The sequence below is a fragment of the Mucilaginibacter sp. genome (assembly GCF_028288205.1).
Classification (GTDB): domain Bacteria; phylum Bacteroidota; class Bacteroidia; order Sphingobacteriales; family Sphingobacteriaceae; genus Mucilaginibacter.
This window is the reverse complement of record NZ_JAQBOD010000004.1, coordinates 1-48,740: the sequence shown is the minus strand read 5'-3', so window position 1 is coordinate 48,740 and position 48,740 is coordinate 1. Positions and strand designations below refer to the sequence as shown.

At 40.6% G+C, this 48,740-nt stretch carries 47 protein-coding genes and 1 tRNA gene; 29 read left to right on the top strand and 19 right to left on the bottom strand.

What is annotated here, in order from left to right:
- The 3 genes from ftsZ to JWR23_RS00710 form a co-directional block, all read left to right on the top strand.
- Positions 1–1,592, top strand: a 1,592-nt coding sequence (ftsZ, locus tag JWR23_RS00720) for a cell division protein FtsZ (protein WP_299511685.1), incomplete at its 5' end; no start/stop codon positions are given.
- 158 nt (positions 1,593–1,750) lie between these two features.
- Positions 1,751–2,992: an aminotransferase class I/II-fold pyridoxal phosphate-dependent enzyme gene (locus JWR23_RS00715; protein ID WP_299511683.1), complete on the top strand. Its 1,242-nt coding sequence runs from the start codon at positions 1,751–1,753 to the stop codon at positions 2,990–2,992.
- A 343-nt stretch (positions 2,993–3,335) separates the two neighbouring features.
- Positions 3,336–3,512: a histone H1 gene (locus JWR23_RS00710; RefSeq protein WP_299511681.1), complete on the top strand. Its 177-nt coding sequence runs from the start codon at positions 3,336–3,338 to the stop codon at positions 3,510–3,512.
- Between the two features lie 110 nt (positions 3,513–3,622).
- Here the strand turns inward: JWR23_RS00710 and dapA are convergent, their stop codons facing one another.
- The 3 genes from dapA to ligA all read right to left on the bottom strand — a co-directional run bounded on the left by dapA (position 3,623) and on the right by ligA (position 9,401).
- Positions 3,623–4,498 (bottom strand): 4-hydroxy-tetrahydrodipicolinate synthase, encoded by an 876-nt coding sequence (dapA, locus tag JWR23_RS00705; protein ID WP_299511679.1) that lies wholly within the window; start codon positions 4,496–4,498, stop codon positions 3,623–3,625.
- Positions 4,499–4,628: 130 nt separating this feature from the next.
- Positions 4,629–7,073: a DUF5686 and carboxypeptidase regulatory-like domain-containing protein gene (locus JWR23_RS00700; RefSeq protein WP_299511677.1), complete on the bottom strand. Its 2,445-nt coding sequence runs from the start codon at positions 7,071–7,073 to the stop codon at positions 4,629–4,631.
- A 318-nt stretch (positions 7,074–7,391) separates the two neighbouring features.
- Positions 7,392–9,401 (bottom strand): NAD-dependent DNA ligase LigA, encoded by a 2,010-nt coding sequence (gene ligA / locus JWR23_RS00695; protein ID WP_299511675.1) that lies wholly within the window; start codon positions 9,399–9,401, stop codon positions 7,392–7,394.
- A gap of 367 nt (positions 9,402–9,768) precedes the next feature.
- Between ligA and JWR23_RS00690 the strand changes: the two genes are divergently transcribed.
- The 13 genes from JWR23_RS00690 (at position 9,769) to JWR23_RS00630 (ending at position 22,157) form a co-directional block, all read left to right on the top strand.
- Positions 9,769–10,059: a hypothetical protein gene (locus JWR23_RS00690; protein ID WP_299511673.1), complete on the top strand. Its 291-nt coding sequence runs from the start codon at positions 9,769–9,771 to the stop codon at positions 10,057–10,059.
- Positions 10,060–10,177: 118 nt separating this feature from the next.
- Complete coding sequence (locus JWR23_RS00685) at positions 10,178–10,480, top strand: YXWGXW repeat-containing protein (protein ID WP_299511671.1); 303 nt, start codon at positions 10,178–10,180, stop codon at positions 10,478–10,480.
- 89 nt (positions 10,481–10,569) lie between these two features.
- Positions 10,570–11,802 carry a C4-dicarboxylate transporter DctA gene (gene dctA, locus JWR23_RS00680; protein WP_299511669.1) on the top strand — a complete coding sequence of 411 codons (1,233 nt, stop codon included), beginning with the start codon at positions 10,570–10,572 and terminating at the stop codon, positions 11,800–11,802.
- Positions 11,799–12,434 (top strand): hypothetical protein, encoded by a 636-nt coding sequence (locus JWR23_RS00675; protein WP_299511667.1) that lies wholly within the window; start codon positions 11,799–11,801, stop codon positions 12,432–12,434. Before dctA ends, JWR23_RS00675 begins: the two co-directional genes overlap by 4 nt.
- Positions 12,435–12,513: 79 nt before the next feature.
- On the top strand, positions 12,514–12,645 hold the full coding sequence (locus JWR23_RS00670) for a hypothetical protein (protein ID WP_299511664.1): 132 nt from the start codon (positions 12,514–12,516) through the stop codon (positions 12,643–12,645).
- 476 nt (positions 12,646–13,121) lie between these two features.
- Positions 13,122–14,003, top strand: a complete 882-nt coding sequence (gene sucD / locus JWR23_RS00665) for a succinate--CoA ligase subunit alpha (protein WP_299511662.1) — start codon at positions 13,122–13,124, stop codon at positions 14,001–14,003.
- A 222-nt stretch (positions 14,004–14,225) separates the two neighbouring features.
- Positions 14,226–15,770 carry a serine hydrolase gene (locus tag JWR23_RS00660; RefSeq protein ID WP_299511660.1) on the top strand — a complete coding sequence of 515 codons (1,545 nt, stop codon included), beginning with the start codon at positions 14,226–14,228 and terminating at the stop codon, positions 15,768–15,770.
- A gap of 191 nt (positions 15,771–15,961) precedes the next feature.
- The gene (locus JWR23_RS00655) at positions 15,962–16,324 is read left to right on the top strand and encodes a methionine-R-sulfoxide reductase (RefSeq protein WP_299511658.1); all 363 of its coding nucleotides are present in this window, start codon (positions 15,962–15,964) and stop codon (positions 16,322–16,324) included.
- A 413-nt stretch (positions 16,325–16,737) separates the two neighbouring features.
- On the top strand, positions 16,738–17,709 hold the full coding sequence (locus JWR23_RS00650; RefSeq protein ID WP_299511656.1) for a ribonucleoside-diphosphate reductase small subunit: 972 nt from the start codon (positions 16,738–16,740) through the stop codon (positions 17,707–17,709).
- A 233-nt stretch (positions 17,710–17,942) separates the two neighbouring features.
- Complete coding sequence (locus JWR23_RS00645; protein WP_299511654.1) at positions 17,943–20,321, top strand: ribonucleoside-diphosphate reductase subunit alpha; 2,379 nt, start codon at positions 17,943–17,945, stop codon at positions 20,319–20,321.
- Positions 20,322–20,464: 143 nt separating this feature from the next.
- Complete coding sequence (locus tag JWR23_RS00640) at positions 20,465–20,674, top strand: cysteine-rich CWC family protein (RefSeq protein ID WP_299511651.1); 210 nt, start codon at positions 20,465–20,467, stop codon at positions 20,672–20,674.
- 453 nt (positions 20,675–21,127) lie between these two features.
- The gene (locus JWR23_RS00635) at positions 21,128–21,529 is read left to right on the top strand and encodes a hypothetical protein (RefSeq protein ID WP_299511648.1); all 402 of its coding nucleotides are present in this window, start codon (positions 21,128–21,130) and stop codon (positions 21,527–21,529) included.
- 31 nt (positions 21,530–21,560) lie between these two features.
- Positions 21,561–22,157 (top strand): RDD family protein, encoded by a 597-nt coding sequence (locus JWR23_RS00630; RefSeq protein ID WP_299511646.1) that lies wholly within the window; start codon positions 21,561–21,563, stop codon positions 22,155–22,157.
- Positions 22,158–22,270: 113 nt separating this feature from the next.
- Here the strand turns inward: JWR23_RS00630 and JWR23_RS00625 are convergent, their stop codons facing one another.
- Positions 22,271–23,218, bottom strand: coding sequence for a TIM barrel protein (locus JWR23_RS00625; protein WP_299511644.1), 948 nt, complete (start codon positions 23,216–23,218; stop codon positions 22,271–22,273).
- Positions 23,219–23,392: 174 nt separating this feature from the next.
- Between JWR23_RS00625 and fabG the strand changes: the two genes are divergently transcribed.
- The 3 genes from fabG (at position 23,393) to JWR23_RS00610 (ending at position 26,630) form a co-directional block, all read left to right on the top strand.
- Positions 23,393–24,136, top strand: a complete 744-nt coding sequence (gene fabG, locus JWR23_RS00620) for a 3-oxoacyl-[acyl-carrier-protein] reductase (RefSeq protein ID WP_299511643.1) — start codon at positions 23,393–23,395, stop codon at positions 24,134–24,136.
- Positions 24,137–24,233: 97 nt separating this feature from the next.
- A complete protein-coding gene (locus JWR23_RS00615; protein ID WP_299511641.1) occupies positions 24,234–26,360 on the top strand; it encodes a hypothetical protein in 2,127 nt (708 codons plus the stop codon).
- 84 nt (positions 26,361–26,444) lie between these two features.
- Complete coding sequence (locus JWR23_RS00610; protein ID WP_299511638.1) at positions 26,445–26,630, top strand: hypothetical protein; 186 nt, start codon at positions 26,445–26,447, stop codon at positions 26,628–26,630.
- 73 nt (positions 26,631–26,703) lie between these two features.
- Here the strand turns inward: JWR23_RS00610 and gldB are convergent, their stop codons facing one another.
- Positions 26,704–27,741 (bottom strand): gliding motility lipoprotein GldB, encoded by a 1,038-nt coding sequence (gene gldB / locus JWR23_RS00605; RefSeq protein ID WP_299511635.1) that lies wholly within the window; start codon positions 27,739–27,741, stop codon positions 26,704–26,706.
- A gap of 144 nt (positions 27,742–27,885) precedes the next feature.
- On the opposite strand from gldB, the gene JWR23_RS00600 reads away from it, so the two are divergent.
- Complete coding sequence (locus tag JWR23_RS00600; RefSeq protein ID WP_299511633.1) at positions 27,886–29,535, top strand: NAD+ synthase; 1,650 nt, start codon at positions 27,886–27,888, stop codon at positions 29,533–29,535.
- Positions 29,536–29,710: 175 nt separating this feature from the next.
- On the opposite strand, the gene JWR23_RS00595 is transcribed toward JWR23_RS00600, so the two are convergent.
- Positions 29,711–30,859 carry a TlpA disulfide reductase family protein gene (locus JWR23_RS00595; protein ID WP_299511631.1) on the bottom strand — a complete coding sequence of 383 codons (1,149 nt, stop codon included), beginning with the start codon at positions 30,857–30,859 and terminating at the stop codon, positions 29,711–29,713.
- Positions 30,860–30,917: 58 nt separating this feature from the next.
- Positions 30,918–32,096, bottom strand: a complete 1,179-nt coding sequence (locus JWR23_RS00590; protein ID WP_299511629.1) for a formimidoylglutamase — start codon at positions 32,094–32,096, stop codon at positions 30,918–30,920.
- Positions 32,097–32,569: 473 nt separating this feature from the next.
- On the opposite strand from JWR23_RS00590, the gene JWR23_RS00585 reads away from it, so the two are divergent.
- Positions 32,570–33,535: an NAD-dependent epimerase/dehydratase family protein gene (locus tag JWR23_RS00585; protein ID WP_299511627.1), complete on the top strand. Its 966-nt coding sequence runs from the start codon at positions 32,570–32,572 to the stop codon at positions 33,533–33,535.
- Between the two features lie 72 nt (positions 33,536–33,607).
- Here the strand turns inward: JWR23_RS00585 and JWR23_RS00580 are convergent, their stop codons facing one another.
- The 5 genes from JWR23_RS00580 to rpsF form a co-directional block, all read right to left on the bottom strand.
- A complete protein-coding gene (locus tag JWR23_RS00580; RefSeq protein WP_299511625.1) occupies positions 33,608–33,910 on the bottom strand; it encodes a GIY-YIG nuclease family protein in 303 nt (100 codons plus the stop codon).
- Positions 33,911–34,113: 203 nt separating this feature from the next.
- Positions 34,114–34,803: a monofunctional biosynthetic peptidoglycan transglycosylase gene (mtgA, locus tag JWR23_RS00575; protein WP_299511623.1), complete on the bottom strand. Its 690-nt coding sequence runs from the start codon at positions 34,801–34,803 to the stop codon at positions 34,114–34,116.
- 259 nt (positions 34,804–35,062) lie between these two features.
- The gene (gene rplI / locus JWR23_RS00570) at positions 35,063–35,506 is read right to left on the bottom strand and encodes a 50S ribosomal protein L9 (protein WP_299511620.1); all 444 of its coding nucleotides are present in this window, start codon (positions 35,504–35,506) and stop codon (positions 35,063–35,065) included.
- Positions 35,507–35,523: 17 nt separating this feature from the next.
- Positions 35,524–35,787 (bottom strand): 30S ribosomal protein S18, encoded by a 264-nt coding sequence (rpsR, locus tag JWR23_RS00565; protein ID WP_191162967.1) that lies wholly within the window; start codon positions 35,785–35,787, stop codon positions 35,524–35,526.
- On the bottom strand, positions 35,787–36,152 hold the full coding sequence (rpsF, locus tag JWR23_RS00560; protein ID WP_299511618.1) for a 30S ribosomal protein S6: 366 nt from the start codon (positions 36,150–36,152) through the stop codon (positions 35,787–35,789). The genes rpsR and rpsF overlap by 1 nt, the downstream gene beginning before the upstream one ends.
- A 233-nt stretch (positions 36,153–36,385) precedes the next feature.
- Between rpsF and JWR23_RS00555 the strand changes: the two genes are divergently transcribed.
- The 3 genes from JWR23_RS00555 (at position 36,386) to JWR23_RS00545 (ending at position 39,204) form a co-directional block, all read left to right on the top strand.
- Positions 36,386–36,637, top strand: a complete 252-nt coding sequence (locus tag JWR23_RS00555) for a hypothetical protein (RefSeq protein WP_299511617.1) — start codon at positions 36,386–36,388, stop codon at positions 36,635–36,637.
- A gap of 168 nt (positions 36,638–36,805) precedes the next feature.
- A complete protein-coding gene (locus JWR23_RS00550) occupies positions 36,806–38,614 on the top strand; it encodes a DNA polymerase III subunit gamma/tau (RefSeq protein WP_299511615.1) in 1,809 nt (602 codons plus the stop codon).
- Positions 38,615–38,658: 44 nt separating this feature from the next.
- Positions 38,659–39,204 (top strand): hypothetical protein, encoded by a 546-nt coding sequence (locus JWR23_RS00545; protein ID WP_299511613.1) that lies wholly within the window; start codon positions 38,659–38,661, stop codon positions 39,202–39,204.
- 48 nt (positions 39,205–39,252) lie between these two features.
- Here the strand turns inward: JWR23_RS00545 and JWR23_RS00540 are convergent, their stop codons facing one another.
- Together JWR23_RS00540 and JWR23_RS00535 are read right to left on the bottom strand one after the other, a co-directional pair.
- Positions 39,253–39,666, bottom strand: coding sequence for a hypothetical protein (locus tag JWR23_RS00540; RefSeq protein WP_299511611.1), 414 nt, complete (start codon positions 39,664–39,666; stop codon positions 39,253–39,255).
- A 65-nt stretch (positions 39,667–39,731) separates the two neighbouring features.
- On the bottom strand, positions 39,732–40,439 hold the full coding sequence (locus tag JWR23_RS00535) for a hypothetical protein (RefSeq protein WP_299511608.1): 708 nt from the start codon (positions 40,437–40,439) through the stop codon (positions 39,732–39,734).
- A 254-nt stretch (positions 40,440–40,693) separates the two neighbouring features.
- Between JWR23_RS00535 and JWR23_RS00530 the strand changes: the two genes are divergently transcribed.
- The 3 genes from JWR23_RS00530 to JWR23_RS00520 all read left to right on the top strand — a co-directional run bounded on the left by JWR23_RS00530 (position 40,694) and on the right by JWR23_RS00520 (position 43,705).
- On the top strand, positions 40,694–41,923 hold the full coding sequence (locus JWR23_RS00530; protein ID WP_299511606.1) for an NADP-dependent isocitrate dehydrogenase: 1,230 nt from the start codon (positions 40,694–40,696) through the stop codon (positions 41,921–41,923).
- 85 nt (positions 41,924–42,008) lie between these two features.
- Positions 42,009–42,704 carry a hypothetical protein gene (locus tag JWR23_RS00525; protein WP_299511604.1) on the top strand — a complete coding sequence of 232 codons (696 nt, stop codon included), beginning with the start codon at positions 42,009–42,011 and terminating at the stop codon, positions 42,702–42,704.
- A 20-nt stretch (positions 42,705–42,724) separates the two neighbouring features.
- Positions 42,725–43,705: a type I phosphomannose isomerase catalytic subunit gene (locus tag JWR23_RS00520; protein WP_299511602.1), complete on the top strand. Its 981-nt coding sequence runs from the start codon at positions 42,725–42,727 to the stop codon at positions 43,703–43,705.
- A 168-nt stretch (positions 43,706–43,873) separates the two neighbouring features.
- Here the strand turns inward: JWR23_RS00520 and JWR23_RS00515 are convergent, their stop codons facing one another.
- Entirely contained in the window at positions 43,874–44,497 is a 624-nt protein-coding gene (locus JWR23_RS00515; protein ID WP_299511600.1) for a YdeI family protein, read from the bottom strand.
- 277 nt (positions 44,498–44,774) lie between these two features.
- Complete coding sequence (locus tag JWR23_RS00510) at positions 44,775–45,257, bottom strand: ABC transporter ATPase (protein WP_299511598.1); 483 nt, start codon at positions 45,255–45,257, stop codon at positions 44,775–44,777.
- 46 nt (positions 45,258–45,303) lie between these two features.
- Here JWR23_RS00510 and JWR23_RS00505 point away from each other — a divergent pair, with 46 nt between their 5' ends.
- Positions 45,304–45,786 carry a hypothetical protein gene (locus tag JWR23_RS00505; RefSeq protein ID WP_299511596.1) on the top strand — a complete coding sequence of 161 codons (483 nt, stop codon included), beginning with the start codon at positions 45,304–45,306 and terminating at the stop codon, positions 45,784–45,786.
- On the opposite strand, the gene JWR23_RS00500 is transcribed toward JWR23_RS00505, so the two are convergent.
- Together JWR23_RS00500 and JWR23_RS00495 are read right to left on the bottom strand one after the other, a co-directional pair.
- Positions 45,781–46,572 (bottom strand): (Fe-S)-binding protein, encoded by a 792-nt coding sequence (locus JWR23_RS00500; protein ID WP_299511594.1) that lies wholly within the window; start codon positions 46,570–46,572, stop codon positions 45,781–45,783. The genes JWR23_RS00505 and JWR23_RS00500 overlap by 6 nt on opposite strands.
- 78 nt (positions 46,573–46,650) lie before the next feature.
- Positions 46,651–47,949 carry a (Fe-S)-binding protein gene (locus tag JWR23_RS00495; RefSeq protein WP_299511592.1) on the bottom strand — a complete coding sequence of 433 codons (1,299 nt, stop codon included), beginning with the start codon at positions 47,947–47,949 and terminating at the stop codon, positions 46,651–46,653.
- A gap of 209 nt (positions 47,950–48,158) precedes the next feature.
- On the opposite strand from JWR23_RS00495, the gene JWR23_RS00490 reads away from it, so the two are divergent.
- Positions 48,159–48,231 (top strand) — tRNA-Phe (locus JWR23_RS00490).
- Positions 48,232–48,398: 167 nt separating this feature from the next.
- On the opposite strand, the gene JWR23_RS00485 is transcribed toward JWR23_RS00490, so the two are convergent.
- Positions 48,399–48,740 (bottom strand): hypothetical protein (locus tag JWR23_RS00485; RefSeq protein WP_299511589.1); only part of this gene is annotated, 342 nt, incomplete at its 5' end.

Below are 48,740 nucleotides of genomic sequence, written 5' to 3'. Positions count from 1 at the left end.
TTGAGATGTTAAAAGAAAAGTCGTCTATCATCAAGGTTATTGGTGTTGGCGGCGGCGGTGGTAATGCAGTAAACCACATGTACAAGGCAGGTATTACAGGTGTTGATTTTATAATCTGTAACACTGATGCGCAAGCGTTGGAGTTAAGCCCTATACCCAATAAGGTACAATTAGGCGCAAGCTTAACAGAAGGTATGGGTGCAGGCTCAATACCCGAGGTGGGAAAAAATTCGGCTATTGAAAATATTGACGACATTAAGCAAATGCTGGGCGTTAATACCAAAATGTTGTTTATTACAGCAGGTATGGGTGGTGGTACAGGTACAGGCGCAAGCCCTATCATTGCCAAAGCCGCGCGCGAAATGGATATATTAACCGTTGGCATTATCACTACTCCTTTCTCTTTTGAAGGCAAACGCCGTAAAATGCAGGCCGAAGAAGGGATGGAGGAATTGAAAAAATATGTTGATTCGTTCCTGGTAATATCAAACGACAGGCTGCGCCAGATATTTGGTAACCTAACATTGGGTTCGGCATTTGCACAGGCTGATAATATTTTAACAACTGCCGCCAAAGGTATTGCAGAGATCATAACCTTGCCGGGCTATATAAACGTTGACTTTAAAGATGTGCGTACTGTAATGAAAGACAGCGGCGTATCCATTATGGGAAGCTCGGCCGCCGAAGGCGAGAATCGTGCATTAAGAGCAGTTGAAGGCGCGTTATCATCGCCATTATTAAAAGATAATGAAATTGAAGGCGCGCGTTATATCCTTTTAAATATTAGCTCGGGCGAGAAGGAAGTAACTATGGACGAGGTAAGTATTATTACCGACTATATTCAGGAAGAAGCCGGCCTTGCTGCCGACCTGATATGGGGTAATTGCAAAGACGAAAGCCTGGGCGATAAAATATCTGTTACTATTATAGCTACCGGTTTCCAAACTAAGGATGAGCGCGAGAAAGAATACAGCACCAAAAAGATAGTATCTATGCTGGTGCCTGATGCGCCAATGGTTAAGCCGGTTAATGAGTTTATAAATCATGTGAGTGAAGGCACTACTGCCGAGCCTTATATGAAGCAACCAAAAGAAGAGCAAAAACAAGCCGGGTTATTCGACCTGTTTGCAGCTACACGCACCGAAGAGCCATCTGTAATAAAATATAATTTTCAGGAAATTGACGAGCAGCCGATAGGCGAGAACGAAAATGAACTACCTGAATTTACATTCAAGCTATCAGACCCTGAAACGGAGACTATTATTAACTTTGAAGCTGCGGTTGAAGAGGAAATAGTTGAACCCCAACCCGTTGTTAATGCGGATGAGCATAAAACCGACGAATCTATAGAGGAACAATTACGAAAATCCCGCGAGCGTATTATGCGCTTAAAAGATCTGAGTATGAAATTGCGTACCGGTAACATACAGGAACTGGAAAACGTTCCTGCCTATAAGCGTAAAGAAGTATCATTGCAGGAAACCCCCGCATCTGACGAAAGCCAGATATCCAGATTTTCTTTATTGCCTGATAATGAGGGTAAAATAGAGATCCGCGATAGCAATTCATTCTTACACGATAACGTAGACTGATTTTCAGGTCAATGATTAAGAATCAAAAATAGGAATCAATTTACACAAGTAAATTATTTTTCCTATCTTGACTCATGGTTTTTGACTCTTGTTTCTAATTTTGGAAGCGATATAAAACCTTATATTTGCAGCCGAAAACGATAAATAGGGATAGTAATTTGGATTTATTTGATAAAATAACGAGCAGTATGGGCGGTCCTCTTGGACAGCACCAGGAATGGTCGCATGGATATTTTTCGTATCCGAGGCTTGAGGGTGATATTGGCCCGCACATGCAATTTAACGGAAAAGAACATTTAGTTTGGAGCCTTAATAATTACCTGGGATTGGCTAACCATCCCGAAGTTAGGGCAGCTGATACGCAAGCCGCCGCTGATTACGGTATGGCTTACCCAATGGGTGCGCGCATGATGTCTGGCAATTCTGTCCATCACGAAGAATTAGAAACCAGCCTTGCCGAATTTGTAGGTAAACCCGATGCTTTCCTGCTTAACTATGGTTACCAGGGAATGGTATCAATAATTGATTCATTGGTTAATCGTAATGATGTTATAGTTTATGATGCCGAGTCGCACGCCTGTATTATTGACGGCTTGCGCATGCATATGGGTAAACGCTTTGTTTACAGGCATAATGACCTGGCGAGTTGCGAAAAGCAATTGGAGCACGCTGCTCGCTTAGTTGAACAAACAGGTGGTGGTATATTATTAATTACCGAAGGTGTTTTTGGTATGTCTGGTGCCCAGGGTAAATTAAAAGAGATAATTGCACTTAAAGGCAAATATAATTTTCGCATACTGGTTGATGACGCGCATGGTTTTGGTACCATGGGTAAAACAGGAGCCGGTACCCACGAGGAGCAAGATTGTATTGATGAAGTAGATGTGTACTTTGCCACCTTTGCCAAATCAATGGCGGGTATTGGTGCATTTGTTGCCGGAGAGAAGCAGGTGATTGATTATTTGCGCTACAATATGCGTTCGCAAATATTTGCAAAGGCCTTGCCAATGCCAATGGTATTGGGGCTTAAAAAGCGCTTTGAGTTGCTTAAAACCCAACCGCAGTTACGCAAAAAACTATGGCAGATAACGGCTGCCCTGCAATCCGGATTAAAAGAGCGCGGTTTTGATATTGGTGTTACTAATACTATGGTTACCCCTGTATTTTTGAAAGGCGACTTGTACGAAGCAACCTCGCTTACACGCGATCTGCGTGAAAACTATGGTATATTCTGTTCAATAGTAATTTACCCGGTTATACCTAAAGGATTGATCTTGTTAAGATTGATACCTACCGCCGCGCATTCATTAGAAGATGTGCAACGTACACTGGATGCATACAGCGAAATGGGCGAAAAACTAAAAGCCGGGCATTACAAAGAAAATATGACGACCGTTTAGTAAAAAACTTATAACTAATAATAAGCTTCTGCAATTTACAGGCAGGAGCTTTTTGTTTTATATAGGTTTGATATAAAAGCAATTGGTGTAAGTAATGGTAATTTTTTGCCAGCGAGCGACAATATTGGGCCAAATATTATTTTTAACGAAAATTTATTATAATATTGATAAATTGATAGCTTTTTAAGCTATTCTTGCTAAGAAGGCATAAAGCTAAAATGGTTGAAAATGTGGAAAAAAACACTGTTTAAAGCATTTATAACTATTTTTTTTTCAATAAAAACATTTTAGATTAGCTTTTACAAAACAAAAACCTCAATAATATTTTAAAAGGAGAAATTAAATGAAAAAATTCACTGAAGTAAAAAACTTAATTGCATCGCTTGAAGCGGATGCTGACAAGTTTTACACCAAGGGTAACAGTGCAGCCGGTACCCGCGTTCGTAAAGGTATGCAAGACCTTAAAAATTTAGCTCAGGCTATTCGTTTAGAAGTTCAGGAAGCAAAAAACAAAGCGTAAAGAACGCAAAGTATTTTTTGTATTTACTAATAAAACCCGGCTGCACGCAGCAGGGTTTTTTTTTGTGCTTTTAGATTTGGCAACTTTTTAAAAGTTATCAAATCTTTAGGTTAAAATTTTTGAATTTCTTTAATGATCTGCCCGGCAGTGTAATCACTAACCTGTACAAGGGGCAGGCGTACCGTATCACCACAAATACCTAACTGTTTTAGCGCTGTCTTTACACCTGCGGGGCTGCCTTCCACAAAACATAACCTGGTAAAATCAATCAGATCATAGTGCCCTTTTTGCGCGGCTTTAAAATTATTATTTAAACACAGACGGATCATATCAGATGTTTGGCGGGGCAGCGCATTACCTATTACTGATATAACACCCACAGCTCCTAAAGCAATCATAGGGAAGCTAACCGGGTCATCGCCGGATATCATTAAAAACCCCTCCGGCTTATCGCGCATGATCTGGTTAATTTGGTCAAAATTGCCTGATGCTTCTTTTATACCAATTATGTTCTTAAAATCTCGGGCCAGCCTAATAGTAGTTTCAGCACTAACATTGCTGCAGGTACGGCCGGGTACATTATATAAAATTACCGGCAGAGAAGAGTTTTCGGCAATTGCTTTGTAGTGCTGGTAAATGCCTTCCTGTGTAGGCTTATTGTAAGCCGGGCTTGCAGATAATATAGCATCGTAACCGGTTGTGTCAAATGCTGCCACCTGCTCAACAACTTCGGCTGTATTATTACCGCCTATGCCTGCTACTAAATTTACACGGCCCTTTACCATATCGGCAGTAAAGGCCCATATTTTCTTCTTTTCTTCTGAATTTAATGTGGCGCTCTCGCCGGTTGTACCTAATGACACAAGGTATTCTACCCCGCCATCAATTAAATAATTGATAAGGTTTTTAAGCCCGTCATAATCCACTTGCCCGTCTGCATGAAAAGGGGTAACTATAGCTATCCCAGTTCCGTAAAATTTGTTCATGTTCACAATTAAAGGGTGCTAAGATAATAATTTGTTTATAGATATGACTTTTGATTTAATTCATTACGCTTGTTTCAGCCAACGGATAAAAGGTAAAATAAAAATGGCTTAGCCTAAAAGCGTTATAGAATTACAAACTGATTCCCAGCCGGATAGCTGAATGTATATTACTGCCGCTATTATACGAAGTGCCATATAGCACCTTTAAATTAAGATACTGAACCCCCAGTCCTAACTCGTAATAATTTTTCAGTTCGGGCGAGCTGAGATAATTAATATGCACAATTTCCTGTAGTTTAAGCTTTCTGATGATAGGAATCTTATTGGTGATGAACCCTGAAAAGTTATGTTCAAAGTGCCCCTCTATATATTCGGTACGGGTACTGTAGGTATAATAATTAAGTAGTAAAAAACTGCTGATGCCGCCCCTGTAAAAAAGGCCTTCATTTCCCCTGAACTGGTTGTAATCCGGATAGTATAAACTTGAAGCGGTTAAAAATTTACCTGCTCCTATAAAAAAAGATGTATGGCCGTAAACCCCCATGCTGATGTCTGATTTAGAAATATCTGCAGAAAGCTTACCATAATCAACATCCGAGCTTAATACATTTTTAATGCCCTTGGTAAAGCTTAACCCTATAGTTGGGTATGGCGATGGCAAATAGCGCCTGCCATTAGGATGAGTTTCATATTGGTTACTAAAATCATAAGTGGTGCGTAAGCTGAGTTTGAAGGATTGATTCTGAGGAAATAGAGGTATGTTTTGTGCCGGCAACAAAGGATTATTAGAAGTATACACATTGTTATTAGAAAATGAATATGCCGATGTATTAGGTAACCAATTACGATTTGCCCATTCAACTGTAGCAACAGCTTGCCAACCACCTGTTATACGCCCCGAAAGTGATGCGGATGCAAATTGCTTTTGATAGAGCTTTTGATAATTCTGTTTTGCAAACAGGCCATGTACCGTATTTGATAAAGTAGAAATAGGTTGAAGGTTATTCATATCTACTATATCAGATCCGGCATCAAGGCCAAGGGTAAACTGACTAACCGGGATAAGCATATTAGCCCCGCCGTTAAGTATATGGTCTGAAATACCATATCCAATATTTGCGCCAACTCTAAAGAACCGGTTATTTGCAGTATCGGTCATTTTGGTAAAGGATGTTTTGTAATTAAACGCGAACCCCTGCACGGTATTAAAAAAGAATGTACCTAATAAAGGATCGAAACGGTAATACTCTTTTTTATAACGGTCACGTAAACTCATGCCGCTAAGTGTGAGCCTTAAGAGGTTAAATTTATTATTTACTTTATCTATCGAGTCAAGATAAGGCTTTGATTCGCGCTTTGCCGCCAGCACTTCTTTCTTTTTATAATCCGTCTTTTCTTCGCTGGTTAAGGGGATGGGCCTTTCCTGTTGCCAATAGGTGCTATCTTTTTTATTAATTCCTTTAGTAATGCGTAGCACCTCGTTAAAATCCTTTTTATTAAAAGTGGGGTTAAGGGCGTAATTTTTATAAACCGATATAAAATAACCGCCCAGTTTAAAACCAAATAATCCACCGGTAAAATCAAACCTGATGGTTGATGTCATCCAGGCCTTATTACTTACCGGTACAAATTGCTGATTTATTTTAATGGTATCAGCAAGGCTGATGTTAGCTTTTTTGGTGATGTATAAGTCAAGGGCAACCAGCCGCCAGCTATCATCCTGTATATAAACATAACCTTCAAAACAGGGGTCGTGCGCCCGGCGTGGTATCACCTGTATTTTATTAATTGTTTTTCCGTTTTCAACAGTTTCGCCAATGTATTTATAGTTATAATAAAATAAAGCATTATCAGCTATAGGCGATATAAGCGGCCGTAAGCTTATGCCCACCCATGTTTCAAAATTCTCATAAAAATTTACCCGCAGATCTGATGCTCTGTTAAAGCTGAATGCCCGGTTACTGCCCGATACCTTTGATGATATCATTTCTTCATGCACCTTACCCGGATACATAAAACTATATTTTGATTCGGATTCTGATAGATACACAATACCCCTGCGGTTAGAGTCAAGACCTATTTGCCGCCCTATCTGGTTAATATCGCGGCCCAGGAATTTCTTAGGTGCATCTAATAATTTTTGCAGCCCTTTAATATAAACATCGCAGGTATACGCCTTTACTTCGTTTAAATAGGTTTTACGTTTTTTTATCGCTTTGCGGATAATTGCATACGCCGGGTCCTCGCCATTGCCGGTGATAGATACCGTTTGCAACTGGTAAACTGCTGTGCTGAGCGTTATATTAATGACCTTACTTTCTTTCAGATCAACCTTGCGGGTTTCCTGCTTAAGGCCCATAGCTTTATATTGCACCACATACTGGCCGGGTTTTAATTGAAGCGAATAATCGCCCTCGCTATTGGCAGATGCACCCAGCGTGGTGTTTTGAATATACACACTGGCAAACGGCACAGGTTTGCCATTATCATCAGTAATTTTGCCGCTTACGCTAACTTGTTGCGCCGATACTTTAAAACCAATAAAAAATAAGAAACAGATAAAGGCAGACCTCATGTATGGAGCGGGGTTTATGCGAAGATGCATTTTATTGATAAAAGGTTGTAGATAATAGATGTTAAATTATTGTTAAATACATAAACTACACGTCATTGCTAAGCGTGTCCGTCCGCCAGGAATGAAGGGTGCGTTTGAACAGTCGGACACATAACTCATTGCGAGGAACAAAGCAATCTATGCACATGCAAATCAATGTCCGGTATATTTAATATTGATAATTTCGCACCTTTACTAAGAAATGAGATTTATCATATCGAATGTCTGTTACCGAATTATCTGACCTTTACAGCAATGACGTGGAGAAGAAGAGCGAGCCTATCCAATCATCCCCATCAACTCCGCATCACTAATAATAGGGATATTCAACTTTTGCGCTTTTTCCAATTTTGCCGGGCCCATGTTATCGCCGGCTATCAGGTAGTTTAATTTGGCTGATATGCTGCTTAATATTTTACCACCATTTTGCTCAATGATATCTTTTAACTCATCCCTTGATCTTTCGAAAGTGCCGGATATAATAAAAGTCTTGCCTGATAATGCCTCGCTTTGCAATACCACTTCTTTTTCGTCGCTTACAAACTGTAACCCTTGTGCCTTTAATTGCTCAATTTCTTCACGATGTTTCTCATTGCCAAAGTATTCTATTAAACTATGGGCAATGCGTTCGCCAATTTCTTCGGCAACTATCAATTCATCAAGGGTTGCTGCCATCAGGTTATCAATATTTTTAAAATGATGCGTAAGTTTTTTAGCTACCGTTTCGCCAATGTAACGAATGCCTAAGCCAAAAAGCACTTTTTCAAAAGGCATCTGCTTAGACTTTTCAATACCCTCCAGCATATTATTGATGGATTTTTCGCCAAACCTACCCATTTGCTTCAACTCATCAGCATGTTCATGCAGTTTATACAGATCGCTTATGTGCCTGATAAATCCTTTCTGATATAAGGTCTCGATAGTTTCATCGCCCAGGCCATCAATATTCATGGCTTTACGACCAATAAAATGCTGCATTTTGCCCGTTATTTGCGGCGGGCAACCCTCATCATTAGGGCAATAAAAGGCAGCCTCGCCTTCCTGGCGCTTTAATGGAGTGCCACATGCAGGGCATTCGGTTATATAATCAATGGTGGGTGCCGATGGATCACGTTTCTCTAAATTTACTTCTATGATCTTCGGAATAATTTCGCCGCCTTTTTCTACAAAAACCCAGTCGCCTTCATGCAGGTCAAGCCGCAGCATTTCGTTAGCATTATGCAGAGTGGCGCGTTTTACCGTGGTGCCTGCCAGCAATACCGGCTTTAAATTGGCAACGGGTGTAACTGCACCGGTACGGCCCACCTGGTAGCTTACGCTTAACAGTTGGGTTTGTACCTGCTCTGCTTTAAATTTATAAGATATGGCCCAGCGTGGCGATTTGGCCGTGTAGCCTAACTCTTGCTGCTGCCCGTAACTGTTTACTTTAAGCACAATACCGTCAATATCATAGCTTAAACCAAAGCGTTTTTTATCCCACTCGGCAATAAAAGCCAGCACACCGTCAATATTATTACAAAGCCTGCTATGCTCATTAACATGAAAACCCCAACTTTTAACAGCTTGCAGGCTTTCCCAATGCGTTTTAAACAGCGGTTTTTCGGTATACAAAAAATATAAAAAGCAATCAAGAGGTCGTTTAGCAACCTCGCCCGAATCCTGCAGCTTTATAGTACCCGACGCAAAATTACGGGGATTGGCATAAGGTGGTTCGCCATTTTCTATGCGCTCCTCGTTAAGCCTTTCAAAAGCTTTAAGGTGCATAAATACTTCGCCGCGTATCTCAAACTCATCCGGGTAGTTTCCTTCTTTTAATTGCTTTGGGATGCTTTGTATGGTGCGCACGTTGGTAGTTACCTCATCACCTTTTACGCCGTCGCCGCGGGTAACGGCGCGGGCAAGCTTACCATTTTCGTAAGTCAGGCTCATGGATAAGCCATCAAACTTTAGTTCACATACATATTCAAAATTATCGCCTATGGCTTTACGTATGCGCTGGTCAAAATCAAGCAGCTCCTGCTCATTATAGGTATTACCTAATGATAGCATTGGCCAGCGGTGTTTAACAGTCTTAAACTCCTTGGTAATAAAACCACCTACCCGCTGCGTTGGCGAATCAAGATCAGCAAATTCAGGGAATTGCTGTTCGAGCGCGTTCAGGGCCTCCAGTTTTTTATCAAACTCAAAGTCGGATATGGCAGGCATAGCCAACACATAGTAATTATAGTTATGTTGTTTTAACTCTGCCGATAAGGTTTCTATTTGTTTTTTAGCTTCTGCCGGTGACATGAAGCGAAGATAATAAATTGATTAATGACGAATGCTTTTTTATTTAAACACCAGGGCGGACGTATTAAAAAAAATCCACCATCCCAACCCTCTTTACCGCTTGCGGAAGAGAGGGTGATCGAGCGACTTAGCGATGATCGGGTGAGTACTAACAAGGCGACATTACCGCTAATGCACGGTGGCGATTACTCACCCCGACTACGCTACGCTGGTCGGCCCTCTCTTCGCTGCGCGGAAAGAGGGCAAAGAAATTTTAATGCATCTACCCTGATTTAAACACCCATCCCTCATCCATAAAATTAAAATTACAAATATTGATTTTTTGATTTTTTTTTAGATTTGAAACTCCAATTATTAAATTATTTGTATGAAAAAAGCTACTAAATTTTTACTATCACTAAGCATGCTGTTTGTGCTTGGAATTACAGCAAGCAACGCGCAAATGTATGTATCTAAGATTCCACCTGTCCCTGTAAGAAAAAGAGCTCCCCAACCTTCGCCTAAATACGTTTGGATGGCGCCCGAATGGGATCCGTATGGACACTATTATATGGCAGGATTTTGGGGGTTTCCCCCGCAAGCGGGAGCAATATGGATACAGGGCCGGTGGAGTAAAACCCCAAAAGGATACACCTGGATAGGCGGCCATTGGAAATAAATAACAGCACCCAAAAATTGATCGCCCCGGATGTAGTATTTGGGCGTTTTTTTGCCCAAAAAATTAAACTTTTTTGTTTGTGCGCTGTCTTTAGTTATATAATTAATACAATATTATTATGAAAAAACTAAAGAGAATTTTATTTGCATCAGCAGCTATAGTGCTATTTGTAATTGCAAATGGCAGCGCACAAGTTGTAGTAAGAACCCGTATGGTACATCATCGTACGGTAACTGTTCGTCCTGCCCGGCCTTCTGCAAATCATGTTTGGATTGAAAGCGAATGGACCCCCAGGGGCAGAACCTATGTTGAACGCCCGGGATATTGGGCCGTTGCCCCGCATCCGGGTGGGATATGGGTATCAGGCCATTGGGCTCATCACCCGCGGGGTTATGTTTGGGTACCGGGACATTGGAGATAATATATCTCATCTAATAAAGATCAAGACTTACGCAATTTTTAAACTCTGTAAGTCTTTTTTATTTGCTGTATAATCGTATTATTGCTATAATGAAACGATTATTTACCAACCTAACCTTCCAGGTACTTATTGCAATTGTGCTTGGCATTATTGTAGGGCTATATTTTAAGCCATTTGCGCCAACCGCACAGCTCATCAGCAAAACATTTATCAGCCTGATAACTATGCTGATAGCGCCTATTATTTTCTTCACCATTGTGCTGGGCATTGCCGGTATGAGCGATATGAAAAAGGTAGGCAGGGTAGGAGGCAAGGCATTGCTTTACTTTGAGATAGTTACCACGTTTGCCCTAATTATAGGTGTAACGGTAGCCAATATTGTTAAACCCGGCGAAGGCTTTGTAAGCACTGTAAAGGCTGATACCAGCAAGCTTGCGGTTTATCAAAAGGCCGCGTCAGAAATGCATTGGGGCGATTTCATAGCCCACATTGTACCCGCCAACGCTTTTGATGCTTTTGCCAAAGGCGATATTTTACAGATATTATTTTTTGCCATACTATTTGGTTACGGACTAAGCCGTATGGGAGAAACCGGGCGTACAGTTATCGATTTCTTCGAAAAGCTATCTAAAGTATTCTTCAACATTATGCACATCGTGATGAAGGTTGCGCCGATAGGTGCTTTCGGCGGCATGGCTTATACCATAAGTACCTATGGTATTAAAACGCTGCAACCTTTGGCATTGTTAATGGCATCTGTTTATATCACCATGATCCTATTCATTTTTGTGGTATTGAATATCATTTGCCGTATATATAAATTCAGCCTATGGCAATACCTAAAACATATTAAGGAAGAAATACTGATTGTATTGGGTACCTCATCATCAGAATCGGCATTGCCGGGTATGATGGAGAAGCTGGAGAAATTTGGCTGCTCACGGTCTGTCGTTGGCCTGGTTATCCCGGCAGGGTATTCTTTTAATTTGGATGGTACAACTATCTATTTATCCATGTCGGTAATATTTTTGGCGCAGGTATTTCATATCCCGCTATCAATAGAGCAGCAACTGGGCATTATCGGTATCTTAATGATAACCTCTAAAGGCGCGGCAGGTGTAACAGGCAGTGGCTTTATTGTGCTAACTTCAACCCTGGCAGCTATAAAAGTTATCCCGGTAGAAGGTGTGGCGATATTGTTAGGGGTAGACCGGTTTATGTCGGAAGCGCGGGCAATCACCAATGTAATTGGTAATGGTGTGGCTACTATTGTGATTGCGAAAAGTGAGGGGGAGTTTGTTAGTCCGGAATTGAAGGCATGATAAGAATAATTTTTATAGCAATAATATCGTTAGGCTTTACGAATATAGCAGGAGCTCAAAAAAAGCATTTCGGTTCTGGACGAAAAATATTAATGTTTGATGGGAAAACGCCAAAGAAATTTTATTTTCCTGTTGATGAATCAAAAAGAAATTCAGGTATTACTTCGTTTGAAAATCTATGGTATTCGCTGAAATTAGAGGCTATGAATGAGCCTGTCATATATAAACATAAATCAGGAGTCAATAGTTATAGGTTCACATGGCTCAGATCGTTTCATCACCCTATTGCTATTAGAATAAATAAAAACAACAATGTGTATTCGATTTATTGGAAAATGAGCGATAATGGAAAATACGAAAAGCTTGTTACGGATAAACATAAAATCATAAGTAAGGCAACGTGGGACTTATTTGAAAGTAAATTAAAGCAATTAGATTATTGGAAGATGGGTACAAATAGCAATGAACGATCAGGTATGGATGGTGCTCAATGGATATTAGAGGGGAAAAAAGCGAATACTTATCACCTTATTGTTAGATGGTCTCCAGAATCAAAAAGTAAATATTATCAATGCTGCGATTATTTAATTGGGCTAACTGATTTAAAAATTCCCGCTAGGGAGAAATATTAATAGCCCTCTTTCTGCGGATCGGTTGTGTAAGTGTCCGTTTATTTCAAAACCGTCCGGTTCTTCCTTTTAACCAGTTTGTATGCTGATTTCCAACATCCACCCGCTCAATCGCCGCGCAGGCGTTGTTCTTTTCCTTGATGAAAAGAACCAAAAATCAAGTCAGCAAAGAGGCTTCTCTGCCGCACAGGCCTTTGCCCGGCATCGCAGGTAAAACCACGGGCTACGTTCTTTTGCCCTGCTGACGCTCACGCAGCCCTCGCTTCTGCAAAACCCCTGATGCCCCTCCAACCACACGGGCTGGCTGTTTTACCTGCGCTCATCCGAAGCTTTTTTGCTGCCGGCTGTGGGTTAAGGCCAAGATTTTAGTAATTCTGAGCAATCAAAAAAGAAGCGGTGGCCTGTCAGGGCGCGCGGCCGGGAGTTTTGCCTTGAGCGGTGGCAGCGATCGGCCTGACTTGATTTTTTGGTTACTTTTGTATCAAGACAAACAGTAACAGCCACCGCGGCAATTGAGCGGGGCAAGCCAAGTGCGTTAAGGCCATAAGTGACAGGTAACGAAGCGACAGACAAACCAGTATCAACTCCCTGCTTTGTAAATTTTTCATCATCAAACAAAAAATTCACCCCTCAGACCCTTAGGGGGCGAAAAATAATTTTAGCTTTGCGCTACAAAAAGAAATAAGACCAATGAGTGTACTCGTTAATAAAGATTCTAAAGTTATAGTTCAGGGCTTTACAGGTAATGAAGGTACCTACCATGCATCGCAAATGATAGCTTATGGTACCCAGCTTGTTGGTGGTGTAACGCCTGGTAAAGGCGGACAAACACATTTAGACCGCCCGGTATTTAATACCGTTGCCGATGCTGTTAAACAAACAGGTGCCGATGTATCTATCATTTTCGTTCCGCCTGCATTTGCAGCCGACGCGATAATGGAAGCTGCCGAAGCCGGTATAAAAGTTATCGTATGTATTACCGAAGGCATTCCAACTAAGGATATGATACAGGTAAAAGAATATTTAACCGATAAAGATTCACGCTTAATAGGTCCTAACTGCCCGGGTATTATTACTGCCGATGAGAGCAAGATTGGTATTATGCCGGGCTTCATCTTTAAAAAAGGTAATGTAGGTGTGGTTTCAAAATCGGGCACGTTAACTTACGAGGCGGTAGACCAGGTTGTTAAAGCCGGTTTAGGTATTACTACCGCTATTGGTATTGGCGGCGACCCAATTATAGGTACCCCAACCAAGGAAGCGGTTGAGTTGTTAATGAATGATCCGGATACCCACGGTATCATTATGATAGGCGAGATAGGCGGAGGCATGGAAGCCGAAGCTGCACATTGGATAAAAGCAAACGGTACTAAACCTGTAGTAGGTTTCATAGCCGGTCAGACTGCGCCTCCGGGACGCCGTATGGGCCATGCGGGTGCAATTGTTGGCGGTGCCGACGATACCGCTGCTGCCAAAATGAAAATTATGCGTGAATGCGGCATCCGTGTTGTAGAATCGCCTGCGGAGATTGGCGCTGCAATGGCCGAGGAATTGGCTAAGTTAGCTAAGTAGAGGTAAAAGGTTTGCTTGCAGATATTAAAATCCCAGTCAGTTTGACCGGGATTTTTTATTGGTCTGAACCATGATTAATAGATTTAAGGATATCTTGATTTTGATTAGGTAATCATGGTAATCCTACAAATCATGGGTCAAACAATTTTCATTCACTAATTCATTCATTTAATAAATCAATAATTAAATTTTGTATCTTGGAATATCTCAATCGCGTACTTTATGACAGTTAAAAATCTACCTCACCTTATTGCTGCAATTACCTTATCGGTGGTTAGTTTAATGGCGTCCGCGCAGTCTTACAAGCCTGCGGTATTTGCGGACGCGGACAGGCTGAAAAAGATAGAATCAACCTATGCCATAATAGATAAACTATATAAAGACTATGCCGAAAAAAACCATTGGCCCGGCATGGCCTATGGTATTGTTGTTGATGGCAAATTGGTACACAGCGGGGGGATAGGTTATACCGATATTGATGCAAAGATACCGGCAGATGCGAATTCAGATTTCCGTATTGCTTCCATGACCAAAAGCTTAACCGCTATGGCCATATTAAAGCTGCGCGATGAAGGCAGGTTGAAGTTGGATGACCCGGCTTATATGTATATCCCCGAAATGAAGGGATTGAAATATCTAACCAAAGACGCTACACCCATCACCATAAAAAACTTATTGACCCATACATCCGGATACCCGGAAGATAATCCATGGGGCGACAGACAACTGGCCGATAGTGACGACGAATTGATAGCGCTTTATAAAAAAGGTATTTCTTTTTCTAACAATCCGGGGTTAGGCTATGAATATAGTAACCTGGGCTTTGCTACTTTGGGATACATCATAAAAAAAGTATCAGGCAAAACTTACGAGGATTATATAACCGAATATATTTTAAAACCGTTGGGCATGACCCATACTTATTGGGAATACACCAAAGTGCCTAAAAATAAACTGGCACATGGCTACCGCTGGCTGGATAATAAATGGGTAGAGCAACCTTTACTACACGACGGTTCTTACGGTGCTATGGGTGGTTTAATAACTACCATAGAAGATTTTAGTAAATATATGGCTGCGCATTTGGATGCCTGGCCGCCAAGGGATGATGCCGAGACCGGTCCGATAAAACGCAGCTCCATCCGCGAAATGCAATACCCGTGGGATGTAAACGCGCTATCATCAAATGCAAAAACTACAACCGGCAGGCCGTGCCCTAATGTTACGGCTTATTGCTATGGTTTGCGTTGGGAAAAAGATTGTGATAACCGCACCTATGTTGGCCATACCGGCGGTTTACCGGGCTTTGGCAGTCAGTGGAACATTATGCCTGAGTATGGCATCGGCGTGGTTTGCTTCGCTAATTTAACCTATGCAAGGGCAGGGGCGCCCAATAATCAGGTACTGGATACCTTGCTTGCACTTTCGGGAATAAAACCAAGGCAATTACCTGCTTCAGCCATATTAGAGCAACGAAAAAGCGATTTGCTAAAAGTAATTGCCAACTGGAGCACCGCAAAAGCCAGTGGCATATTTGCCATGAACTTTTTTATGGATTACTTTCCCGAGCAGTTAAAAATTGCCGCTGCAGACGCGTTTGCTAAAGCGGGTAAAATAACCGGTGTTGGTGAGATAGTAGCAGAAAACCAAATGCGCGGCTACTTTATTATGCAGGGCGAAAAAACAAATATCCGCGTAGCGTTTACCTTAACACCAGAGACGCCGGGATTGATACAAGAGTATCATTTGGATGTGGTTAGTAAATAGCGTAGGATGCCATGCTGAGTCCGTTGAAGTATGAGCGTAAAGGCATTTATACACACTTCGGCGGAGTTGTGTGACACCCATTTTGTTTAGGTCAAACCAGTGTCAACATCCATTTCAAAACAATCAATCCCCTTAATTTGTCGTATATTGTATAAGTGTGAAATCAATATTTCACTTAATTAATAATTAATATGGAATACAATAATTTAACACCCGACGAAGAATGGGTGATATTACATAAAGGAACAGAGCAGCCATTTACCGGGTCATTATTAAATAATAAAGCAGAGGGTTTATACGTTTGCAAAAGATGCGATACGCCATTATATACTTCTGAAACAAAGTTTGAATCGCATTGTGGATGGCCAAGCTTTGATGACGAAATACCCGGCGCTGTTAAACGTGTACCGGATGCGGATGGACGCCGCGTAGAAATTGTATGTGCTAATTGCGGTGCCCACCTGGGGCACGTATTTGAGGGCGAATTTTTAACCCCAAAAAACACCCGCCATTGCGTTAATTCTGTTTCTATGAAATTTGTTCCAAAAACATAACAAATATTTAGTCCATTAATTTAATAATTAGTTAATGGTGTTTTAATGTGCTACTAATCACCCGTTTCTACTCTCCACAAAAATTTTGTTTATAACTTATAGGGGATGTGTAAAACTATCACTAACAATGGAAAATCTCAAACCATATCTTTGGATTATAAGTTCTTTAAAGCTATCCAAATTATCGGTGATCCTTGCCGGTAAAAATGGAAAACCATGATAAAATCATGGGCTGATGTACCTGTTAAGTAATTTAGTAAGGATTAGTGAGGGTGATTGTTTAGAGTAGTTTAAGGTGATAGAAATGTATTTATCATTGTTTAACAACAACTACCCGGCGGCATTGTCGGCTAAAATTACCAGGCAGCAGGTTTTAAAAACTTTAGAAGTTGAATATTAAAAAATTGTAACACATGGCGGAAGAAACTGAATTATTATTGAAAGAGAACAAGGATCGCTTTGTTATTCTACCTATCAAATATCCCGCTATTTGGGAGATGTATAAAAAATGTGAAGCAAGTTTTTGGACCGCCGAAGAAATTGACCTTTCTGATGATCTGAAACATTGGGAAAGTCTTAACTCAGGCGAAAAACATTTCGTGTCGCACATTCTTGCATTTTTCGCGGCAAGCGATGGTATTGTGAACGAAAACCTGGCTGTAAATTTTATGAGCGAGGTACAATTGCCAGAGGCGCGTTGTTTCTACGGTTTCCAGATCATGATGGAGAATATCCACTCTGAAACCTATGCGCTGTTAATTGATACTTACATAAAAGACCCTGCAGAAAAAGACCGTTTGTTTCACGCTATTGATACCGTACCTTGTGTAGGTAAAAAAGCGGAGTGGGCATTACGCTGGATAAATAACGGATCATTTGCCGAGCGCTTAATTGCTTTCGCGGCGGTTGAGGGTATATTCTTCTCAGGTAGTTTTTGCTCTATATTCTGGTTAAAAAAACGTGGTTTAATGCCGGGCCTCACCTTTAGCAATGAACTGATATCCCGCGACGAAGGCATGCACTGCGAGTTTGCTTGCTTGTTATACCGTATGCTGGATAATAAACTATCAAAAGAAGCAGCAACGGCCATCATAACAGATGCGGTTGAAATAGAAAAAGAATTTATCAGCGACGCTCTTCCGGTTAGTTTAATTGGTATGAACGCCAAGATGATGAGCCAGTATATTGAATTTGTTGCCGATAGGTGGTTAGGCGAATTAGGTTATGATAAAGTATACGGTGCAAGCAATCCATTTGATTTTATGGAGATGATATCGCTGCAGGGCAAAACCAACTTCTTCGAAAAGAGGGTAGGCGATTACCAAAAAAGCGGTGTATTAAATAACCAGGAAAATAAATCATTCTCGTTAGACGAGGATTTTTAAGAAGCTGTTTATTATAAATATAATACAATAACAAATGAAGCGTCATTGCGAGGAACGAAGCAATCTCTACAGTTGCAAATCAGTTTGCAAATTTATCACATGGCGTGCAGAGATTGCCACGCTACGCTCGCAATGACGATGTTCAGTTGTTTTAAACAGCTTTTAAAAAATAAGTATTCAGTAATAAATAATAACCGGTTGGTATCCAGTACTAACCATTAAATGCCAAGATTATGTATGTAGTAAAAAGAGACGGTAAGCAAGAGTCAGTAAAATTTGACAAAATAACCGCACGTATTGAAAAACTGTGCTATGGTTTAAACCCCTCACTGGTTGACCCGGTTGATGTGGCAAAAAAGGTAATTGAAGGTTTGTTTGATGGTGTAACCACCTCTGAGCTGGATAACCTTGCAGCCGAAACTGCCGCGTCGTTAACTACGAAACACCCCGATTACGCGTTACTGGCATCGCGTATAGCGGTTTCTAACCTGCATAAAAATACTATCAAATCATTCTCAGAAACTATGCGCCTGTTGTACTACTATGTCGACAGCAAAAACGGCAAAAATGCATCGTTACTGGCTGATGATGTTTGGCAAATAATTGAAAAAAATGCTGAAGAACTGGATAGCAGCATTATATACGATCGTGATTTTGGGTTTGATTACTTCGGCTTTAAAACTCTTGAGAAATCATACCTGTTAAAACTGGATGGCAAAATAGCCGAGCGCCCGCAGCATTTATATATGCGCGTAGCAGTGGGTATTCATAAAGAAGATATCGCAAGCGCGATAAAAACTTATCACCTGATGAGCGAGCGTTGGTTTACACATGGTACACCTACCTTATTTAATGCAGGTACGCCAAAACCACAAATGTCGTCATGCTTTTTGTTAACCATGAAGGATGATAGCATCGATGGTATATATGATACTTTAAAACAAACCGCTAAAATATCACAAAGTGCAGGCGGTATTGGCCTAAGCATACATAATGTACGTGCAACTGGCTCATACATCAGCGGTACTAATGGTACCAGCAACGGTATTATCCCTATGCTACGTGTATTTAATGATACCGCCCGTTATGTTGATCAGGGCGGCGGCAAACGTAAAGGCGCATTCGCGATTTACTTAGAGCCATGGCACGCGGATATTTTTGAATTTTTGGACCTGCGTAAAAACCACGGTAAAGAAGAAATGCGCGCCCGCGACTTGTTCTATGCGCTTTGGGTATCCGATTTGTTTATGCAACGGGTTGAGGCTAATGAGGACTGGAGCTTATTCTGTCCGCATGAAGCGCCGGGTTTGGCCGATTGCTTTGGTAAAGACTTTGAAAAGCTATATAAAAAATACGAAAAAGAGGGCCGTGCCCGCAAGGTTATTAAAGCACAGGAACTTTGGTTCGCGGTCTTAGATGCCCAGGTAGAAACAGGTACGCCTTATTTGTTATATAAAGATGCAGCTAACAGCAAATCAAATCAGCAAAATTTAGGTACCATCAAAAGCTCAAACTTATGTACCGAGATTTTGGAGTATACTTCTGCCGACGAAATAGCTGTTTGTAACCTGGCATCATTGGCATTGCCACGCTTTGTGATCAACGGCGCTTTTGATCATGAAAAATTATATGAAGTAACCTACCAGGCTACCTTAAACCTGAATAAAGTTATTGATCATAATTATTACCCGGTTGAAGAAGCCCGCTATTCAAATTTAAGGCATCGCCCGGTTGGATTAGGTGTACAGGGATTGGCCGATGCATTTATATTATTACGTATGCCTTTTGAAAGCCCCGAAGCTAAGCAACTCAATATAGATATATTTGAAACTATCTACTTTGCTTCAATGACCGCCTCAAAAGACCTGGCTATAAAAGAAGGACCATACGAAACTTTTAAAGGTTCGCCATTGTCAAAAGGCCTGTTCCAATTTGATCTTTGGAAAGTAAAACCAACCAGTAACCGTTGGGATTGGGAAAACCTGCGTTTAGATGTAATGAATCATGGTGTACGTAACTCTTTATTGGTTGCGCCAATGCCAACTGCATCTACCTCGCAAATATTGGGTAACAACGAGTGTTTTGAGCCTTATACCTCAAACATCTACACCCGCCGAGTATTAAGCGGCGAATTTATTATTGTAAACAAACATTTGCTGCGCGATTTAGTGAACCGTGGCCTATGGGATAACACAATGAAAGATAAGATCATCACTGCAAATGGTTCTATACAGGGTATTGCCGAAATTCCGCAAGAATTGAAGGATCTGTACAAAACCGTTTGGGAGATCAAAATGCGCGACATTATAGATATGGCTGCCGATAGGGGTGCTTACATCTGCCAGTCGCAATCATTAAACTTGTTCATCAATTCGCCAAATGCATCCAAATTAACTTCAATGCACTTCTACGCATGGAAAAAAGGTTTAAAAACCGGTATGTATTACCTGCGTACACAAGCTGCTTCGCAAGCTGTTAAGTTTACAGTAGAGAACCAGGGTGGTAAAAATATGGACCCGGTTATACCAGAAGTGGTAGCACAGGTTGAAGACGAAATACCTGCAGGCCCATCTTGCTCAATGGAAGAAGGCTGCGTTACTTGCTCAGGATAAATTAACAGTCTATAGTTAATGGCCGATAGACCATAGTTCTTGTCAAAAGAAGAAATTCAAACTGGCAATGGCTATGGTCTTTTTGCGTTATATTTGTTAGAATATCAGCTATGGACTATCGACTATAGACCATAGACTAAACAATGACCAAGCACGAAATAATACCCTGCGACCGTTGCGGAGCCCGCATTGAATGTAAGGCAAACGCTTACACCAAATGCCAGTGCAGCGTGGTGCAGCTTACTTTAAACGAAGTGCAATACATCAGCGAGAATTATGAGGGCTGTATGTGCGCAGCATGTTTGCTGGCCTTGCAGGAGGAGTATAGGGAAGCGATGGGGATAAACGGATAATAAAATAATAAAAAGGGTGTCATTTTAAGTAACCTATATTTGCGTTTGCAAATAACCGCATTGAAAATTACACAATATAAATAATTGATAATAAGTAACTTATAAAGTTGTCGTTGGCAACGAGTGGACGGTTGCTACGTGAATGACGATCATCTCCCAACGCGTCATTGCGAGGAACGAAGCAATCTCTGCACACGCAAATCAACTGTGAAAAATCTTATTCAGGGCAGTGGATAACACAAGCAACTCTTATATGGAATGTCCTACGAAGAGATTGCTTCGTTCCTCGCAATGACGCTTGGTGAGAAAGCCTGTCCGTCAGCTAATTACCCTCACACCCTTAAAACAATCGGACACACCATACATTATTGTCATCCTGAGTAACCTATATTTGCAAACGCACAAATATCGCTTACTCAGCATGCCTGCCACTTTTGAACAATATAAACTAATATGTCAAAATTTTCCTTACAAGTATTTTGTGAATTTGATCCTCATTATTCTATAGTGATAAAGGATGATGGACGGGTTGCGTATGCCTATCTGTACGAAGGAGAAGATATCATTGGCGATGTTTGGTTATATAATCAGCAGGAAGCTCCCGCTATTTCTTTTTGGAGAGAAGAGGATATGCCTTTTTTAAATCCAAAGGAATACCTGTTGAAAGATGCCTCGATAAAACCTATAACAAATGATAGCGATATAAGATGCGAATGGACGGAATCATTAAATGATGGTTTGATAGAAGTTGGAATCTCGATATGTGATAAATTCATCGCCTGTATTAGCTCGGGCAGTAAACCTGGTTGGTCTGTATTTGTAGTTAAAGATGGGCCGTTGGCTTATGTGTATTGATCCTGAAAGATTAACCTTAATTTAGCAGGTAATGAATTACACCCTCGTAATAAATGGTAAACCCGAAGGCCCTTATACTATAGACGAACTAAAAGCGCTAAACATAAAACCCGGCGATTTTGTAAGAACCGACGCAATGGACGATTACAAGGAGGCCCATGAGATAGCCGAGTTGCGCCAGCTATTCGGCTTTCAAAAACAAGTGCTTATTCAATACTACGGTAGCTTTGATCAGCGACTGACAGCCGCCGCGTTAGATTGGTTCTTTGTGTCCGGCGTATGTATCATCATCGCATTTACCATTTCTTTATTTATCACCAATATGATGATAGGGTTGGCTTTTGCATTTAGCTTGTTAATAGTGATACCGATAGTAAAGTTTATTTACCAGGTGATAATGGAAAGCTCGGCCAAGCAAGCCACCTATGGCAAGCAGCTGGCGGGATTAACAGTTTGCGACATGCAGGGCAACAGGCTAACCCCGGCCCACGCCGCAGGCAGGAATGCCGCCAAGATCTTCTCTGTACTTACTTTATTTATGGGGTACCTGTACTGCTATTTTAACAAGCAGCAACAATGCCTGCATGATAAAATAGCAGCAACTTTGGTAATTAAAGACAGGTTGTAAGTGTATACGGGTGTATATGGGTGTATACGGTGTATACACTTACCGTATACACCTACAGTAAAATTAATAGCATATTAGCAGCAATGCCAATAATCAGCCACAAGAAAGACTAACTACCCCTTTAAAATGGCGGCAGCAAAATCGCGGCATTTTAAAACCTCTTTTACATCGTCAGACCCGGCAGGTATCTTGTACTCCAACTCTATAGTCGCCGGAAACTTGTAATGATTTTTCTTCATCAGTAATAATACATCTTTAATTGGCGTATCACCCTCGCCCCATGGCGTATTTGGCCCGTTATTAAATTTACGGTCCTTAATGTGCATGCTGGTTATGCGGGCGTGGTTTTTCTCAATAAACGGAATAGGGCTGCTGCTGGTACCTGCTACATAATGGCCAATATCCAGGTTAATGCAGTTGTATTCAGACTGGCTCATGGCGGTGTCCCATAAGGTAGGCGTGGCGTTGGTATGGGCATGATAACCTACCCGCATTTTATGTTTGGTAGCCAGGTCGCCAATGCGTTTGGTTTGAGCATCGCTATCGGGCATTTCACAATTACAATGTGTTGCACCAAGCGCCTTGGCGGCATTAAAGGCGTACTCAATTTCTTCATCAGTATTGTTAACGCCAAAAACCACAGGTTTGTAAGCATAGATAGTTACACCCGCATCATTATACATTTTGCGTATCGCCTTAAATTTATCCATTGATATGTTGGCACGCCAGTCGGCCATGGCTTTAGAAAAATCGGCCCCCATCTGCCCGGTAGCACGTTTTGGTGCACCCGCGGTTAGCTCGGCAGCATCACCCCGTAGCTCAACACCGCTAATGTTGTCTTGTAAACAATACTGCAGCATATCCTCGGCAGTAACGTTTTTCATTTGGCCGTAAGAGTAAGTTGTTACACCTATCAATACACCACCAACTACCGAGTTTGGTTTGTCAGCTCCGCTCAAAACTGTGCGGGCAAAAGATATTTTAGGCAGTATCAACGCTCCTGCAGCGGCAACTGCACTGCTGCCAATAAACATGCGCCTGGATAGGTGATTATTTTTCATGAGCCGGATTTTAATTTGTTGTTATAATGGTTGGTGCCAAATTAATAAAATTTAATAAATAAGGCATCGCCCGCAGTGAAATTGTTGCATGTTCACAATACCATTATCGCCATTTATTAACTTTTCATACTAAATACCTATCTTCACGCCCCGAAACTGATTGTTAAAAAGTTTATGAAATTATTAGAAGGAAAGACCGCGTTAATAACCGGAGCGTCAAAAGGTATTGGGCGCAAAATAGCAGAGAAGTTTGCAGAGCATGGCGCTAATGTGGCTTTTACTTATTTATCGTCTGTTGAAAAAGGACAGGCCCTTGAGCAGGAACTGCAAAGCTTTGGTACCCAAATAAAGGGCTACCGCTCTGACGCGTCAAAATTTGACGAAGCAGAAAAACTTATCAATGATATAATAGCCGATTTTGGCACTTTACATATTGTAGTAAATAACGCCGGTATTACCAAAGATGGTTTGCTGATGCGCATGACCGAAGAACAATGGGACGATGTTTTAGAGGTTAACCTGAAATCTGTTTTTAACATAACCAAAGCGGCATCAAAAATTATGATGAAGAACCGCGATGGCGTGTTTATTAACATGAGTTCGGTAGTTGGGGTTGATGGTAACGCGGGGCAGGCTAATTATGCGGCTTCAAAAGCGGGTATTATTGGCTTCTCCAAATCAATAGCTAAAGAGCTGGGCTCGCGTAATATACGTACCAATGTTATTGCCCCGGGCTTTATCCGTACCGAAATGACCGAGGTGTTAGACCCTAAGGTTGTTGAAGGCTGGGCACAAGCTATCCCGCTTAAACGCGCTGGTGAAACTGCAGATGTAGCCAACGCCTGTGTTTTCCTGGCGTCAGATATGGCAACTTATATTACCGGGCAGGTTATCCCTGTTGATGGGGGAATGTTGTAGTTAGTAATTAGAGGTTAGTGATTAGAGATTGGTATAAGTATTTTACAGTTTACTTTTATCCTTTACCATAAAAAAACAGCATATTTGAAATACAGATATGCTGTTTTTATTTTCAATTACCTGGGGAACAATTTCGGGATGGTGGGCGCCGGTATGCCTGCTGTTGGGTGTATTATATGCCTGGGTGATGTACCGCCAGCCGGTGCATTTGGCCGATAAGTTCCGCTATATTTTATCTGCCGTAAGGGCAATAGCTGTGTTTTTTATTGCTTTGCTGCTGGTATCGCCACTGGTAAAATCTACAAATTACAAGCCGCAAAAGCCGCTTATTTTAATAGCACAGGATAATTCAGAATCTATAAAACTATTTAAAGCTCCGGCCAAAAGCGATAGAAAAGTCTCCCCTTCCGGGGGAGATTTAGAGGGGGCTAAATTTGTTGACGAACTGGGCAAGCTCAAGCAACAATTAGGCGATGGGTATGAGGTGCAGGAATTTAATTTCGGGCACGACCTTAATAGCGGTCTATCTAAAAGCTTTAATGCCAGGCAAACCAACATCGCCGCCGCGCTGCACCAGTTGAATGACAGGTTTGTAAACCAAAATATAGGTGCATTAATATTAGCTACCGATGGCTCATACAACCAGGGTAGCGATCCGCAATATGAGGCGCGCAATTTTAAAACCAACATCTACACCGTTGCGCTTGGCGATACTGTTGCCAAACGCGATTTGTTAATAGGCAACGTTAACTACAACAAAACCGCTTTTTTAGGCAACGATTTTGAGATAGAGGTTTTGGTCGAGGCCTGGCAAAGTAAAGGCGAAACCATGCACTTAACCGTTACCGAAGATGGCAGGCAGGTAAACTCGCAGATCATTGCGGTTAATAGCGACGGGTTTAAAAAATTGCTTACTATTAAGTTAAATGCTGATAGGAAAGGCATCCATAAATTTAACATCGGCATAATGCCGGTTAAAAATGAACTGTCTACACAAAATAATACAGAGACTATTTATGTAGAGGTACTGGACGCCAAACAGAAGATATTGCTGTTATATGATGGTCCGCACCCGGATATCAGCGTAATACGCCAGGCCATAGAAAGCAATAAAAATTATGAGGTTAAAACAAGTCTAACAGCTGATATAGGATCAGTAAAGCTGAGTGATTATAGTTTGGTTATACTTTACCAGCCATCGGCAATTAGCTTTGGCACGTTGAAGGATTTTATCGCCAAAGGCAAAACACCGCTTTGGTATATGCTGGGTGCGCAGGCTGATATTTTTAATTTTAATACGCGGCAAAAGCTAATCCGTATAAGCACTGCCCGGCAAGAGATGCAGGAAACGTTTGTACAACCTGTGCCGGATTTTTCATCATTTACCTTATCAGACTCTACCCTACAAAAAATAAGCAGGATGCCGCCTTTATTGGCACCATTTGGCAGTTATACTGCTTCGGTTGCTAACGGCGTGTTGTTTAAGCAAAAAATAGGATCGGTAGCAACAAGCTATCCTTTACTTTTATTTGGGGACGATAATGGCAGGCGCACAGGTGTGCTTACTGCCGAGGGTTTATGGCGTTGGCAATTAACGGAGTATCAAACTTACGGTAATCACCACGCGCTGGAAGAATTATTTAACCAAAGCGTACAATACCTTACCGCCAATGCCAACAGGCAACGTTTTAGGGCCTATCCAGCAAAAAACATTTTTGATGAGGGTGAGAATGTATTGCTAAATGCCGAGCTATATAATGACGCGCTTGAGCTGACAAACACCCCCGACGTAAAAATAGACCTTAAAACCACCGACGGTAAAAACTACAGCTTCTTATTTACCCGCAACGGGCAAAGCTACCAGCTGGATGCCGGGACGTTGCCGGTTGGCGAATATACTTACACAGCTAACACCAAACTGGGTAACCGCCTGTTCAATGCCAGCGGGCAGTTAACCGTTAAACCGCTTAATTTAGAGATCCGCCAAAGCGCGGCCAACCATCAGCTGCTTAGAAATATAGCCAAACAAAGCGGCGGCGAAATGCTGCAACCATCGCAAATTAATAAGTTGGTGAACCTGATAAAGCAAAACGAAAACATTAAGACCCTGGTATATGAAGACAAACACTACAGCGACCTGATAGATGTTAAATGGATATTTGTGCTGATAATAGCTTTGTTAGGGGCAGAATGGTTTTTAAGGAAACGGGAAGGGGAGGTGTAAAGAAGATTTTAGTTAAATTAAAAAATCTTATTAGGTAATTACCTAAACATTTCTATTTTTGTGCCAACAAAAAAATAGCAGTATATGAACTCAACACAGGAAGCAAATTCAGATCGTCATTACATATTATTAGTTATAGCGGTAGTTATAGGTTTGGTAGGCGTTTATTTACGCTTTGCAGATTTTAAACATGCTTCGTCAGCGGCCAATATTATATTGGCAATTGGTGCAGGCATGGGGCTTAAAGCTATATTTACTATAATTAAGTAATTTACATTTCAACATATAAAAAAAGCGTTCCGGTTTCCGGGACGCTTTTTTTGCTTATAGCTGTTGATGTATATCATTTGGGATGATATTTAGCATCATTCAATATTTTTTGTGCGTCGTTAGTAACCATTAGCTGTTGTAGGGTAACATCGGGATGCTTCTCCATATATTGTTTCACAATTTGCCAGCCGGTCCATATACCCAGTTTGGGTGCCGATTCATTTCGCTCGCCTAATTGCGGCGTAAAAGGCGCTTCGCCTAAATAAGTCTGCAATTTTTCGTAATCGGTTTCATACAATAAATTCTGTTCTAAAAAATAACCCCATATAATTGATTGCGAATTAATGCACCAATTTAATTGTTTAGTGGTATAGCCAATTTTAGTTGTATCCGCCACATCGGGTAAAATTTGGTCGATAAAATATAATATTTTACCGCTGTATATCATTTTAGATAATAAGGTTTTGTCATTGTCACTTTCGGGGAACATATCCTCGCGGGCCATGCCTTCAACAACACGCGGGGTAATATTATCCGGCGTGAACCTTCTGGATATATAACGCGGGAAGACTTCGGTTAATGAAGGATAGAACCGCGAATTAGCACCCAAAAACAAATCCAGCCCAATACCAAAATATCCGTTTCCAACAGCAGTTTGTGCCTTAAAGCCAGAAAAATAGGCATATACTTTTGGTATATTTTTTTTGGGATAAAAGTACTTAATGCGCTTAAAGGCATCAGTCAGCTCGGTTTCTTGCTTATCCAGGTTAGGGTAAACTTCATCAACGTCATGCTTTACGTCTAAATATGCCTGCCCTTTAAATACAGGTTTTAATATATTAAAATAGCCGGTATCGGCAGTACTGCCTGCTTCCAATATCTGTTCAATATAGTCCCGGTAAAAAATGCCATACTTCTTTTGCATAAAATTTGCCTGCTGCAGCATTGGTTTTGTACGCATGGCGTCAAAATCATGATCGAAGCGCTCAATTTTAACTTCAATTGGTATATTGCTAACATCAATTTTTTTATCGCGGTTGCAAGCTGTTAACAGTAAACCGATAATAAAAAATAAATAAATTTGTTTGAACTTGTAAGAGGTTGGTATCATTTTTATAATTTCAGCAAAAATAATTTATTATTTGCATTTAGATGCAAGTTAAGTACTTGTAATATTATATATGAAACCATCATGAGCTGCAATTACAAAAACGCTCATGATAGCTTCAGCACCATTTAAAAACAGATTATTCTGATGAAAATAGCATTAGCCCAGCTTAACTATCACGTAGGTAATTTTGAGTCGAACACGGCTAAGATCATCCAAAACATACAAAAGGCACGGAAAAATGGTGCTGATCTGGTTGTATTTGCCGAACTATGTGTTTGCGGATATCCTGCACGCGATTTTTTAGAATTTAGCGAGTTCATCAGTCAATGCGCTGCCGCGGCCCAAAAAATTGCTGCTGTATGTACTGATATTGCCTGTATAATTGGCTTGCCTATTCCTAATAACAAAACAGAGGGCAAGGACCTTAATAATTCTGCATATTTTATCGAAAACGGAAAAGTTAAAGCCATTGTAAATAAAGCGCTGCTGCCTAACTATGATATTTTTGATGAATATCGTTATTTTGAACCATCGACCGAATTTAATTGTATTGAGTTTAAGGGACATAGAATAGCCTTAACTATTTGCGAAGATTTGTGGAACACTATTGAAAACCCGTTATACATAACCAGGCCAATGGATACGCTGATAAAGCAGCAGCCTGATGTAATGATAAATATTGCCGCTTCTCCTTTTGCTTATAACCACGATGAAGAGCGTATTGCTATTTTAAAAGATAATGCTGCACGCTATAATTTGCCTTTATTTTATGTGAACCACGTTGGCGCGCAAACTGAGCTTATTTTTGACGGCGGATCATTAGTATTTGATAATGGCGGTAACCTGATTGATGAGCTGCCTTATTTTGAGGAATGCCTGACCTATTATACTTTGGATGATAAGGGAGCTGTTTCTTTTGATCATCGGTCGACCATTAAAAAAGAACGGGAAAGTGATATAGCGCAAATACACCAGGCGCTTATTTTAGGTATACAGGATTATTTTTATAAATCGGGATTTACCCGTGCCATATTAGGTTTATCAGGTGGGATAGATTCGGCTGTGGTGTGCGCGCTGGCTGCCGAGGCGTTGGGTGCAGAAAATGTAATGGCTGTATTATTACCCTCTAAATTTTCAAGCGATCATTCTTTAAAAGATGCCGAGGACCTGGTAAGTAATCTGGGTTGCATGAGCGAAACCATCGCCATAAAAAATATTACCGAAGCGTTTGAAACCGCGTTAAGTCCGCAGTTTACGGACCTGCCATTTAATATTGCCGAAGAGAATATACAATCGCGCAGCCGTGCGGTATTATTGATGGCTATGTGTAATAAGTTTGGCTTCATTTTGTTAAACACATCCAACAAAAGCGAAGCCGCAGTAGGCTATGGTACTTTATATGGCGATATGTGCGGCGGCATATCTGTTATTGGTGATGTATACAAAACACAGGTTTTTGAGCTGGCGCGACATATTAACCGCGAGCGTGAGATCATACCGGAAAATTCAATCATTAAACCGCCATCTGCCGAGTTAAGGCCCGGGCAAAAAGACTCTGATTCATTACCTGAATACGATATACTTGATAAAATATTGGCTGAGTATATTGAGTACCGTTGCTCGGCTGCCGAGATCGTTAAAATGGGTTATGACGAGCAAACCGTGCATCGTGCAATAAGGCTTATTAATTTGGCAGAGCACAAGCGCTATCAAACCCCGCCGATTTTAAGGGTATCGCCTAAGGCATTTGGCATGGGCAGAAGGATGCCTATAGTTGGGAAGTATTTGCAGTAAGCAGTCCCATTATGCGTCATTGCGAGGAACGAAGCAATCTCTACGTAGGACATTCAATAGGAGGGTTGCTTATTTAATGCAGTGCCTAAATAACATTTATCACAATTGATTAGCAAGTGCAGAGATTGCTTCGTTCCTCGCAATGACGTGTTTGAGAGGGGTGAGGTAATAATTTTTATATTTTCCCAAACAACTCTGCTAATTTATCTTCCAGGTCGCTGCCGCGCAGGTCTTTGGCAATGATTTTTCCATTAGGGTCCAAAAGGAAGTTTGCAGGGATGGCTGTGATAAAATAAGACACAGCTACCTGGTTACTCCAGTATTTCAGATCGGATACTTGCGTCCATTCCAGCCCATCTTTTTTTATGGCATTTACCCAATCGGCTTTACCATCGGGCCTGTCTAACGAAACGCCGATTATGGTAAAGTTTTTATTTTTATACTTGTTATAAGCCTTAACTACATTAGGGTTTTCCATGCGGCACGGGCCGCACCACGATGCCCAAAAATCAATCAATACATATTTGCCCCTAAAAGATGAAAGCCTTATGGGGTTTCTATCTACATCGGTTTGTATAAAATCAGGAGCAATAGCGCCAATAGCGGTGATTTTCGAATCGTCGATAGATTTTTTCAGCATTTTAGCTGTCTCCATATCCTTTATTGCAGGGGTTAAAGCATTAAACAGGCTTTCCATTTCTGCAGGGTCCTTTCCCTGTTTGCCCAACGCGTTTAGCACAAGTAAGCTTAGGTAGCTGTTAGGATGGGTTACAATAAAATTTTGCAGGATAGATTTTTGCTTATCCTGCAAAGCCTTTCCTCTTGCTTCAATATCGCGTTGAAAACCGGTTGTATTTTGTTTGTTTTTGAGGCCGGTATTTCTTTCGTCATCGAGTTTTTTAGCTTCATCATTAATTGATTTTAATTGGCGGGTGAGATCATTATTCTCATCATTTATTACAGAACCGGTAACTTTAGCGGTGTATACAGAATCACGGGCTGTGGTTAGGGTTATGTTGCTTTTATCTAAAAAGAAAGTTATTACGTCTGGGTTTTTATCTAATTTTTGAATCCCCACGCCTTTATGGTCAATTATTAAATAAGCATTTACAGGGTTAGATATAAAGCCCGAAATACTGAAACTACCGTTAACAACCATTGATGAATCAATAACCCGGTTAGCACCAATCTGGTAAAACAAAAAAGCCTCGGCAGGAGAATTTATATTGCCAACCTTGCCTTTTATTGTAAAATTTTTAGTTAGTGTTTGTGAAAATACTATTGATGGCAATAAAGCCATTGTTAGAAAAAATAATTTCTTCATGAATCAAATTGAATATTATATAAGATAATTAACGTATAAATAGCTTAAGGATTGCCTGTTAGTTTAATTTTTGATAAGTGCGCCACCAAAGATCTGGCATTTCGCCGGATGTTGCAATTTTATAATCCTCGAATCGGCATGGCACCAAATGAAAACGTGCATTTTTTGAGCCACCCGTAGGATAGGGTACCTGCATCCACCAACGGTCGGATTTTTTGCTTTTTACAAACACCAACTCGTGCGCATCATGTTTAAGGCTGGTTTTATAGATCAGATATTGCGATTTTGGGTTAAGCGGGAAATCCTTTTTACGGTTATAAACGCCGTCAATAAAATACCATATCATTTGTGATAGCAGCATAGCGGTTTGGCCATTGCTGTCATAAGCCGGGTTAAACTCATAAAAACCTATAGAGGTTAGCTTATCATTGAACCCCGCGTAACGGCATATCTGGCAAGCTTCCTCGCCATAAAAACCATTGGGTGTTGCATTGGCATTACCCATAGCATCTGATGCGCGAATTGCGCCTATATCAAAGCTTACCATATTGGCATTACGAATGATAGGTTCGGTTACGGTAACATTATAGCTTAACTCACCTAAACGATGTACATCAAAAAAAAGCTTCTCCATTACCCGCAGGCTATCCTGGCTGGCGAAAAAAGTTTGATAGCCCAGGTTGCTGTAATTAAACAGGTAATTAGGCTCGTGTAAAAACACTTTATTTAAATATGATGTTGAGGTTGTTTCAATACTATCTATATTTTCGTCGTCTTCCAGGTCAAAGTGCGAATCCACAATAACTAAATCAACCTTTTGCTCTAAAGTTTCATAGCCCAGGTATTGGGCATAGGTAAGATCCTGCCCGCCGCCAATAATCACAGGGATAATATCCATTTTAATAAGTTCGGCAACTACGGTTTTAAGAGCGAAATAAGTATCGGTAACGGTTTCGCCCTGGCGGATATTACCCAGATCAACAATTTTAGTATTGTATGCCCCTTCGTTTAACTGGTATAGTTTTTCGCGTACATAATCTGGCCCTAAAGCACAACCGGGATTATTTATGGCGTTACGGTCTTCCTGCACACCAATGATAGCAATATGTGTTTGTTCCAGATCCGGGAAGGTAACCGAATAATGGTCTATCTTACTGCCTAAATGGCTGGTATAATAACCATTTTTTGGAATGATCTTTTTAAGGTCGATAGGCGTAAAGAAATCGGATAAGGACATGTAATTGATGTGCAAATGTGCGTATATGCAAATATGCAGATAGATGGGCAGATGTGCAATAGAATAATCTAATTCCCTCTTTCCGCCACAGGGCGAATACCTTGTTTCATCACGCAAAAAACACCCAAAAATCTTGTTTCATCACTTCAAAATTTTGCTATTTGCAATTAATTGATAATCAGCATGGTGGTTAAATTTTATTCATGAAAAAACAGACGGATAAGTTGTTACATTTTGTTTCATCACTTTTTCGTAATTTGTTTATTATCAATATATTAAGCCGAAATCTTGTTTCACTTGTTACATTTTGTTTCACATTTGTGTGTAACAAAAACAGGAGGGCGCTAGCATAACGTTTACCTATCGCGGTGACTCACCCCGACTACGCTACGCTGGTCGACCCTCTCTTCGCTGCGCGGAAAGAGGGTAAAAAAAAGCCATTTCAAATCAAAAAATTGCCACATTTGTAGCTCATGATATTAATAACAGGCGCTACAGGTTTTTTAGGATCAGAACTGGCTAAGCAATTGGCCAAAAAAGGTGAGCAGATACGTTGTACCAAACGCGCTACTTCAGTTATTCCCGCTTTGTTATTGCCTTATACCCAAATTGAATGGGTAGATGCCGATATGCTGGATATTTTTGCGTTAGAGGATGCATTGCAGGACGTAACACAGGTTTATCACTGTGCGGCATGGGTATCATTAAAGCAGGCCGATAAAGAGCCCATGATACGTGCCAATGTTACCGGTACGGCCAACCTGGTTAACTTATGCCTTGACCGGGATATAAAGCTGGTGCATGTAAGCTCCATAGCCGCCATAGGACAGGCTAAGCCGGGCGAGCTGATAACAGAGGACCATCACCTGGAATCGTCTACCGAAAATGATGGCTATGCCATATCAAAACTGGAAAGCGAGATGGAAGTGTGGCGGGGAATTGCCGAAGGATTGAATGCGGTAATTGTTAATCCATCACTAATTATAGGCGCTAATGCGGGTGTTTTAGGTAGCGGGCAGCTTTTTGAAACGGTACGTAAAGGACTTAAATTTTATACAGAAGGTACGGCCGGGTTTGTTGATGTGGAAGATGTGGCCAAATGTATGATAGCATTGATGGAAAGCGATATTGCCGAAGAGCGTTACATTATTAATGCTGAGAATTGGAGTTACAAAGATATTACTGCCGAAATAGCTAAAGGTTTTAACATACCCCCGCCGGCCATATTAGCCAAAGCCTGGATGATGGAAATGGCCTGGCGTGGGGCGGCGGTTATCGCTTTCATTACGCGTACATCGCCTGCATTGGATAAGATCGCTGCTAAGTCGTCTACACAAATACGCAATTTTGATAACTCTAAAATTAAAGCCGCTGTTAATATTGAGTTTAAACCGATAAGCAGATCGATTAGGGAGATTTGTGAAAGATTGGGTGGATAGGTTTGGCTAACGCGCTCACCTCGTCATTGCGAGCGTAGCGTGGCAATCTCTACACGATAGGTGTACGAATAGTTAGTCTTCTAAGGTATCGTATAAATCCTTCCATTCAGAATTTAATGAGCTTATCAGTTGATTTTTATAGTCTCTACTACGATCTTTAAGTGATTTTTCTGCTGCTATTGCTTCCTCAATATGCGAATAGAAATAATAATAAATCAACTTATCGCAATTGTATTTCGCAGTAAAGCTTTTGGGATGAACCTTGTTTTTATGCTCCCATATCCGGCATGTTATAGCAGATGTTACACCAACATACAAAACTGTATGCATTTTATTTGTAACGATATAAACGCAGCCACCTTTTTGAAATACCATACGGTAAATTAAAAGAATAATTAGTTATCTATCGTGTAGAGATCGCCACACTCGTACCTCGTTCGCGATGACGCTTGGAGATAGGTTGGTGATGAAGTGAGTCTCATTTTGTGAGTACTCCCGTTTAACCGTACACCTCATCGCGAGCGTAGCGATATAGATCTTTACACTCGTGCCGCAATAATGCATAATGAGGGTTAAGCTTAAAAATCCATCGGCCCTAACCTGCGCATATTCTTCATAATCAAATATTGCCTGTGCCTCACATAATCTGTCGGATCAGTTGGCGACCATTTTAGCGGATCAGGGAAAATAGAAGCTATTGCAGCAGATTGCTGGCGGTTTAAGTCGAAAGCGTCTTTATGATAATAGGTCTGTGCTGCTGCTTCTACGCCATATATACCATCGCCCATTTCAATTTCGTTCAGATAAACTTCCATAATGCGGCGTTTGCTCCAGAAAACTTCTATCAGTAAGGTAAAGTAAGCCTCAAATCCTTTGCGTATGTACGACCTCCCCGGCCATAAAAAAACGTTTTTAGCCGTTTGTTGTGATATGGTGCTGCCGCCAATGAGCTTATGCGAATGCGAGTTTTTATCAATGGCCCGCTCCATTGCTTTAAAATCAAAACCAAAATGATCCAGGAACAATTGATCTTCGGCAGCTACGGCGGCGCGTTTCATGGGGTCGGCAATATCATCAAAGTCGCGCCAATGCTTGTCTATCTTCCAGGGTTTTCCGGCGGCTTTTTGCTCAAACCCGCGGGTAAGCATTAGCCATGTTACAGGCGGGTTTATAAAGCGGTACATAATAACCCAAAACATGGTGATCCCGATAAAAAGAATCAGGGTTAGTTTAACAATGCGCCAGATGAGTTTGCCGAGACCTTTCATACGGCGAAAATATCTTAATTATTTCGGATTTCGGAATTGTTTAACAAAATGTCATTTCGAACGATAGTGAGAACTATCTCTTGAGCAATAGCGGAAAAATCTATACATATCATAACGCGTGTATAGATTTCTCCTCGTTCCTCGTCGAAATGACAGCTTGGATATTGTAAAACAAAAAAGGTGTTTAGCAACGCTAAACACCTTTAAATTCTATATTATTCTAAATCCGAAATCGAAAATCCGATATCCGAAATTAAAATTACTCAGCTACTACAGAGAAAGGTACTTGTACCTTAACTTCTTTATGCAGGTTTACAATTGCGGTGTAATCACCAACAAATTTTGGTTCCTGGTCAAAAGTAATTCTACGACGGTCAACTTCAAAACCTTCTTTCTTCAATGCATCAGCAATTTGAATTGTGTTGATAGCACCAAAGATTTTACCGGTTTCGCCGGCTTTAGCGCCAATGGTCAATTTCACACCTTCTAAACGGGCGGCAATTGCATCAGCATCCTTGCGTATTTTTTCTTGTTTAAACTGCGCTTGTTTTAGGTTTTCGGCTAAAACTTTACGTGCAGATACAGTAGCTAATATGGCATAACCTTTAGGAAAAAGGTAGTTACGGCCATATCCTGGTTTAACGGTTACTACATCGTCTTTATCACCCAGGTTTTTTATGTCTTGTTTTAAAATAACTTCCATGTTTTCTTACCTCCCGATTATTTTAATGAGTCTGTAACATAAGGTAATAAACCAATATGGCGAGAGCGTTTAACGGCCTGGGCCACTTTGCGCTGAAACTTTAATGAAGTACCTGTTAAACGACGGGGTAATAATTTACCCTGGTCATTAATAAACTTTAATAAAAAGTTAGCGTCTTTGTAATCAATATACTTAATACCATTCTTTTTAAAACGGCAGTATTTTTTACGGTTGTCCTCTACTTTAGGGGCGGTAACGTATTTAATTTGATCGTTTGCCATTATTTGGTTTCCTCCACTTTAGCAACTGGTTTCTTGTTAAAGGCACCTGTGCGTTTTTTGTCATTGTATGCAATGGCATGTTTATCCAAAGCAATGGTAAGGAAACGCAAAACACGCTCATCGCGCCTTAACTCGACTTCCAATTTGTTAATTAATTCACCCGGAGCCTTAAATTCAGTTAAGTGATAGTACCCTGTAGATTTTTTCTGGATAGGGTACGCTAATTTTCTCAAACCCCAATTATCCTCCTGGACAATTTCGGCTCCGCCATCAGTTAAGGTTTTGCTATATTTGGCTATTGCCTCTTTAGCAGTTTCTTCTGATAACAACGGGGTTAGAACGATCACGATTTCGTACTGTTGCATTATTATACTTTGATTTTTAATTAATTACCCGATAATTCGGGGTTGCAAATGTAGTAAGTTATTTTTACTTATCCAACAGAAATGGCAGTAAAATAACAGACGGTATTAATGCTACCATTATAGCTGATTACAATAGCTAACTTTTGTTAATAAAAATAAAACGTCTAATTAACATTCTATACAAAACATTAACTTAAGTTCGGTTGTCTTTTAATTACCAAAATATTACTGCCATGGAGTTTGAATATCTTGAAAGCCAAAAAGCAAACCACACTACGTTTATGTATGATACCATTTATTTTCAATCGCCGGGAGAAAATGGGGAGTTTAAAGAAGGTGATTGGGGCGATGAAGAAGATGAGGATTTTGATGACAAAGCCGAAGACGTGGATGATCTGCATTCTGTACAGGTAAATGATGATTTGAATGAACCCGATGCAGAGCCGGACGACGACGATCATTTGCCGGATGATGACTTACAATAAATAAGACAGGGGATAAGTATTTACCAGCCGTTGTCTCTGTCCTCACAGACAACTTTACAGTAGCAGTCTGTGAGGACACAGACTGCGGGAGAAAAGTGAAATTCCAATTTATCAACAATCCTTTTTTGATACTTTCAGGTAAAGCAATTTCTTGCTAACTTAGTAGCTGTGGATAATTTTATCGTTTCGGCACGCAAATATCGCCCGGCTACTTTCGAAACCGTTGTTGGTCAGCAACATATAACCAATACGTTAAAAAACGCTATTAAGAATAATCAGCTGGCGCAGGCATTTTTGTTCTGTGGTCCGCGTGGCGTAGGTAAGACTACCTGCGCGCGTATCCTTGCCAAAACCATTAATTGCGAAAACTTACAGCCTAACGGCGAGGCTTGCGGCGTTTGCAGTACCTGCCAGTCTTTTCAAAATGGCAACTCTTTTAATGTTCATGAATTAGACGCGGCATCAAACAACTCGGTTGATGATATCCGCAGCCTGATAGAGCAGGTGCGTATACCGCCGCAAGGCGCACGTTACAAGGTTTATATTATTGATGAGGTACACATGCTATCGCAGGCGGCTTTTAACGCTTTCCTGAAAACTTTGGAAGAACCACCGCATTATGCCATATTTATATTGGCTACTACCGAGAAACATAAAATACTGCCTACCATACTTTCGCGTTGCCAGATATTTGATTTTAACCGTATCGGCGTTGATGATATGGCTCATCACCTGGCATCAATAGCACAAAAAGAAAGTATTAAATATGAGGTTGACGGCCTACACATCATCGCCCAAAAAGCTGATGGCGGTTTAAGGGACGCTTTATCAATGTTCGACCAGATCGTTAGCTTTTCTGATGCTAATGTTACCTATCGCTCGGTTATTGATAACCTGAATATACTTGATTACGACTACTATTTTAGTATAACTGATAGCTTATTAGGAGAAAATACGGCCAAAACCCTATTATGTTTTGATGAGATATTAACCAAAGGCTTTGATGGCGCGCATTTTATATCCGGTTTGTCAGAACATTTCCGCAATTTGCTGGTAACCAAAGATGCATCAACTTTAAAGTTATTAGAAGTAAGCGAGGGTATTAAAGCTAAATATCTACAGCAATCGCAGGCGGCAAATGTGTCGTTCCTGTTATCGGCCATGAATATTGCCAACCAGTGCGACCTGAATTATAAACTGAGCAAGAACCAGCGTTTGCAGGTTGAACTGGCTCTGCTTAAAATGTGCCATCTGCTCTCGGTATTTAGCCTGGCTACCACGCCGCTAACCGCAATGCCCGATAACAGCGGGCAGCTAAAAAAAAAACCTGATACCCCGGCAATAAGTTCTCATAAAACAGGTACTATCAATAACGAGGTGCCGGTAATGAGCGATACCCCGGCTATTTATACAACAGCGCCAAAAATATCAGAACCTGTACAAGAAATTCCCGGGCCCGTAAAGGAAACGCCGGTTGCAGAGAAGCCCAAAACTGTTTTCATCCCTAATTTAAATGGGGGCACTACAAAGATACCCTCATTAAAAGATCTGAATGCCGCACAGGAAACAATAGCGGAAGAAGAAGACCCATACCAAAAAGGGGATGCCAGTGAAGATTTTAGTTTTGACGATTTTTTAAAACATTGGAACGTATTTGCCGCCACTGTAAAAGCCGAAGGCAAGATGAGCCTGTTTACCATATTTATATCCGAAGTGCCAAAAATGCTGCAGCCCTATGTGTTTGAGGTGGTGGTTGAAAATAAGGTGCAGGAGCAATTATTCCGTGATGAAAAACCACCATTGCTTAATTACTTACGCAGTACCCTTAAAAACTATAGTATAGAGGTGAATACCAGGATAGACGAACAGGTAAGAGTTAAGCGCCCATATACCAGCCAGGAAAAATACCAGTACATGGCAGCCAAAAATCCGCAATTGGCCGAGCTTAAAAAGCGCTTTAATCTTGATTTTGATTGATGCGGATAAAAGCTCTATTTTTATAAAGTTTCCAATTAGAACTGATGAAAAGTTACGGACGGATATTGGTAGGATTGATAACGCTTTGCATCGGGTTAAATTCATGCAAGTTAGATAAGCCTGTACTACCCGGCGAGGATGGCTATATAAAAACCACAGACCCTGCGGCAGGAATAGGTACAGTTATTGGTACTACCATTACAGGTGCAACTATTAATAATAGTAACTTAACCGCTCTGTGGAAGGTAGCAACAACCATCAAGCAGTTTTATAATCAAAATAATGTTGTGATAGCAAGCTCACTGGCTAATAATTTGTTTACTTCTGTTTTATTAAGCGAAACTGGTAAAACAGCAGGCTTTGAAGGATTAACAGCAGCAATAGCCAACCAAACCTATGAATTAACAACCAGTAGCGGTGTTTTATATATTCAATTATCTGCCGATCCGTTTTTGCGGAGCGTTAACAGCCGTATACAAATAACAAATTTAACTGCTACGTCAATGACCTGGCTGGCAATAGACCCGCTCATTGTATCGGCAGGCGGGCAATTATTGCGTAATGCTTATTTAGTAACTTTTACTAAATAAAAAGAGACACAAAATATTGCGTCTCTACGAATTTTTATTTACCGATTATTATTTAGGTGTATCATTTTTTGGATAACCTTCTTCGTCCAGATCATCCCTGTCATCCTCGGGCGTATGTGACAGCATTTCATCAATTGGGTCAACTATTACACTTTGGCCATCATCAATATGCATACCCAACTGGTCAACATCTGTTTCTAATGACTCATTTGGTATATACTCGTCCATCACATCATAAGGATTAGCTTCATCATAAGTTGAGTTGATATCGGCACCATTTTTTTGTGATGTGTTATAAGGGTCAGGATGATCATAATTCGGATCATCACTTTTTACATCAAGTTCATAACTATTATCATCGGCGTTAAAACGCAATTGATCTTTGTCAACTGTTTCGCCAAGCTCGTCCTTAAGGTTTTTGTCCCTGTCGTCGTTTTCGTTATCAAATGGATTATTGCTCATGTGGCTGGTGTTTTATTAAATATACATAAAATATATAGAAAAAATCCTGCCAAAACAGTTTAATATCAAAAATCAACCCTTTTTTTATAGGAGACAACTCCACCTATAGCAAATTTTATCCCTATGGAGTATTGAGAGTAGGAATCTTTTTGATTACCAATAGTAAAACCGTCAAGGCCATCACCCATTATAAAATTATATTGGTACCCCAGGTCTATTTTAAAGCCGGGCTGATCATATCTATTAAAAAACTTAAATTCATACCCAAACCTTACCGGGATAAGTATTTGGCTACTATTGTCTTCGCCGGGTGTATAGAATCCCGGATCCAGAATAGAAGCTCTGTTAATTTCTTTCATATGATTTATAACAAACCCCACACCGGTAGATGCATAAAGATTTTTTAAAGCATTGGCAAATTTGCTTTGCGAATAATCTATTATTTCGCCGGCCTGCAACTGTGCCCTAAACATTACCGCTGCGAAGTTATTGGTAAATTGCCTGCCTGTACTGGTTGTCAAAGAATCGCCACCCTTTAATTCGCCAAACTGCAATTCAACCACGTAATTAACATATGGGCTTACATTATAATTAAAATTAAAATGAGCTGATTTGGTAGGGGTAACCGTTTGCGCGTCGGTATATGCTTTGTTCATGTCCAGGCCAATACCTAAATCATATTGTGCATAGTCATTTCCTATTTGTGCTTTAGCCGAATAACAAAGTAAACAGCTACATACGGTTATTAAAGTAATTTTTAAACAATTTATCATATAGTAATATGTCAGTATGTTACTTATAGGCAATAATTAGGGCAACCATAAATAATATGGTAAACAATGCTTTAAAATAATAGTTGCATTTTTTTTAAATTTTAATAATGATAAAAGTACAATCAAACTTCAATAAAACAATAGTAACGTAAAAATTACCAACTTGGTAGTTTTGAATAGGTAATTAGCTAAATGGTAAAATCAATTTTTATATATTTGGTGCCATTAATAATAAAAAAATTAGAACACCTGGTATGTCAAAAATTAAAGTAAATAATCCGGTAGTTGAGCTGGATGGCGATGAAATGACCCGCATTATCTGGAAGTTTATAAAAGATAAGCTGATAGTTCCTTATCTGGATCTGGATATTAAATATTATGATCTCGGTTTAGAATATCGCGATGAAACTAACGACCAGGTTACTATTGATGCCGCGAATGCCATTAAGCAATATGGTGTGGGTATTAAATGTGCTACTATTACACCTGATGAGCAGCGTGTAGAAGAATTTGGCTTAAAGCAGATGTGGAAATCGCCAAACGGAACTATACGTAATATATTAGATGGTACTGTTTTTCGCGAGCCTATTGTAATGGCAAACGTACCACGTTTAGTGCCAAACTGGACAGCGCCTATTTGCATTGGCCGTCATGCTTTTGGCGACCAGTACCGTGCTACCGATTTTTTAACTAAAGGAAAAGGTAAACTAACCATAAAATTTACGCCGGAAGATGGCAGCCCTGAGCAATCATTTGAAGTGTTTAACTTTAAAGGCGATGGTGTTGCTTTGGCAATGTATAACACAGACGAATCTATCCGTGGTTTTGCGCATGCTTGTTTTAATCAGGCATTAATGAAAGGCTGGCCTTTGTATCTATCAACCAAAAACACCATTCTCAAAAAATATGATGGCCGTTTTAAAGATATTTTTGAAGAGATATACCAAGCCGACTACAAGAAAAAATTTACTGATGCCGGCATTACCTATGAGCATCGTTTAATTGATGACATGGTTGCATCCGCCTTAAAATGGAACGGCAATTTTGTTTGGGCTTGTAAAAACTATGATGGCGATGTACAATCTGATACAGTAGCGCAAGGTTTTGGCTCGTTAGGTTTAATGACCTCAACATTGGTTACTCCTGATGGTACCGTAATGGAAGCAGAAGCGGCACATGGTACCGTAACCCGCCACTACCGCGAGCATCAGGCAGGCCGACCTACATCAACTAATCCTATCGCATCTATCTTCGCGTGGACACGTGGTTTAGAGTTCCGTGGCATATTGGATAGCAACCAGGAACTAATTGATTTCTGTAAGGCTTTAGAAGAAGTTTGTATTGAAACTGTTGAAAGCGGTAAAATGACCAAAGATTTGGCTATCACCATTAAATCAAAAGTTGAGCACGGTACAGATTACTTATATACTGAAGAATTTTTAGAAGCGATCAATGAGAATTTGAAAGTTAAGCTGGGTAAATAATTAACCCAATAATATTAAAAAGTCCGATGCAACTTGCACCGGGCTTTTTTGTAACCTGCTTTCAACTACCTGCGTCATAGCCCGCATGGAAATTAAACTCTCATGGCGTTATTGCCTGGCCTTTATGGCATTTGTTTTTGTATTTGGCCAACTGCATGAAGTGGCTCATTTATCAGTGGCTTATATTATATGTGGCTGCACTGGTAAACAGATAGACTTTAACTTATGGACCTTTTGTGCCGATTGTATTAATAACTCGCATATCTATATAGCAGAAATGGCCGGGCCAGTTTTTAGCTATATCATGATGTGGACAGGCTATTTCCTACTCCGGTCAAACAATAACAGGTATTGGAGTTTGGCGCTGGTATTAATAGCCTGTAATATGGCATTCGCCAGGATATTTACTGCAGGCATGGGTAGGGGAGATGAGACCACTGTATTGAAAGTTTTATTACATGGACAAAGTATATTGCTTATTAAATCAATTGGCTTTGCTGTGGTGTTTATACTGTCTTTCCCGCCGTTGTATATGATCTATAAAAGACTGGCCAATAAAAACAGGTTATGGACAATGCTGGGATTATGTTTTATACCTATGTGTATAATGATGCCTTACGAGTTTATGTTATTAGGTAAAGTATTGCGGGCTGGGTTTTTAGCACAGCGGCATTTTTTAGGCGTAGCCGACTTTATTTATCTACATACCGCGCTTATGACTATGTTGATTGTAATTTTTAGAAAATCCTTGTTTCAGGCTTATTCAAAATCCCTAACTTAGCGCAAAATTTAATATCTGCTATGTCTGCATTATATCCGCTAAAATTCAAAACCATTTACAAAGACAAAATCTGGGGTGGTCAAAAAATAAAGACCTACTTGCATAAAGATTTTGGTTCACTACCAAACTGTGGCGAAACCTGGGAAATATCAGGCGTAAAAACCGACGTTTCTATTGTTGCCAATGGCGCGTTAGCCGGCGAATCATTAGCTGATCTGTTAGAAAAATATGGCGAAGAATTAGTGGGTAAAAAGGTATATGCACATTTTGGCAATATCTTCCCGCTATTGGTAAAGTTTATTGATGCCAATGAGGACCTTTCTATACAGGTTCACCCTAATGATGAGTTAGCTAAAAAGCGCCATAACTCTTTCGGTAAAACCGAAATGTGGTATATAATTGAGGCTGATCCCGGCTCAACGTTAATTGCGGGTTTTAATAAAGAATTAACTCAGGAAGAGTATTTAGAGAAATTTAACAGCGGTCATTTAATGGATGTGTTGAACCGTGAAGATGCAAACGCGGGTGATGTTTTCTTTTTACCTGCCGGACGTGTGCATACCATTGGAGCAGGTTTGCTATTGGCCGAGATACAACAAACATCTGATATAACTTACCGTATTTATGATTTTGACCGTGTAGACGCCAATGGTAACAAACGCGAGCTGCATACCGAGGAAGCTTTAGCAGCGATAGATTATAAATACTACGGAAACTATAAAACCAAATACACGCCCGAAAAGGATGAAACTGTTCAACTGGTTAAATGCCCGTATTTTACTACCAGTGTGTTAGATGCTACCGAAAGCACAAGTAAAGATTACAGTAATCTTGATTCGTTTGTAATACACGTTTGTGTTGCCGGCGAGTACACCATTAACTATAATGGTGAAAGCTACCCGGTTAAAATGGGCGAATGTATATTGTTACCTAAAACAATTGATAAAATAGAGCTGGAAACTACCAGTGGCTTTAAGATATTGGAAAGCTTTATTGAGTAAAAGGTTACAACGCGTCATTGCGAGGAACGAAGCAATCTCTACGTAGGACATCAACAATGGGGGTGCTTTTTTATGCAGCAATGCATTGAACGATATTTTTTCATATTGATTAGCGAGTGTAGAGATTGCTTCGTTCCTCGCAATGACGTGCAGGTGAGAAGCGCGGGCCTACTTATACTTCCAATTTCTTGATTTACCTTCTGTCATCCATTCAATAGCGGTTGCTGTACGCTTTTGGCGGGTAGCTTCTGTTTTGGCATCGATTATCCATTCCAGGTATTCTCTTTTATGTGATGGGCTAAAATTGTAGAAAGCAGCTGCGGCTTTCTCGTCTTTTGCCAATGCTTCTAAAAAATAATCGGGCATAGCGATCTCTGCTTTAGGTGGTCTGGCGGCGGCCGCTTTTCTTGCCGGAGATTTTTCGCCTTTTTCATTAAATGCCATACCCTGTTTGATAAAATCTATCAAGATATCATCAGCAGGCAGATCAGACAATTTGGTAATTCGCCCGAAATTTCCCGCAGCTTCTTTTTCGCCCGGGCGTTGTAATACACCATGCGTATCCACAATTGCTGTACTGCTCCATAAACCAAACGATAAATGCTCTTTAAAGCAAGCCATATTGGCAAGCGTACCGTTATTATACTCAAAAAAGGGATGTCCCCATTTTATAGTCTCAGATATCAATGGAGATACTGAATGCACCAATTCACGCAAATGTTTTAATATTGGCTGAGCAAAAGCAGGTTTTTTGTCGATGTAAGCATCTATGCGGTGATCGTATTGTTCCATAATACCAAGTTAACGATAAAAATATGGACAACAAATTCTAAACCATTTCTACCCTGATCTACCCTAACCTGACCCAGCCTGATCCCTCCTGATCTAAACCGGGCAAAAACGTTTGTTTAAACGTTGTGAGAGGCGTCACTCACAGAAGCCCTCGAAGAGTGAGCGTAAAGGCCCTCGCACATATGCTTCGACGCGGCTCAGCATGACAGCGCTCTTTTGTCATTTCATCTTTCAGAATTTCGCGAAGTTTTACAACTCGAAATGAGAAGTGAATTTACTAACTAACCAAATCCCTAAATAACTGTATGTGCCAGCTATCCTTAAATGGTACTTCCCATTTAGTTTCCAGCTCGGTAAGGTTTTGTACCAGGTTATTGTATACAATGGTATTGGTATTAATGGTGCCTTGTTTAAGTAGTTCTTCAAATCCATGACGGGGCAGGGATAGTACCTCACCGGCATCACGATAAGCTAAATTAAAACGATCAAACAGGCTGATGTTAAATTCCTGCTCCAATCGCTTCATAAAATTAACCGACTTATCAATAGAACAGCCGCTGGCGCCTGCCTGCGTTTCGTCAACTATCAATATAAAGAAACGATTATAACGTATTTCGGCTTTGGCTTTAAGCTGGTTATTGTGGGCGGTCCACTCGGCAGTAAAACTGTTTAAGCGTTGCTGTATTTGTTGTACAACCTCATCAGCCAGTTTTTTATCCGACTGATATACCCATACTCTTGAATTTTCAGAAAATTGCATGTGCAAAGCTACCAATTTATTAACTTAGGGGCAGAGTTTTGTTGTCATGGTAAAATCAGTTCTGCTAAAAATCAAAAAAATAGCAATTATTTTTTCTGTCATACTAACCATTTTGATTAGTTTTTGCTTTGTCGCGGGTATGGGCGACCAGGACTGGTTAAGCTGGGGTAACAAATGTTTGGCACAATCCTTCGATCCATCATCCGACGTTAAATTAAAAAAATGGGAGCTGGTATTAACCGATGATTCGTTTATCCGCATGCGTAAAGTTTACCAAAACGGTAAGCAGGAATATTTCTCTTTCTTCCTGCAAAAGTTAGATGATATAGATTATGTGGGTAATGTTAGTAATGGCACCCTGCAGTTAAAAGCCAGGGGAGATGATATTATTGTACAAACCTATAATGACAAAAAAGGTAATGTTGATTCGATGGCTATGGTCTTAAATATCCCGGTAAAAAATATGGACCCCGAACGGCTTGATAGCCTCCGCAACGCGCTGAATTATTTTAAGATGAAAGGTTTATAAGCCATTTGCCCTTACGGTTATCTCCGCGATATCCAGTACCACTATTTCATCGTCCTTATCATGGTTCTTTACGCCATCGCTTAGCATCGTCATACAAAACGGGCAGGCAGCGGCCACAACCTGGGCGTTAATAGCTATTACCTCGTCAATACGCTCCATATTAATGTCTTTATTGCCGGGCTCGGGCTCTTTAAACATTTGCGCGCCGCCTGCGCCGCAGCATAAGCCATTGCTTTTACAGCGTTTCATTTCAACCAACTCAGTATCTAATATTTCTAATGCTTTTCGTGGAGCTTCATAAACGTTGTTTCCCCGGCCCAGATAACAAGGGTCATGGTAAGTAATGCGTTTACCTTTAAAGCTTTCGCCCCCTTCGGCTTTTAGCTTGCCTTCGTCAATTAGCTGTTGTATTAGTTGCGTGTGGTGTATCACCTCATAATTACCCCCTAAACCCGGGTACTCATTTTTTATGGTATTAAAACAATGCGGGCAACCGGTAACTATCTTTTTAATATGGTAACCATCCAGCACCTGTATATTGGCTATGGCCTGCATCTGGAACAAAAACTCATTACCAGCACGCTTGGCAGGGTCGCCAGTGCAGCTTTCCTCGGTACCCAATACGGCATAGCTTATACCTACATACTGTAGTATTTTGCAAATATCGCGGGTTATTTTTTGCGCGCGTTCATCAAAACTTCCTGCACAGCCAACCCAAAATAATATTTCGGGCTGTTTGCCCTGGGCGGCCATTTCGGCCATGGTAGGCACTTTTATCTTTGTCATTCTTTTAGTCATTAAGCCATTGCGTCATTAGGTCATTAAGTCGCGATACAATGACTTAATGACCCAATGATATACTGACTATTTATCTACCCAATTAAACCTGTCTGCATTGCTATATTTCCATGGGGCACTGTTATTCTCTACATTGCCAAACATATTGTTCAAACTTGCAGGCGCCTGCGATTCTTCCATAACAATATATCGGCGCATTTCGGTTATAATTTCCAGCGGATTTATATTTACAGGGCAGGCTTCCACACAAGCGTTGCAGGTAGTGCAGGCCCAAAGTTCTTCACGGGTTATGTAATCATCCAGCAGGGATTTACCATCCCGGTGTTCCTTGCCATGTTCATCTATGTTATTACCCACTTCGGTTATACGGTCGCGGGTATCCATCATGATTTTACGGGGCGATAGCAGCTTTCCCGTAATATTAGCCGGACAAACAGCGGTACACCGGCCGCACTCGGTACAGGTATAGGCCTCCATCAGGTTTTTCCAGGTGAGGTCGGTTACATCCTTCGCACCAAAGCGGGCTATTTCGCCATTGCCTTCGGGTACAAACGATGGATCAAGCATTGCTTTAACCTCATTGGTAACAGATGCCATATTGGTAAACTCTCCCTTAGGCTCCAGGTTTGAATACCAGGTGTTAGGGAAAGCCAGCAGTATATGAAAATGTTTGGAGTAAGGCAGATAATTTAAAAACGCCAGTATCCCAACAATATGCAGCCACCAGCAAATACGCTCTATAATAGCCAATGTATTTGCATTTGCCGATAGGAGCGGAGCTATTAAACTACTTACCGGGAAACTACCCGCTTTAATATAATGACCAAAATGTAAAGCCTGTAACTTATAGTCGGCGGTGTTCATGGTTAAAAAGGCGACCATTAAGCATATCTCAATAATGAGGATATAGTTGGCATCCGATTTTGGCCATTGGGTCATCTCTGCGCCGTTAAAACGCTTTAGATGGATCAGGTTTCTACGGATAAGGAAAACTATACAGGCTGTAAGTACCAATACTGCTAATATTTCGAACCCGCCTATAAGCAATCCATACAAACTGCCCAAAGGTTTTGAAAATATGCGATGTGACCCAAATATGCCGTCTATCATTATCTCTAAAACTTCAAGATTAATAATGATAAAGCCTATATAAATAAAGAAGTGCATTATAGCCGCTACCGGGCGCTTAACCATTTTGGTTTGCCCCAGGGCCACTTTTGCCATCACCATCCATCGCCTGGCGAGTTGATCTGACCGATTGGTGTTTTTCCCCAAAAGAATATTGCGCCTGATTTTACCCGCGTTTTTACTAAACAGGTAAACGGCTGATATTAATATGAAGATAAAGATGATCTGTGCAATCATTATGCGTGCATAGTAATTTACTCAAAGATAGTTTTATCTATCAACTATTAAAATAACAGTAAACATTTACATACCGTTTTGTTTTTGCGGAACTGTAATTATTTGATTTACTGCATAGTTAATCGCGACCTATAAATTAAGTAACAGAATTTTCAAAAAAAAATACCTATAAATAAAAAAAAGGCTACATTTGCAGTCCTTAAACGGTCGGTATCATAGCTCAGTCGGTAGAGCAAAGGACTGAAAATCCTTGTGTCGCTGGTTCGATCCCAGCTGATACCACAACCATTTCCAGACCTCTTAGCATTGCTAAGAGGTTTTTTTATGCTTTAAAGTGCCTTTTGAAGCTAAAAGTGCAGATTCTTACTTAATTTATTTGTTTTATCAGATAGAATTACGATCTGTTCTATTTTATGCAAATACCGAATCAAAGGAAGTAAATGCATTTATCACTCTTTTACGGAGAGCATATACGCCTCGCTTGTTGTCATATCTTCTTCTGAAAGATTCCTGAACCTTTGTGAAAATTTATTCCTTGGAATATCGTTAGCCATGATCATTGGAAGCTCCTTCAATATTCTGAAACCGTGCTTTTTCTGCAGTTCCTGATGTACCGAGTATGGCAGCCGGTTTATCAAAAACATTCGGCCCCCCTTTACAATCCTCCACTCAAACTCGCTATAGGTTCTGTGACCATTCCAACGTTTAGTTGTTCGGTGACATTTAAAATCAATTGAGTGGGACATGATTCCTCCCTTTTTCAACCATTTTGAGAAGGCAACATATGTCCC

What these genes read in the sequence shown, in the direction of transcription:
- JWR23_RS00520 (WP_299511602.1), top strand. Translation starts at nt 42,725, where the DNA reads ATGTCTGCATTATATCCGCTAAAATTCAAAACCATTTACAAAGACAAA.
- gldB (WP_299511635.1), bottom strand. Translation starts at nt 27,741, where the DNA reads ATGATACCAACCTCTTACAAGTTCAAACAAATTTATTTATTTTTTATT.
- rpsF (WP_299511618.1), bottom strand. Translation starts at nt 36,152, where the DNA reads ATGCAACAGTACGAAATCGTGATCGTTCTAACCCCGTTGTTATCAGAA.
- JWR23_RS00545 (WP_299511613.1), top strand. Translation starts at nt 38,659, where the DNA reads ATGAAAAGTTACGGACGGATATTGGTAGGATTGATAACGCTTTGCATC.
- JWR23_RS00505 (WP_299511596.1), top strand. Translation starts at nt 45,304, where the DNA reads ATGGTAAAATCAGTTCTGCTAAAAATCAAAAAAATAGCAATTATTTTT.
- JWR23_RS00600 (WP_299511633.1), top strand. Translation starts at nt 27,886, where the DNA reads ATGAAAATAGCATTAGCCCAGCTTAACTATCACGTAGGTAATTTTGAG.
- JWR23_RS00690 (WP_299511673.1), top strand. Translation starts at nt 9,769, where the DNA reads ATGAAAAAAGCTACTAAATTTTTACTATCACTAAGCATGCTGTTTGTG.
- JWR23_RS00515 (WP_299511600.1), bottom strand. Translation starts at nt 44,497, where the DNA reads ATGGAACAATACGATCACCGCATAGATGCTTACATCGACAAAAAACCT.
- ligA (WP_299511675.1), bottom strand. Translation starts at nt 9,401, where the DNA reads ATGTCACCGGCAGAAGCTAAAAAACAAATAGAAACCTTATCGGCAGAG.
- JWR23_RS00610 (WP_299511638.1), top strand. Translation starts at nt 26,445, where the DNA reads ATGAACTCAACACAGGAAGCAAATTCAGATCGTCATTACATATTATTA.
- JWR23_RS00655 (WP_299511658.1), top strand. Translation starts at nt 15,962, where the DNA reads ATGGAATACAATAATTTAACACCCGACGAAGAATGGGTGATATTACAT.
- JWR23_RS00675 (WP_299511667.1), top strand. Translation starts at nt 11,799, where the DNA reads ATGATAAGAATAATTTTTATAGCAATAATATCGTTAGGCTTTACGAAT.
- JWR23_RS00640 (WP_299511651.1), top strand. Translation starts at nt 20,465, where the DNA reads ATGACCAAGCACGAAATAATACCCTGCGACCGTTGCGGAGCCCGCATT.
- rpsR (WP_191162967.1), bottom strand. Translation starts at nt 35,787, where the DNA reads ATGGCAAACGATCAAATTAAATACGTTACCGCCCCTAAAGTAGAGGAC.
- JWR23_RS00540 (WP_299511611.1), bottom strand. Translation starts at nt 39,666, where the DNA reads ATGAGCAATAATCCATTTGATAACGAAAACGACGACAGGGACAAAAAC.
- mtgA (WP_299511623.1), bottom strand. Translation starts at nt 34,803, where the DNA reads ATGAAAGGTCTCGGCAAACTCATCTGGCGCATTGTTAAACTAACCCTG.
- JWR23_RS00700 (WP_299511677.1), bottom strand. Translation starts at nt 7,073, where the DNA reads ATGAGGTCTGCCTTTATCTGTTTCTTATTTTTTATTGGTTTTAAAGTA.
- JWR23_RS00580 (WP_299511625.1), bottom strand. Translation starts at nt 33,910, where the DNA reads ATGGTATTTCAAAAAGGTGGCTGCGTTTATATCGTTACAAATAAAATG.
- JWR23_RS00615 (WP_299511641.1), top strand. Translation starts at nt 24,234, where the DNA reads ATGCTGTTTTTATTTTCAATTACCTGGGGAACAATTTCGGGATGGTGG.
- JWR23_RS00630 (WP_299511646.1), top strand. Translation starts at nt 21,561, where the DNA reads ATGAATTACACCCTCGTAATAAATGGTAAACCCGAAGGCCCTTATACT.
- JWR23_RS00525 (WP_299511604.1), top strand. Translation starts at nt 42,009, where the DNA reads ATGGAAATTAAACTCTCATGGCGTTATTGCCTGGCCTTTATGGCATTT.
- JWR23_RS00595 (WP_299511631.1), bottom strand. Translation starts at nt 30,859, where the DNA reads ATGAAGAAATTATTTTTTCTAACAATGGCTTTATTGCCATCAATAGTA.
- JWR23_RS00555 (WP_299511617.1), top strand. Translation starts at nt 36,386, where the DNA reads ATGGAGTTTGAATATCTTGAAAGCCAAAAAGCAAACCACACTACGTTT.
- JWR23_RS00650 (WP_299511656.1), top strand. Translation starts at nt 16,738, where the DNA reads ATGGCGGAAGAAACTGAATTATTATTGAAAGAGAACAAGGATCGCTTT.
- JWR23_RS00530 (WP_299511606.1), top strand. Translation starts at nt 40,694, where the DNA reads ATGTCAAAAATTAAAGTAAATAATCCGGTAGTTGAGCTGGATGGCGAT.
- JWR23_RS00645 (WP_299511654.1), top strand. Translation starts at nt 17,943, where the DNA reads ATGTATGTAGTAAAAAGAGACGGTAAGCAAGAGTCAGTAAAATTTGAC.
- JWR23_RS00710 (WP_299511681.1), top strand. Translation starts at nt 3,336, where the DNA reads ATGAAAAAATTCACTGAAGTAAAAAACTTAATTGCATCGCTTGAAGCG.
- JWR23_RS00500 (WP_299511594.1), bottom strand. Translation starts at nt 46,572, where the DNA reads ATGACAAAGATAAAAGTGCCTACCATGGCCGAAATGGCCGCCCAGGGC.
- dctA (WP_299511669.1), top strand. Translation starts at nt 10,570, where the DNA reads ATGAAACGATTATTTACCAACCTAACCTTCCAGGTACTTATTGCAATT.
- JWR23_RS00670 (WP_299511664.1), top strand. Translation starts at nt 12,514, where the DNA reads ATGCTGATTTCCAACATCCACCCGCTCAATCGCCGCGCAGGCGTTGTT.
- JWR23_RS00495 (WP_299511592.1), bottom strand. Translation starts at nt 47,949, where the DNA reads ATGATTGCACAGATCATCTTTATCTTCATATTAATATCAGCCGTTTAC.
- fabG (WP_299511643.1), top strand. Translation starts at nt 23,393, where the DNA reads ATGAAATTATTAGAAGGAAAGACCGCGTTAATAACCGGAGCGTCAAAA.
- JWR23_RS00590 (WP_299511629.1), bottom strand. Translation starts at nt 32,096, where the DNA reads ATGTCCTTATCCGATTTCTTTACGCCTATCGACCTTAAAAAGATCATT.
- JWR23_RS00660 (WP_299511660.1), top strand. Translation starts at nt 14,226, where the DNA reads ATGACAGTTAAAAATCTACCTCACCTTATTGCTGCAATTACCTTATCG.
- JWR23_RS00625 (WP_299511644.1), bottom strand. Translation starts at nt 23,218, where the DNA reads ATGAAAAATAATCACCTATCCAGGCGCATGTTTATTGGCAGCAGTGCA.
- dapA (WP_299511679.1), bottom strand. Translation starts at nt 4,498, where the DNA reads ATGAACAAATTTTACGGAACTGGGATAGCTATAGTTACCCCTTTTCAT.
- JWR23_RS00585 (WP_299511627.1), top strand. Translation starts at nt 32,570, where the DNA reads ATGATATTAATAACAGGCGCTACAGGTTTTTTAGGATCAGAACTGGCT.
- rplI (WP_299511620.1), bottom strand. Translation starts at nt 35,506, where the DNA reads ATGGAAGTTATTTTAAAACAAGACATAAAAAACCTGGGTGATAAAGAC.
- JWR23_RS00510 (WP_299511598.1), bottom strand. Translation starts at nt 45,257, where the DNA reads ATGCAATTTTCTGAAAATTCAAGAGTATGGGTATATCAGTCGGATAAA.
- JWR23_RS00535 (WP_299511608.1), bottom strand. Translation starts at nt 40,439, where the DNA reads ATGATAAATTGTTTAAAAATTACTTTAATAACCGTATGTAGCTGTTTA.
- sucD (WP_299511662.1), top strand. Translation starts at nt 13,122, where the DNA reads ATGAGTGTACTCGTTAATAAAGATTCTAAAGTTATAGTTCAGGGCTTT.
- JWR23_RS00685 (WP_299511671.1), top strand. Translation starts at nt 10,178, where the DNA reads ATGAAAAAACTAAAGAGAATTTTATTTGCATCAGCAGCTATAGTGCTA.
- JWR23_RS00635 (WP_299511648.1), top strand. Translation starts at nt 21,128, where the DNA reads ATGTCAAAATTTTCCTTACAAGTATTTTGTGAATTTGATCCTCATTAT.